Origin of the sequence: Paenirhizobium selenitireducens ATCC BAA-1503 (genome assembly GCF_000518785.1) — a bacterium.
In the GTDB taxonomy this organism is placed as follows: domain Bacteria; phylum Pseudomonadota; class Alphaproteobacteria; order Rhizobiales; family Rhizobiaceae; genus Allorhizobium; species Allorhizobium selenitireducens.
In genome coordinates, this window is the sequence record NZ_JAEG01000006.1 from 225,524 (window position 1) to 281,502 (window position 55,979).

At 64.0% G+C, this 55,979-nt stretch carries 55 protein-coding genes and 1 other RNA gene (1 of these 56 cut by a window edge); 34 read left to right on the top strand and 22 right to left on the bottom strand.

What is annotated here, in order from left to right:
• A protein-coding gene (locus L867_RS0108500) for a glycosyltransferase (protein WP_051438888.1) crosses the window boundary here: on the bottom strand, positions 1-682 show its 5' portion. It extends 188 nt beyond the left edge of the window; the window shows 682 of its 870 coding nt (coding positions 1-682); it begins with the start codon at positions 680-682; the stop codon falls past the left edge of the window.
• Positions 679-1,899, bottom strand: a complete 1,221-nt coding sequence (locus L867_RS0108505; protein WP_028736478.1) for an NAD-dependent epimerase/dehydratase family protein — start codon at positions 1,897-1,899, stop codon at positions 679-681. The genes L867_RS0108500 and L867_RS0108505 overlap by 4 nt, the downstream gene beginning before the upstream one ends.
• Before the next feature lie 124 nt (positions 1,900-2,023).
• Here L867_RS0108505 and ybgC point away from each other — a divergent pair, with 124 nt between their 5' ends.
• The 10 genes from ybgC (at position 2,024) to glmM (ending at position 13,147) form a co-directional block, all read left to right on the top strand.
• Complete coding sequence (ybgC, locus tag L867_RS0108510; protein ID WP_028736479.1) at positions 2,024-2,464, top strand: tol-pal system-associated acyl-CoA thioesterase; 441 nt, start codon at positions 2,024-2,026, stop codon at positions 2,462-2,464.
• Positions 2,465-2,702: 238 nt separating this feature from the next.
• Positions 2,703-3,422, top strand: a complete 720-nt coding sequence (gene tolQ, locus L867_RS0108515) for a protein TolQ (RefSeq protein WP_028736480.1) — start codon at positions 2,703-2,705, stop codon at positions 3,420-3,422.
• A 25-nt stretch (positions 3,423-3,447) separates the two neighbouring features.
• Positions 3,448-3,903, top strand: a complete 456-nt coding sequence (gene tolR / locus L867_RS0108520; RefSeq protein WP_028736481.1) for a protein TolR — start codon at positions 3,448-3,450, stop codon at positions 3,901-3,903.
• Between the two features lie 9 nt (positions 3,904-3,912).
• A complete protein-coding gene (locus tag L867_RS0108525; protein WP_028736482.1) occupies positions 3,913-5,022 on the top strand; it encodes a hypothetical protein in 1,110 nt (369 codons plus the stop codon).
• Positions 5,023-5,043: 21 nt separating this feature from the next.
• Positions 5,044-6,351 (top strand): Tol-Pal system beta propeller repeat protein TolB, encoded by a 1,308-nt coding sequence (gene tolB / locus L867_RS0108530; RefSeq protein ID WP_028736483.1) that lies wholly within the window; start codon positions 5,044-5,046, stop codon positions 6,349-6,351.
• A gap of 154 nt (positions 6,352-6,505) precedes the next feature.
• A complete protein-coding gene (pal, locus tag L867_RS0108535) occupies positions 6,506-7,036 on the top strand; it encodes a peptidoglycan-associated lipoprotein Pal (protein WP_028736484.1) in 531 nt (176 codons plus the stop codon).
• Between the two features lie 169 nt (positions 7,037-7,205).
• Positions 7,206-8,171: a tol-pal system protein YbgF gene (ybgF, locus tag L867_RS0108540; protein ID WP_028736485.1), complete on the top strand. Its 966-nt coding sequence runs from the start codon at positions 7,206-7,208 to the stop codon at positions 8,169-8,171.
• A 20-nt stretch (positions 8,172-8,191) separates the two neighbouring features.
• Positions 8,192-9,505, top strand: coding sequence for a tRNA lysidine(34) synthetase TilS (gene tilS, locus L867_RS0108545; protein WP_028736486.1), 1,314 nt, complete (start codon positions 8,192-8,194; stop codon positions 9,503-9,505).
• A gap of 122 nt (positions 9,506-9,627) precedes the next feature.
• Positions 9,628-11,565: an ATP-dependent zinc metalloprotease FtsH gene (gene ftsH, locus L867_RS0108550; protein ID WP_028736487.1), complete on the top strand. Its 1,938-nt coding sequence runs from the start codon at positions 9,628-9,630 to the stop codon at positions 11,563-11,565.
• A 226-nt stretch (positions 11,566-11,791) separates the two neighbouring features.
• Positions 11,792-13,147, top strand: a complete 1,356-nt coding sequence (gene glmM, locus L867_RS0108555; RefSeq protein WP_028736488.1) for a phosphoglucosamine mutase — start codon at positions 11,792-11,794, stop codon at positions 13,145-13,147.
• 197 nt (positions 13,148-13,344) lie between these two features.
• On the opposite strand, the gene L867_RS0108560 is transcribed toward glmM, so the two are convergent.
• Positions 13,345-14,091, bottom strand: a complete 747-nt coding sequence (locus L867_RS0108560; RefSeq protein ID WP_028736489.1) for a YebC/PmpR family DNA-binding transcriptional regulator — start codon at positions 14,089-14,091, stop codon at positions 13,345-13,347.
• A 195-nt stretch (positions 14,092-14,286) separates the two neighbouring features.
• Here L867_RS0108560 and L867_RS0108565 point away from each other — a divergent pair, with 195 nt between their 5' ends.
• Positions 14,287-14,790, top strand: coding sequence for a pyridoxamine 5'-phosphate oxidase family protein (locus L867_RS0108565; RefSeq protein WP_028736490.1), 504 nt, complete (start codon positions 14,287-14,289; stop codon positions 14,788-14,790).
• 62 nt (positions 14,791-14,852) lie between these two features.
• Here L867_RS0108565 and L867_RS0108570 read toward each other — a convergent pair whose 3' ends face one another.
• Complete coding sequence (locus L867_RS0108570) at positions 14,853-16,397, bottom strand: flavin-containing monooxygenase (protein WP_028736491.1); 1,545 nt, start codon at positions 16,395-16,397, stop codon at positions 14,853-14,855.
• 141 nt (positions 16,398-16,538) lie between these two features.
• On the opposite strand from L867_RS0108570, the gene L867_RS0108575 reads away from it, so the two are divergent.
• Entirely contained in the window at positions 16,539-17,009 is a 471-nt protein-coding gene (locus tag L867_RS0108575) for a pyridoxamine 5'-phosphate oxidase family protein (protein ID WP_037172911.1), read from the top strand.
• Positions 17,006-18,334, top strand: coding sequence for a GAF domain-containing protein (locus L867_RS0108580; RefSeq protein ID WP_028736493.1), 1,329 nt, complete (start codon positions 17,006-17,008; stop codon positions 18,332-18,334). Before L867_RS0108575 ends, L867_RS0108580 begins: the two co-directional genes overlap by 4 nt.
• Positions 18,335-18,354: 20 nt before the next feature.
• Here L867_RS0108580 and L867_RS0108585 read toward each other — a convergent pair whose 3' ends face one another.
• The 4 genes from L867_RS0108585 to L867_RS0108600 all read right to left on the bottom strand — a co-directional run bounded on the left by L867_RS0108585 (position 18,355) and on the right by L867_RS0108600 (position 22,199).
• Complete coding sequence (locus tag L867_RS0108585; RefSeq protein ID WP_028736494.1) at positions 18,355-19,185, bottom strand: MBL fold metallo-hydrolase; 831 nt, start codon at positions 19,183-19,185, stop codon at positions 18,355-18,357.
• Between the two features lie 111 nt (positions 19,186-19,296).
• Positions 19,297-20,649 (bottom strand): methyl-accepting chemotaxis protein, encoded by a 1,353-nt coding sequence (locus L867_RS0108590; protein ID WP_028736495.1) that lies wholly within the window; start codon positions 20,647-20,649, stop codon positions 19,297-19,299.
• 133 nt (positions 20,650-20,782) lie between these two features.
• Positions 20,783-21,607, bottom strand: a complete 825-nt coding sequence (locus L867_RS0108595; RefSeq protein WP_028736496.1) for a TIGR00282 family metallophosphoesterase — start codon at positions 21,605-21,607, stop codon at positions 20,783-20,785.
• 19 nt (positions 21,608-21,626) lie between these two features.
• Positions 21,627-22,199 carry a 5-formyltetrahydrofolate cyclo-ligase gene (locus L867_RS0108600; protein ID WP_028736497.1) on the bottom strand — a complete coding sequence of 191 codons (573 nt, stop codon included), beginning with the start codon at positions 22,197-22,199 and terminating at the stop codon, positions 21,627-21,629.
• Positions 22,200-22,376: 177 nt separating this feature from the next.
• On the opposite strand from L867_RS0108600, the gene L867_RS0108605 reads away from it, so the two are divergent.
• Together L867_RS0108605 and L867_RS0108610 are read left to right on the top strand one after the other, a co-directional pair.
• On the top strand, positions 22,377-24,398 hold the full coding sequence (locus L867_RS0108605; protein WP_028736498.1) for a methyl-accepting chemotaxis protein: 2,022 nt from the start codon (positions 22,377-22,379) through the stop codon (positions 24,396-24,398).
• Positions 24,399-24,565: 167 nt separating this feature from the next.
• Complete coding sequence (locus L867_RS0108610) at positions 24,566-25,810, top strand: SAM-dependent methyltransferase (protein WP_028736499.1); 1,245 nt, start codon at positions 24,566-24,568, stop codon at positions 25,808-25,810.
• 9 nt (positions 25,811-25,819) lie between these two features.
• On the opposite strand, the gene L867_RS0108615 is transcribed toward L867_RS0108610, so the two are convergent.
• From L867_RS0108615 to L867_RS0108625, 4 genes are all read right to left on the bottom strand, one after another.
• Complete coding sequence (locus L867_RS0108615) at positions 25,820-26,461, bottom strand: FMN-binding negative transcriptional regulator (protein ID WP_028736500.1); 642 nt, start codon at positions 26,459-26,461, stop codon at positions 25,820-25,822.
• Positions 26,462-26,656: 195 nt separating this feature from the next.
• A non-coding RNA gene (gene ssrS / locus L867_RS26770) (6S RNA) lies at positions 26,657-26,815 on the bottom strand.
• A gap of 79 nt (positions 26,816-26,894) precedes the next feature.
• Entirely contained in the window at positions 26,895-27,281 is a 387-nt protein-coding gene (locus tag L867_RS0108620) for a cell division protein ZapA (protein WP_028736501.1), read from the bottom strand.
• A gap of 48 nt (positions 27,282-27,329) precedes the next feature.
• Positions 27,330-27,602, bottom strand: coding sequence for a DUF4164 domain-containing protein (locus tag L867_RS0108625; protein ID WP_028736502.1), 273 nt, complete (start codon positions 27,600-27,602; stop codon positions 27,330-27,332).
• 337 nt (positions 27,603-27,939) lie between these two features.
• Here L867_RS0108625 and tkt point away from each other — a divergent pair, with 337 nt between their 5' ends.
• The 7 genes from tkt (at position 27,940) to L867_RS0108660 (ending at position 37,163) form a co-directional block, all read left to right on the top strand.
• Positions 27,940-29,922, top strand: a complete 1,983-nt coding sequence (gene tkt / locus L867_RS0108630; RefSeq protein WP_028736503.1) for a transketolase — start codon at positions 27,940-27,942, stop codon at positions 29,920-29,922.
• 83 nt (positions 29,923-30,005) lie between these two features.
• Entirely contained in the window at positions 30,006-31,016 is a 1,011-nt protein-coding gene (gene gap / locus L867_RS0108635) for a type I glyceraldehyde-3-phosphate dehydrogenase (protein WP_028736504.1), read from the top strand.
• A gap of 270 nt (positions 31,017-31,286) precedes the next feature.
• Positions 31,287-33,107, top strand: coding sequence for a potassium/proton antiporter (locus L867_RS0108640; protein WP_028736505.1), 1,821 nt, complete (start codon positions 31,287-31,289; stop codon positions 33,105-33,107).
• Positions 33,108-33,195: 88 nt separating this feature from the next.
• A complete protein-coding gene (locus L867_RS0108645; RefSeq protein WP_028736506.1) occupies positions 33,196-34,398 on the top strand; it encodes a phosphoglycerate kinase in 1,203 nt (400 codons plus the stop codon).
• 247 nt (positions 34,399-34,645) lie between these two features.
• Positions 34,646-35,542: a fructose bisphosphate aldolase gene (locus L867_RS0108650; protein WP_028736507.1), complete on the top strand. Its 897-nt coding sequence runs from the start codon at positions 34,646-34,648 to the stop codon at positions 35,540-35,542.
• 245 nt (positions 35,543-35,787) lie between these two features.
• The gene (locus L867_RS0108655; protein WP_028736508.1) at positions 35,788-36,219 is read left to right on the top strand and encodes a PACE efflux transporter; all 432 of its coding nucleotides are present in this window, start codon (positions 35,788-35,790) and stop codon (positions 36,217-36,219) included.
• Between the two features lie 35 nt (positions 36,220-36,254).
• A complete protein-coding gene (locus L867_RS0108660) occupies positions 36,255-37,163 on the top strand; it encodes a PhzF family phenazine biosynthesis protein (RefSeq protein ID WP_028736509.1) in 909 nt (302 codons plus the stop codon).
• Positions 37,164-37,169: 6 nt separating this feature from the next.
• On the opposite strand, the gene L867_RS27685 is transcribed toward L867_RS0108660, so the two are convergent.
• Positions 37,170-37,325 carry a hypothetical protein gene (locus L867_RS27685; RefSeq protein WP_169734070.1) on the bottom strand — a complete coding sequence of 52 codons (156 nt, stop codon included), beginning with the start codon at positions 37,323-37,325 and terminating at the stop codon, positions 37,170-37,172.
• Positions 37,326-37,503: 178 nt separating this feature from the next.
• Between L867_RS27685 and L867_RS0108670 the strand changes: the two genes are divergently transcribed.
• From L867_RS0108670 to rcdA, 3 genes are all read left to right on the top strand, one after another.
• Positions 37,504-38,808 carry an MFS transporter gene (locus L867_RS0108670; protein ID WP_028736510.1) on the top strand — a complete coding sequence of 435 codons (1,305 nt, stop codon included), beginning with the start codon at positions 37,504-37,506 and terminating at the stop codon, positions 38,806-38,808.
• Positions 38,805-38,999, top strand: a complete 195-nt coding sequence (locus L867_RS0108675; RefSeq protein ID WP_028736511.1) for a DUF1192 domain-containing protein — start codon at positions 38,805-38,807, stop codon at positions 38,997-38,999. The genes L867_RS0108670 and L867_RS0108675 overlap by 4 nt, the downstream gene beginning before the upstream one ends.
• A gap of 364 nt (positions 39,000-39,363) precedes the next feature.
• Entirely contained in the window at positions 39,364-39,879 is a 516-nt protein-coding gene (gene rcdA / locus L867_RS0108680) for a protease adaptor protein RcdA (RefSeq protein WP_028736512.1), read from the top strand.
• A gap of 154 nt (positions 39,880-40,033) precedes the next feature.
• On the opposite strand, the gene rpmE is transcribed toward rcdA, so the two are convergent.
• Positions 40,034-40,255, bottom strand: a complete 222-nt coding sequence (gene rpmE / locus L867_RS0108685) for a 50S ribosomal protein L31 (RefSeq protein WP_028736513.1) — start codon at positions 40,253-40,255, stop codon at positions 40,034-40,036.
• A gap of 188 nt (positions 40,256-40,443) precedes the next feature.
• Between rpmE and L867_RS0108690 the strand changes: the two genes are divergently transcribed.
• Positions 40,444-42,249 carry an ABC transporter transmembrane domain-containing protein gene (locus L867_RS0108690; RefSeq protein WP_028736514.1) on the top strand — a complete coding sequence of 602 codons (1,806 nt, stop codon included), beginning with the start codon at positions 40,444-40,446 and terminating at the stop codon, positions 42,247-42,249.
• A 24-nt stretch (positions 42,250-42,273) separates the two neighbouring features.
• Here L867_RS0108690 and L867_RS0108695 read toward each other — a convergent pair whose 3' ends face one another.
• From L867_RS0108695 to L867_RS0108725, 7 genes are all read right to left on the bottom strand, one after another.
• Complete coding sequence (locus L867_RS0108695; RefSeq protein ID WP_028736515.1) at positions 42,274-43,917, bottom strand: FAD-binding dehydrogenase; 1,644 nt, start codon at positions 43,915-43,917, stop codon at positions 42,274-42,276.
• Between the two features lie 96 nt (positions 43,918-44,013).
• Positions 44,014-45,045: a peptidoglycan -binding protein gene (locus L867_RS0108700; RefSeq protein WP_028736516.1), complete on the bottom strand. Its 1,032-nt coding sequence runs from the start codon at positions 45,043-45,045 to the stop codon at positions 44,014-44,016.
• 2 nt (positions 45,046-45,047) lie between these two features.
• Complete coding sequence (locus L867_RS0108705) at positions 45,048-46,085, bottom strand: hypothetical protein (RefSeq protein WP_028736517.1); 1,038 nt, start codon at positions 46,083-46,085, stop codon at positions 45,048-45,050.
• A 102-nt stretch (positions 46,086-46,187) separates the two neighbouring features.
• Positions 46,188-46,988 carry an inositol monophosphatase family protein gene (locus L867_RS0108710; protein ID WP_028736518.1) on the bottom strand — a complete coding sequence of 267 codons (801 nt, stop codon included), beginning with the start codon at positions 46,986-46,988 and terminating at the stop codon, positions 46,188-46,190.
• A 145-nt stretch (positions 46,989-47,133) separates the two neighbouring features.
• The gene (locus L867_RS0108715; protein WP_028736519.1) at positions 47,134-48,402 is read right to left on the bottom strand and encodes an MgtC/SapB family protein; all 1,269 of its coding nucleotides are present in this window, start codon (positions 48,400-48,402) and stop codon (positions 47,134-47,136) included.
• Positions 48,403-48,430: 28 nt separating this feature from the next.
• Positions 48,431-49,588, bottom strand: a complete 1,158-nt coding sequence (locus L867_RS24885; RefSeq protein ID WP_037172921.1) for a tetratricopeptide repeat protein — start codon at positions 49,586-49,588, stop codon at positions 48,431-48,433.
• Between the two features lie 8 nt (positions 49,589-49,596).
• On the bottom strand, positions 49,597-50,250 hold the full coding sequence (locus L867_RS0108725) for a thiamine phosphate synthase (RefSeq protein ID WP_028736520.1): 654 nt from the start codon (positions 50,248-50,250) through the stop codon (positions 49,597-49,599).
• A 104-nt stretch (positions 50,251-50,354) separates the two neighbouring features.
• Here L867_RS0108725 and L867_RS0108730 point away from each other — a divergent pair, with 104 nt between their 5' ends.
• Both L867_RS0108730 and L867_RS0108735 read left to right on the top strand, forming a co-directional pair.
• Entirely contained in the window at positions 50,355-51,122 is a 768-nt protein-coding gene (locus tag L867_RS0108730; RefSeq protein WP_028736521.1) for a sulfite exporter TauE/SafE family protein, read from the top strand.
• A gap of 83 nt (positions 51,123-51,205) precedes the next feature.
• Positions 51,206-51,466: an ArsR/SmtB family transcription factor gene (locus tag L867_RS0108735; RefSeq protein WP_028736522.1), complete on the top strand. Its 261-nt coding sequence runs from the start codon at positions 51,206-51,208 to the stop codon at positions 51,464-51,466.
• Positions 51,467-51,600: 134 nt separating this feature from the next.
• Here the strand turns inward: L867_RS0108735 and L867_RS26775 are convergent, their stop codons facing one another.
• A complete protein-coding gene (locus L867_RS26775; RefSeq protein WP_037172923.1) occupies positions 51,601-51,777 on the bottom strand; it encodes a YdcH family protein in 177 nt (58 codons plus the stop codon).
• A gap of 237 nt (positions 51,778-52,014) precedes the next feature.
• Between L867_RS26775 and L867_RS0108745 the strand changes: the two genes are divergently transcribed.
• The 6 genes from L867_RS0108745 to L867_RS0108770 all read left to right on the top strand — a co-directional run bounded on the left by L867_RS0108745 (position 52,015) and on the right by L867_RS0108770 (position 55,968).
• Positions 52,015-52,218, top strand: coding sequence for a YdcH family protein (locus tag L867_RS0108745; protein WP_028736523.1), 204 nt, complete (start codon positions 52,015-52,017; stop codon positions 52,216-52,218).
• A 19-nt stretch (positions 52,219-52,237) separates the two neighbouring features.
• The gene (gene purE, locus L867_RS0108750; RefSeq protein WP_028736524.1) at positions 52,238-52,738 is read left to right on the top strand and encodes a 5-(carboxyamino)imidazole ribonucleotide mutase; all 501 of its coding nucleotides are present in this window, start codon (positions 52,238-52,240) and stop codon (positions 52,736-52,738) included.
• Positions 52,735-53,802 (top strand): 5-(carboxyamino)imidazole ribonucleotide synthase, encoded by a 1,068-nt coding sequence (locus tag L867_RS0108755; protein WP_028736525.1) that lies wholly within the window; start codon positions 52,735-52,737, stop codon positions 53,800-53,802. Before purE ends, L867_RS0108755 begins: the two co-directional genes overlap by 4 nt.
• A gap of 176 nt (positions 53,803-53,978) precedes the next feature.
• Complete coding sequence (gene ykgO / locus L867_RS0108760) at positions 53,979-54,104, top strand: type B 50S ribosomal protein L36 (RefSeq protein WP_003497670.1); 126 nt, start codon at positions 53,979-53,981, stop codon at positions 54,102-54,104.
• 119 nt (positions 54,105-54,223) lie between these two features.
• Complete coding sequence (locus L867_RS0108765) at positions 54,224-54,835, top strand: tetratricopeptide repeat protein (protein ID WP_028736526.1); 612 nt, start codon at positions 54,224-54,226, stop codon at positions 54,833-54,835.
• An 89-nt stretch (positions 54,836-54,924) separates the two neighbouring features.
• Positions 54,925-55,968, top strand: coding sequence for an alpha/beta fold hydrolase (locus L867_RS0108770; protein WP_051438889.1), 1,044 nt, complete (start codon positions 54,925-54,927; stop codon positions 55,966-55,968).
• Positions 55,969-55,979: the final 11 nt, after the last annotated feature.

Consider the following 55,979-nt stretch of genomic DNA (forward strand, 5'->3'; position numbering starts at 1 on the left):
TGAACCAGACATATTGCAGCATGTTCATGAACACCGGCAGGCCGTGCCAGTCGGGAAAGAAGGTTTCGAGAAACGTCTGGTCGGTGCGCCGCCAGAACACATCCGGCTCGTCCAGCTGCTTGAGCATGGCACCGAAGGTGGCGAGCGACGGCTTGGCGACGAACACGCCTGAATTCAGCCGGTGGAAATCGGCAAGGCTCTCATAGACGTTCGGCGCGGCAGAAAATTCCGGGTAGTCGAACAGCTTGTCGATGTTCTTCAGCACGATCGCGTCCGCATCGATGAAGACGCAGGTGGCGTAGTCGATCAGCTGCCAGAGCCTGAGCTTGCAGAAATTGTCGAGCGGCGAGTGGAAAGCCGGCTTGCGCCCCTTGGTGAAGGGCGCATTCGCATGCAGATTGCCGCGCGCATGGCGCAGGTTGAACGCATGCGAGAGCGGCAGGTGGTCGACCTCCACCAGCCGGCAGCCGAGCGTTTCCAGCGGCCGGAGGGCACTGGCCTCCACTCCGCCGGTAAAGAGCACGACGATGTCGGCCGGGCTTCCCGTCAGCCGGATCGACCTTGCCAGCGCGACCGCCCCCATCGCGTAGTCGGCATTGGTCACCAGGGTGACGAAGGCATTGCGCGACCCGGCCGTCGTCTCCGGCCGAATGCCGCGCAGCATTTCCGTACCCATCATCATGACACGGATTTCAGCTTCTTGCCTTCCGGGTCGCGGTTGATCGTCTTGGCGATGTCCTTGGTCCAGGCCGAGACGGCCGGCACGCGCGAACGATCGACGCGATAGGCGAACTTCCGGGCCACATCGACGATCTCGTCGAGCAGGCCGCCCTTCAGAGTCGTCGGCTCGAGCCCGAGGCCGAGGAACTTCTCGTTCTTGACGATCAGGTCGTTTTCCGGGGCTTCCTTGCGCGGATTGGGCAGCCAGGCGATCTCGGCGCCGGTCATCTTCGAGATCATCTCGGCGAGGTCGCGCACCCGATGCGTTTCCGTCATCTGGTTGAAGATCTCGACGCGCGAGCCCCGTGCCGGCGGGTTCTTCAGCGCGATTTCGATACAGCGCACCGAGTCCTGGATATGGATGAAGGCGCGGGTCTGTCCGCCCGTGCCATGCACGGTCAGCGGGTAACCGATCGCCGCCTGGATCAGGAAGCGGTTGAGCACGGTGCCGTAGTCACCGTCATAGTCGAAGCGGTTGACGAGCTGCGCGTGGCGGCGGGTCTGTTCGGTGTGGGTCCCCCAGACGATGCCCTGGTGCAGGTCGGTGATCCGAAGGCCGTCATTCTTGGCATAGAACTGGAACAGCAGCTGATCGAGGCACTTCGTCATGTGGTAGATCGAGCCGGGATTGCTCGGGTAGAGGATCTCCTGCGAAACCGTCTCCCCTTGCGTCGTCTCGATGCCGACCGGCAGATAGCCTTCCGGGATCGCCGCACCGACGGTCGAATAGCCGTAGACGCCCATGGTGCCGAGATGGACGAGGTGCGAATCGAGGTTGAGCTCGGTCAGCGCGTTCAACAGATTGTGCGTGGCGCTCACATTATTGTTGACCGTGTAGTTCTTGTGGCGGTCGCTCTTCATCGAATAGGGCGCGGCGCGCTGCTCGGCGAAATGGATGATCGCATCCGGGCGGTTCTCCGCCAGCCAGTTCTTCAGCAGCTCATAGTCCTTGGCGAGATCGATCAGGTGGAAATGGATCCGCCGCCCTGTCTCTGCATGCCATATGCGGGTGCGCTCCTGGATCGAGTCCATCGGCGTCAGCGACTGCACGCCGAGCTCGGTATCGATCCAGCGGCGCGACAGGTTGTCGAGGATATGGACGTCGTGGCCGGCATCGGAGAGGTGCAGGGAAGTCGGCCATCCAACGAACCCGTCTCCGCCCATGACTGCAATTTTCATATGATAGTCTCCTGTGCCGGTGAGCCCCAAAATCTGATAATGCCAATTTGTGACAGAACTACAATGGGAGCCGAAAGGCTATGCACCAATGCGTGTCCGGTTCCCGGGAAAATAAGGTAAGAGCATGAATCAAAAGACGATTTCTCTCTGTGGAGAATTGACGGACGATGATCACCGTCTGATCCAGCGCGTCTATTATGAAGACACCGATTTCTCCGGCCTCGTCTATCACGCCCGTTATCTGCATTTCCTCGAGCGCGGCAGGACCGACTACCTGCGCTGTCTCGGCGTCGAACAGAGCGCCTTGATCGGCATGGACGAGGAAGGCCTCGTTTTCGTCGTCCACCGGATGGAAATCGACTTCAAGGCGCCGGCTCGCATGGACGATGTGCTGGAGATCCGGACGGTCACCACCAAGGCCGGCGGCGCCAAGATGGTGCTGGAACAGGAAATCCGACGCGATGGCGACCTGCTGATCGCCGCCAAGGTTGTCATCGCCGTGGTCAATCGCATCGGCCGGCCGCGGCGCCTGCCCGAAGGGCTTGCCGCCCGCTTCCTCGGCTGATCGGTCGTCACTCGCACCCGCGCGCTAACGGTCCCTTAACGATAATGATGTCTTACTGCCGCCAGGGAAATTTGTGCGACGCACGCCTTCCTTTGACCAAATTTGAAGGCAAGAAGGCAATCTGGGAGCTTGAAGCGGAATAAGGGCGTTCGGCAATGGCAACCGCACAATTCCGCAACAGAGCTTTTTCACCGCCCGGTCATGTGCCGGGCGTTTGGATTTCGGGGATTTAAAAGCGATGGAAGAAGTAGGTTTGGCAGCGGCGACGCATGACGTGAGCCTTTGGGCGCTGTTCATGCAGGCTGGTTTCGTCGTCAAGTTGGTCATGCTCGGACTGCTCGCCGCCTCGGTCTGGACCTGGGCGATCGTCATCGACAAGTTCATGAGCTATTCGCGCGCGCGCCGCCAGTTCGACCAGTTCGAACAGGTGTTCTGGTCCGGCCAGTCGCTCGAGGAACTCTACCGGACGCTCGCCGAACGCAGCAATACCGGGCTTGCCGCCATGTTCGTCGCCGCCATGCGCGAATGGAAGAAGAGCTTCGAGCGTGGCGCCCGCTCGCCGATCGGCCTGCAGATGCGTATCGACCGCGCCATGGACGTGACGCTCGCCCGCGAATCGGAAACCCTCGAGGCCCGCCTTTCTTCGCTCGCCACCATCGGCTCGGCGGCACCCTTCGTCGGTCTGTTCGGCACGGTCGTCGGCATCATGACCTCGTTCCAGGCAATCGCCGGCTCCAAGTCGACCAACCTTGCGGTCGTCGCCCCCGGTATCGCGGAAGCGCTGCTCGCCACCGCGATCGGCCTTGTCGCCGCTATCCCGGCAGTCATCGCCTACAACAAATTCTCCGGCGAGGCAGGCAAGCTGACCGCCCGCATGGAGGGCTTTGCCGACGAATTCTCCGCCATTCTTTCGCGCCAGATCGATGAGAAGCTGCAGCCTCGTCAGGCCGCGCAGTAAACGTCCGGCTTAGGAGACGCATAGCATGGGTATGAATGTTGGATCGAGCGGTGGCGGCGGTGGCCGTCGCGGCGGAAGGCGTGGCGGCAAGAAGGCGCCGATCAGCGAGATCAACGTCACGCCGATGGTCGACGTCATGCTCGTGCTCCTGATCATCTTCATGGTCGCGGCGCCGATGATGACGGTCGGCGTGCCGATCGACCTGCCGGAAACCCAGGCGAAAGCGATGAATTCCGACACCCAGCCGATCACCATCTCGGTGAACCCGGCCGGGGAAATCTATCTCCAGGAAACGGCGATCCCCCTCGAAGACGTGGTTGCCAAGCTCGAGGCGATCGCCACCACCGGCTACAACGAACGCATCTACGTGCGCGGCGATACCGCCGCTGCCTACGGCACCGTCATGCAGGTCATGGCACGCATATCCGCGGCCGGTTTCAAGAATATCGGCCTCGTGACCCTGCAAGAACAGGACAAGTGATCGGACGCGATGAGAGCTAGTCTCATTTCTTCGGCTGTGCTGCACGGGCTGGCGCTTGCTTTCGCGCTGGTCAGCATCAGCGCGCCCGAATCCTTCGACGTCGCGGACGTCGAGGCGCTGCCGGTCGATATCGTGCCGATCTCGGAAATCACCCAGATCCAGCAGGGCGACAAGAGCGCCCCGGTCGCCGAGAAATCGGCCCCCGTGCCGACCAAGAAGCCGACCTCCGTTCCCGATGCGCAGAACGTCGGCGAGAACGATGTCGACCTGAAGTCGGTGCCGAAGCCGGTCGAGAAGCCGACCAAGGCGGAATCCTCGGCAGCACCCGAGAAGGTTGAGAAGGTCCAGCCGACCCAGGATGACGTGACCAACGACATCAAGGACATCATCAAGGAAGAAACGGTTGCCGAGCCGACCGAGGTCGCCAAGGCCGAACCGGCGAAGCCAGAAGTGACGCCCGAGCCCAAGCCGCCGGCCGAGAGCGAACCGAAGCCGGAAGAGGCTCAGGCCGAGGAAATTCCGTTGCCCGACAGCGTTCCGGTTCCGACCGCCAAGCCGAAGCCCGAAAAGCCGAAGCCGGCCGAGGCGAAGCCCGCGGAGACCAAGCCGACCCAGAGCGAGACGGCCAAGGCTGATAACAAGAAGAAGGACGTCAAGACCCAGGAGACGGCGAAGTCGAAATCCGCCAAGGAGAGCGACTTCAACGCCGACGAGGTCGCGGCCCTCCTGAACAAGAACGACCCGACCGCCGGCGGCGCCAAGGCATCGCCGGACAAGGCGGCCTTCGGCGGCAAGAAGACCACCGGCGGCTCGGAGCTCAGCCAGAGCGAGATGGACGCGCTGCGCGGCCAGATCCAGAACAACTGGTCGGTCATTCCGGGCCTCGCCGATGCGGCGGACGTCCGCATCAAGGTGAAATTCCAGCTCGACGAGTCCGGCGAGCTGATCGGCGAACCGGAAGTCACCGCGACCGGCGGAACGCCGCAGACCCAACAAGTGCTGATGGGCGGCGCACGCCGCGCCGTCCTGCGCTCCGCCCCCTTCAAGAACCTTCCCCGGGACAAATACGATGCCTGGTCGGAAGTGATCGTCAATTTCGACCCCAGCGAACTGATGTAAGAGCTGAAAGGCTTGGATCCTATGATGAAACTCAACCTTCTTCGAACCCTGATGGTGATCGTCGGCTTGGCCGGCGCCTTTGCCACCCCGGCGAGCGCAGTCGTCGAAATCAACATCAACAAGGGCAATGTCGAGCCGCTGCCGATCGCGATCACCGACTTCGTCTCCGGCGACGGCATCGGCGCGAAGATCGCCGCCGTCGTCGAGGCCGACCTCAAGCGCTCCGGCCTCTTCGCCCCGGTCAACCGCGCGGCCTTCATCGAGAAGATCACCAATCCCGACCAGGCTCCGCGCTTCGAGGACTGGAAGGTGGTCAACGCCCAGGCGCTCGTCGTCGGCCGGATCAGCAAGGAAGGCGACGGTCGTCTTCGCGCCGAGTTCCGCCTGTGGGACACCTTTGCCGGCCAGCAGATGACCGGCCAGCAGTTCTACACCCAGCCGGAGAACTGGCGGCGCGTCGCCCACATCATCGCCGATGCGATCTATGAGCGCATCACCGGCGAGAAGGGCTATTTCGACACCCGCATCGTCTTCGTCTCGGAAAGCGGTCCGAAGACCGACCGCAAGCGCCAGCTCGCCATCATGGACCAGGACGGCGAGAACGTCCGCATGCTGACCGGCTCCAAGGACATCGTTCTGACGCCGCGCTTTTCGCCGAGCCGCCAGGAAGTGACCTACATGTCGTTCGAAGGCCAGCAGCCGCGCGTCTACCTTCTCCAGCTGGAGACCGGGCAGCGCGAAGTGGTCGGCAACTTCCCCGGCATGACCTTCTCGCCGCGCTTCTCGCCCGATGGCCAGCGCGTCATCATGAGCCTGCAGCAGGACGGCAACGCCAACATCTACACGATGGACCTGCGCTCGCGCACCACGACGCGCCTCACCTCGACGGCCGCGATCGACACCTCGCCGTCCTATTCCCCGGACGGCGCCCGGATCGTCTTCGAATCCGACCGCGGCGGCCGCCAGCAGCTCTACGTGATGAACGCCGACGGCTCTGGCCAGCAGCGCATCTCGTTCGGCGACGGCTCCTACTCGACCCCCGTCTGGTCGCCGCGCGGCGACCTGATCGCCTTCACCAAGCAGTCGGGCGGCAAGTTCTCGATCGGCGTGATGAAGACCGACGGCTCGGGCGAGCGCATCCTCACCTCCGGCTTCCACAATGAAGGCCCGACCTGGGCGCCGAACGGCCGCGTGCTGATGTTCTTCCGCCAGACCGCCGGCTCCGGCGGCCCGCAGCTTTATTCGATCGATCTGACCGGCTACAACGAGCAACTCGTCAAGACCCCGACCTACGCCTCCGATCCGGCCTGGTCGCCGCTTCTCGAATAGGCCGCATTCATGCCTCTTTCCTGCCGCAAGGTTCGCCCGAACAGCGCCTAGCGGCAGTGATTTGACACTTTCTTAACCATGTTCGTTGGATGCCGGTTAACCTCGAATGGTTAAAGTCCGGCAACCCTACGGAAAGACATCAAGGAGACCGGCTATGAGCCGCATTCACACTCCGGCGAAGAGCCGCATGCAGCAGATCGCCAGCAACCCGGCCGTCATCGCCATCGCCCTGACACTGGCGCTTGCCGGCTGCGCCTCGAAGAAGAACCTGCCGAACAGCGCCTCCGACCTCGGCCTCGGTGCCGGTGCGGCAACCCCGGGCTCGACCCAGGACTTCACCGTCAATGTCGGCGACCGCATCTTCTTCGACACCGACTCGACCTCGATCCGTGCCGACGCCCAGCAGATTCTCGACCGCCAGGCCCAGTGGCTTGCCAAGTATCCGAACTACGCGATTACCGTCGAAGGCCATGCCGACGAACGCGGCACCCGCGAATACAACCTGGCGCTCGGTGCCCGCCGTGCCGCCGTCACCCGCGACTACCTGGCGTCGCGCGGCGTTCCGGCGAGCCGCATGAAGACCATCTCCTACGGCAAGGAACGTCCGGTCGCCGTCTGCGACGACATCTCCTGCTGGTCGCAGAACCGTCGCGCGGTCACCGTGCTCGGCGGCGCCGGAATGTAATTTCCGCTTCAGGCGGCAGACTTGCGAAAGGCGGCTTCCCTCGGGGAGCCGCCTTTCGGCTTTTCTCCATACTTTGGCCGAACTTCGGTTGCTTTTTGCCGGCAATTGGAAAAAATCTTCCGGTTGCGCCAAACCCGGCGCGACGATTCATGAAGACAGGAACAATGACATGAAAAGACTTGTCATGGCCGCATTGCTCGGGGCGGCGACTGTGGCCGGCCTGCACGGAAACGCCAGTTCGATGCAGCTCCTAGCACCGCGCCCCGCGCCGGAAGCACGGACTGCCGAGACTGCGCCCGAGCGCGCGCCGGTGATACTCGCCCAGAGCGCCGATCCGTCGATCCGCATCCTGCAGCTCGAGGAGGAGATCCGCAACCTCAACGGCCGGATCGAGGAAATGAGCTTCCAGATCCTGCAGATGCAGGAGCAGATGCGCAAGACCCAGGAAGACAACGAGTTCCGTTTCCAGGATCTCGAGAAGGGCGGCACCAAGAAGAGCGGTGCCCTCGACACACCGGTCAACGGCAACGGACAATCGGACTCCGTCGCCCAGGTTATCACCCAGGATCCGGTACCCGGCAGCAATGCCGGGTCCGACCCGATCGGCCAGCCCGAGCAGGTGCTCGGCTCGATCGAGCTCGACAGCCAGGGCATGCCCAGCTCGGCCACCCTCAACCAGGATGCGATCGGCAACGGCTCGACCGCCCTTCCCGGCGTCGAAACGGTCAAGCCGACCGACACGGCTTCGCTCGGCTCCGAAGGCGACGTCTACCAGGTCGCCTACGGCCATGTCCTGTCCGGCGACTACGCCATGGCGGAGAACGAGCTGAACGGTTTCATCATCAGCTACCCGCAGAGCCCGAAGATCGCCGATGCCAACTTCTGGCTGGGCGAGGCGCAGTATTCGCAAGGCAAGTTCAACGAATCGGCAAAGACCTTCCTCAACGCCCATCAGGCCTACGGCTCATCGCCCAAGGCACCCGAAATGCTCCTGAAGCTCGGCATGTCCCTTGCCGCCCTCGACAACACCGAGACCGCCTGCGCCACGCTGCGCGAAGTGACGAAGCGCTACCCCAAGGCATCGCGTGCCGTGGTTTCCAAGGTTGCCTCCGAACAGAAGCGGCTTCGCTGCTGACCGGCCGCGGCACATCTGCCGTGGACACGCCTTCTCCCGCCTCCCCTGAAGACGCCGCCCGCCGGCTCCTGATTTCCCTTCGCAATCCGACCCGCCTTCTCGTCGCCATCTCCGGCGGCAGCGATTCGACCGGCCTGCTGGTTGCCCTGAAGCGCGCGTCTGCCGATTGCGGCAGCCCCCATGACCTTGTCGCGGCGACCGTCGACCATGCACTCCGCCCGCACTCGGCCGCCGAAGCCCAGGCTGTCGCCCGGCTCTGCGCCTCACTCGACATTCCCCACCGCATCCTGACCTGGCATGGCGCCAAGCCCACGACCGGCATTTCGGCGGCAGCCCGCGAGGCGCGCTACGCCATGCTCGCCGATGCGGCCGCCGATTTCGGCGCCACGGCGATCGTCACCGGCCATACGGCCGATGACCAGGACGAGACGATCGCCATGCGCGCCGCCCGCGCCGCAGAAGACAATCTCGGCCTCTCCGGCATGGCCGGGGCCATGCTCTACGATCGCCGGATCTGGGTGCTCAGGCCGTTTCTCTCCGTGCGGCGCGACGCGATCCGAGACTATCTGACAGACGCCGGAATCGGCTGGATCGACGATCCGAGCAATGCCGACCGGCGCTATGAGCGGGTGCGCGTCCGCCAGGACCGCGGCACTGCCATGCGACCGTCCGGAGAGGAAGCCACTGAGCGGCGCAGGCAATTGTCGACAGGCGCGGCTGGCCTCATGGAGCGCTACGCCACGCTTCATGCCGGTTGTCTCATTGCGCTGTCACCCGAAGCGCTGGGCGCCGAGCCGGCAATCCTGCGCCATGCACTCGCAACGCTCGTGGCCGTCGCCGGCGGCAAGCCGCACCGACCGGGCATGGCTGCCATGGACAAACTGATGCGGTTGGTGGGGTCCGGATTGCCCGGCCGGATGACGCTGGCGCGCGCACTCGTGCAGTGCCGCCGCGACGGCCTTTATCTGATGCGCGAAATCCGCGATGTTTTGCCGCGTCCGGTCCCCGCCCATTCCGCCATCCTGTGGGACGGCCGCTACCGCGTCACAAACCAGACCGACGAGGTGCTGCAGGTCGGGCCGCGGACCGAACCTCCTCCGTCATCCAAAGCCGAAGTCCTGCCGCCGGCAATGCAGCGCCACATGGCCCGGATTTCCCCTGAGATCCGGGCGGTGCCGGAGATGGAGACGGGCACGGAAGCGCCGGCCGCCCCCGCAGCGATCGAGCCCGCCTTCCCTCTGTTCGATCGCTTCCTCGCCGAAACCGACCTCCCCCTGGCCGACGCCGTCGCCCGCCTCTTTGGACGGAAGGCCTATTTGCCGCCTCCGGCTTAAGCGGTTATTGACGGAAAACGCACTCATACCGCCGCTTTGCCTTGGCAAGGCCCCAGTGCGATCCTATGTTAGTCGACAATCAGGCGGGCTCTTCAGCACGCAACACATGTTCGGGGAGTTCGATGAACCCAAATTTTCGGAATTTCGCGCTATGGGCGATCATCGCCCTGTTGCTGATCGCCTTGTTCAGCATGTTCCAGACGTCGCCGTCGCAGACCAGTTCGCGCGAAATCCCCTATTCGCAGTTTCTCCGCGAAGTGGATGCGGGCCGCGTTCGTGACGTGACCGTCACCGGCAACCGCGTGCTCGGCAGCTATGTCGAGAACGGCACGGCCTTCCAGACCTATTCCCCGGTCGTCGACGGCAGCCTTCTGCAGAAGCTGCAGGACAAGAACGTGATGATCGTCGCTCGTCCCGAGACCGACGGCTCGTCCGGCTTCCTGAACTGGATCGGCACCTTGCTGCCGATGCTGCTGATCCTCGGCGTCTGGCTGTTTTTCATGCGCCAGATGCAGGGCGGTGGCCGCGGCGGCGCCATGGGATTTGGCAAGTCCAAGGCCAAGCTGCTGACCGAAGCCCACGGCCGCGTGACCTTCGAAGACGTCGCCGGCGTCGATGAAGCCAAGCAGGACCTGGAAGAAATCGTCGAATTCCTGCGCGACCCGCAGAAGTTCCAGCGCCTCGGCGGCAAGATCCCGCGCGGCGTGCTGCTGGTCGGTCCTCCGGGCACCGGCAAGACGCTGCTCGCCCGCTCGGTCGCCGGCGAAGCCAACGTGCCCTTCTTCACCATTTCCGGTTCGGACTTCGTCGAAATGTTCGTCGGCGTCGGCGCCAGCCGCGTCCGCGACATGTTCGAGCAGGCCAAGAAGAATGCGCCCTGCATCATCTTCATCGACGAAATCGACGCCGTCGGTCGCCACCGTGGCGCCGGTCTCGGCGGCGGTAACGACGAGCGCGAACAGACCCTCAACCAGCTGCTGGTCGAGATGGACGGCTTCGAGGCCAATGAAGGCGTCATCCTGATCGCCGCGACCAACCGTCCCGACGTTCTCGACCCGGCGCTGATGCGTCCCGGCCGTTTCGACCGTCAGGTCGTCGTGCCGAACCCCGACATCGTCGGCCGCGAGCGCATCCTCAAGGTTCATGCCCGCAATGTCCCGCTCGCTCCGAACGTCGACCTCAAGGTCCTCGCGCGCGGCACGCCCGGCTTCTCCGGCGCCGACCTGATGAACCTCGTCAACGAAGCCGCCCTGATGGCCGCCCGCCGCAACAAGCGCGTCGTCACCATGGCCGAGTTCGAAGACGCCAAGGACAAGATCATGATGGGTGCGGAACGCCGCTCCTCCGCCATGACCGAGGCCGAAAAGAAGCTGACCGCCTATCACGAAGCCGGCCATGCGATCACCGCGCTCAACGTGCCGGTCGCCGACCCGCTGCACAAGGCGACCATCATTCCGCGCGGCCGTGCGCTCGGCATGGTCATGCAGCTGCCCGAGGGCGACCGCTACTCGATGAGCTACAAGTGGATGGTGTCTCGCCTGATCATCATGATGGGCGGCCGCGTTGCCGAGGAGCTCACCTTCGGCAAGGAGAACATCACGTCGGGCGCATCCTCCGACATCGAGCAGGCGACCAAGCTTGCACGGGCCATGGTTACGCAGTGGGGCTTCTCCGACGTGCTCGGTCAGGTCGCCTATGGCGAGAACCAGCAGGAGGTGTTCCTCGGCCATTCGGTTTCGCAGACCAAGAACGTCTCGGAATCGACCGCCCAGAAGATCGATACCGAAGTGCGTCGCCTGATCGACGAGGCTTATACCGAGGCCCGCCGCATCCTGACCGAAAAGCACGACGACTTCGTCACCATGGCGGAAGGCCTGCTCGAATACGAAACGCTCTCGGGCGAAGAGATCAAGGCGCTTCTGCGCGGCGAAAAGCCGGCGCGCGACATGGGCGACGAAGGTCCGTCCGGACGCGGCTCGGCGGTTCCCTCGACCGGAACCAAGAAGGACGCGCCGAAGGGCGGCGAGCCTGAAAGCGGCCTCGAGCCCCAGCCGCACTGATTTTCGGCGCATAAAATGCAAAGGCCACCCTCCGGTTTCGGAGGGTGGCCTTTTACTTTTCACTCACAAGATGTAAGCGCTGTTGACGCTAATTTACGTGCCCTCAGCCGCGTTCTGTGGCAAGAGCACGCGCATTGGCATAGCTGCCGGCCACCTGGCCGGCTCGGGAATCCAGCGCCTTTCGCCAGCGCCTCGTGGCGCCGGCTCGATCATTGCAGGAGAACAGATGACTCGTCGCTATTTCGGCACGGACGGCATTCGCGGCCAGTCCAACAAGTTTCCGATGACCCCCGACCTCGCCATGCGGGTCGGCATAGCGGTCGGCACGATCTTCCGTCGCGGCCATCATCGCCACCGGGTGGTGATCGGCAAGGACACGCGCCTCTCGGGCTACATGCTGGAAAACGCGCTGGTGGCCGGCTTCACCGCCGCAGGCCTCGACGTCTTCCTGCTCGGACCGATCCCGACGCCCGCCGTCGCCATGCTGACGCGCTCGCTGCGCGCCGATATCGGCGTGATGATCTCCGCCTCGCACAATCCCTTCGCCGACAACGGCATCAAGCTGTTCGGCCCGGACGGCTACAAGCTTTCGGACGAGATCGAGCAACAGATCGAGGCCCTGCTCGACGACGACATCTACGCGCAGCTGGCGCCCGCCCATGAGATCGGCCGGGCCAAGCGCGTCGAGGGCGACATCTATCGCTACATCGAGTTCGTCAAGCGCACGCTGCCGCGCGACGTCACGCTGCATGGGCTGCGCGTCGCGATCGACTGCGCCAACGGTGCCGCCTACAAGGTTGCGCCGGCTGCCCTGTGGGAGCTCGGCGCCGAGGTGGTCACCATTGGCAACACGCCGAACGGCACCAACATCAACCTCGACTGCGGTTCCACCCATCCGGCCGCCCTGCAGAAGAAGCTGCACGAGGTGCGCGCCGATATCGGCATCGCGCTTGATGGCGACGCCGACCGCGTCATCATCGTCGACGAGAACGGCACCATCGTCGATGGCGACCAGCTGATGGCGGCAATCGCCGAAACCTGGGCGCAGGACCAGATCCTCAAAGGCGACGGCATCGTCGCCACAGTCATGTCCAATCTCGGCCTCGAACGCTTCCTCTCGGACAAGGGCCTAACCCTCGCCCGCACCAAGGTCGGCGACCGTTATGTCGTCGAGCACATGCGCCAGCACAATTTCAATGTCGGCGGCGAGCAGTCGGGCCATATCGTGCTGTCCGACTTCGGCACCACCGGCGACGGCCTGGTCGCGGCGCTGCAGATCCTCGCCTGCGTCAAGCGCACCGGCAAGACGGTAAGCGAGATCTGCCATCGCTTCGAGCCCGTGCCGCAGCTCCTGCGCAATGTCCGCTTTTCCGGCGGCAAGCCGCTCGAGGATGCGACCGTCAAGCAGGCGATCGCCGACGCCGAGAGTGAACTGGCCCGCAACGGCCGCCTCGTCATCCGCCCCTCCGGCACCGAACCGCTGATCCGCGTCATGGCCGAAGGCGACGACCGCGAACAGGTCGAGCGCATCGTCAACGAGCTGGTGAGCGTGATCGGCAGCGTACGCAGCGAAGCGGCGTAGTTCTCGTCTCTGGCGTTCAGCCCCTCATCCGCCTGCCGGCACCTTCTCCCCGCAAGCGGGGAGAAGGCCAAATGCCGCAACGTTTCCGTCCCCTCTCCCCGCTTGCGGGGAGAGGGCCAGGGTGAGGGGCAAACCCACGAACAAAAACGGCCCGGTTGCGCGCGCAGCCGGGCCGTTTCCTGAAATACTGCGGTCGTTCAGGCCGAAAGCTTGGCCATGACTTCGTCCGACACTTCGAAGTTCGAATAGACGTTCTGCACGTCGTCGTCGTCTTCGAGTGTGCCGATCAGCTTCATCAGCGACTGCGCCTTCTCCTCGTCGACCTCGATCGTGTTCTGCGGCTTCCAGATCGCCTTGACGCTTTCCGCCACACCGAGCACGTCTTCGAGCGCCTTGGACACTTCGTTCATGTCCTCGAAGGCGCAATAGATCGTGTGGCCGTCCTCGTCGGAAGCGACATCCTCGGCACCGGCCTCGATCGCCGCTTCCATGACCTTGTCGGCATCGCCGACGGAAGCCTTGTAGGTGATCTCGCCGACGTGATCGAAGGAGAAGGACACCGAGCCGGTTTCGCCGAGCGCACCGCCCGCCTTGGTGAAGGTCGATCGCACGGTGGATGCGGTGCGATTGCGGTTGTCGGTCAGCGTCTCGACGATGACGGCGATGCCGCCCGGACCGTAGCCCTCGTAACGGATCGCATCATAGGTCTCGGCGTCGGCGCCCGAGGCCTTCTTGATCGCACGGTCGATATTGTCTTTCGGCATCGACTGCGCCTTGGCGTTCTGCACGGCCAGGCGAAGGGCGGCGTTCATGGTCGGGTCGGGCAGGCCCATCTTGGCCGCAACCGTGATTTCGCGCGCGAGCTTGGAAAACATCTTGGAACGGATGCCGTCCTGTTTTCCCTTGCGGTGCATGATGTTTTTAAACTGTGAATGGCCAGCCATGGCACCCCTGATCAGGTCTATTTGTGAGGAATGGCGCCTTATACGAGCGAAACCGGCCCCGTTCAAGGGGAAGTGCACGATTCGCCGGCCCGCCGTCTTCTGTCTTTGAATCCGCGCCGCCGGCGCTTTCGCGGGAACAAGAACGCCGGCCGGCCCGTTGCATTGCCGAAACCCACCAACAACAGGAGATGGTGCATGGCAAGCTTCAGCGAAGCGCGCGAAACCCCGGTCGAGCAGCTGTGGGACGAGATCGACGACATTCATGCCGGCATGCTCGGCCTCGAGGGCGGCCACATGCACATGCAGCCGATGGCACCCTTCGCCGATCCCAAGACCAACACGATCTGGTTCTTCACCAAGACGGATTCGCATCTGGTGCAGGCGCTGAAACCCGGCAGCCGCGCCCATTTCTGCGTCGTCGGCAAGGACCACGACTATCACGCCTGCCTCGGCGGCACGCTCGTGGAACGCAAGGAGCCGGCCAAGATCGACCAGTACTGGAGCTCGATCGTCGAAGCCTGGTATGATGGCGGCAAGGCAGACCCCAAGCTCACCATGCTGGCCCTCAAGCTCGACGACGGCGAGATCTGGGCTTCGACCGGCAATCCGCTGAAATTCGGCTGGGAGATCGCCAAGGCCAATCTGAGCGACGACAAGGAGCCGGATATCGGCGTCCATCGCCGCATCTCCTTCGGCTGAACCCTCGAAATTTCGAAACGACAAACGCCCGGCCAGTGAGCCGGGCGTTCTTGTCTGGGCGGTCAGGCGGCCGACGTGGCGGCCTGCCGACCGATCATCGCACAGATACCGTGCTCTTCGGCTGTGAACTCGGACCCGATGATCGCGCCGAACGCCATGGCAGCCTGCCGGATGCGCGTTTCGGCATCGCGAAGGGCGTCGGCGCCCGCCAGCCGGAACGACACGGCCGAAAGCGGACCGAACAGAAGCGCCCGCTCCAGCTCCGGCCATTCGGCCGGGTCCGGCTCGACCCCGGCATTGGCGGCAAACATCAGCGCCGCCGCATTCATCGGCATGCTCGGCGGGCCGGCCCGCATCGCCTTGCTGCGCGCGACGCCTTCGCGCATTTCGGCTTGCGAAGCCATCGGCCGCAGGCCGGCGAAGCAATAGCTGATCCACCGGGCCTGAAGTTCGAGAACCGGAAGATAGGGACCGACGAGATCGTAGAGCCCGAGGAAGGCGAGGCCCGGCAAATCCGGGTGGAAGCTGTGGTCGTGCAGGTCGAGATGGGTGTCGTCCAGATCGACCGCCTTGGCGATATCGGCTCCGAGCCATGGCAGAGACAGGCGATAACCGGTGCCGAAGACGATGCCGTCCGCATCGAAGGCGGAGCCGTCGTCGAACAGCACCCTGCCGCCTTCGATCCTGCGGATCCAGGGCGCAACGGTGATCCGCCCTTCGGCGACCGCCGGCAGGAAATGATGCGACTGGGTGATACCCGCAGCGAAGATGTTCTCATCCGGGGCCGGCGCGCCGAACTGTGCCGGATTGCCCGCAACACTCAGCACCTTCGCCTTCAACCCGGCCGCCAGCGCCTCCGGCGGCGCCACGGCCCCCAGAAGCGCCGAGGCACGATTGAACATCACATGCTCGGTCGGCACGCCGGCAATCAGCTTCGGCAGGACATAACGCTGGCGACGGTTGGCCACCACGACCTTGGCGGCACCGCCATAGGCGAGTTCCGAGGCAATCTCCAGCGCGCTGATCGAACAGCCGGCGACCAGAACCTTGCGGCCGCGATAGCGCTCGACACCGTTGTACTGGGCCGCATGAATCGCCCCCAGGCTGCCGCCGAAAGTGTCGAGGCCGGGGACCTCAGGCACTTGCGGCGTGCGGTGGCGACCGCTTGCGACGATCGCCCGCTTGAACACGTCCTGCCGAATGCGCCCGCCCGCGACCGAGCGCACGAGCCAGCCGCCCTCCGGCGCGCGCTCCAGCGCCTCGACGCGGGTGGAGAGCCGCAGATGCGGCAGGAGACCGGCGGTGAAGGCATAGCGTTCGAGATAGTCGAGCATGTCCTCCTGGCTTGGGTAGACCGGCGTGCCGGGAGCATGATCGAGGTCGGAAAACGCGGTCATCACCCGGCTGGTATTGGTGCGCATACCCGGCCACGTTGCGCTCGACGCCGAGGCCGAGTTCCACTGGCCGCCGACCCGGGCCGCGGCCTCGAAGATCACCGGCTCGAAACCGTGAGCGAGCAGCCATCGGCCCGCGGCCAGGCCGCCGGGGCCGGCGCCGATGATCGCTACCGAATTCTCCGGCATGATGGTTGTCTGTTCCTGTTGCATGGGTCTGCTCCTTGGGTTGTGATGGAGCGTGGCTATAGGCACATGCGATGCGCGCGTTTCCTAAAAGCTTCCTAATGCGCGGATCGCTTATCCTAAAACCTGCATAACTGCGGTATGAATCGGTCCCTCACGGAGAACACCATGCTGGATGCGGAGCTTGCGGCTTTCATTGAAAGCCCGGTCATGCAGATCGTCGGAACGGCGGACGCCACGCGGCGGCCCGGGATCGCGCGCGGCGTCGGCGCCTGGCGCACAGGAGACCGGGACACGATCGACCTCGTCCTCTCGGCCTGGCAATGGCCGGAAACGATTGCCAATATCGAGGCGAACGGCCGCATCGCGGTGACATTCTCCCGCCCCTCCGACTACGTCACCTACCAGATCAAGGGGACGGCGACCCTGAGGCCCGCCGATGACGGGGAGATCGAGCGATCTGCCGCCTACATGGTCGCGATCGTCTCGGCGCTGATGCGAAACGGCCTCTTGCCGGAGATCATCGCCCCCTGGCTCACGGCCCGGGATGCCGTGGTCGCCACGATCAGGATATCGTCGGTCTACGTGCAGACGCCCGGTGCGCAGGCCGGCACGAAGCGTGCGAGTATTGGCCGATGACGTGGTCGCTCGTCGAACTGGAAGCCTGTTTCGAAGGGGTCATTCCGTCGATCATTTCGACGGCCGATGCCGAAGGCCTTCCCAACATCTCCTATCTCTCCCATGTGGCGATCGTCGACGACGACCACGTCGCCCTGTCCAACCAGTTCTTCGCCAAGACCGCCGCCAATATCCGGCTCAATCCGCAGGCCACCCTTCTCGTCGTCGACGGGCACAACGGCGCCCAGTTTCGCCTCGACCTCCGATTTGCCTACTCGATGGAAAGCGGCACGCTGTTCGAGAGACTGGCCCTGCAGGTCGAGGCCAGCAGCGCCCAGGCCGGCATGGCCGACGTCATGCGCTTGCGCCACGTGGATGTCTTCCGGGTTCTCGCCATCATCGACACGCCCTCCCCGGCCGGCACGCCGGCCAGACGCAAGCCGGAGAGGAACCGCCTCGACGCCACGCGCCGCATCGTCGAGAGGATCGCCGCTGAGACGGATGCCGACGGGATCGTCGACGCCACGCTCGACGGGATCCGCGAGGGTCTGGGTTTCCACCATGGCCTGTTCCTGCATTGCTATCCCGACAAGGGCCAGGTCGTGGCGATCGGCAGCACCGGCTACGCCCCCTCCGGCATCGGCGCGGAAGTGCCGCTCGGCGAAGGCCTGATCGGCGCGGCAGCCGAGAGCGGCAAGACGGTCAAGGTCAGCGATTTGAGCCGCGTCCGCCGCTTCGGTTCGGCGATCCGCGCGACCACGCCGGACGAAAACCGGACCCGCTCTATCCCTCTGCCCGGCATGGCCGAGGCAATGAGCCAGATTGCCGTACCGCTTCTGCTGCAGGATACCGTCGAGGGCGTGCTGTTCTTCGAGAGTGCCGAGAGGCTCGCCTTCGGCCGCGACGACGAGGCGGCGCTTGCCATCATCGCCCGCCAGGCGGCGGCATCGCTCGCACTGTGCGAACGCCTGTCGCTGGAGGGCGAGAGCGCAGGCCACCGCCGTCCCGACCCGCCGGCCGGCGAAACCCGCATCGACGTCGTCCATCACGGTTTCGACGACAGCATCTTCGTCAACGGCGACTACGTCATCAAGGGCGTCGCCGGGAGGTTGCTGGTCTTCATGATGGAGCAGAGCCTTGCGAGCGGACGCCGCGAGTTTTCCAACCGCGAGATCCGGTTGGACACCACCCTTCGGCTGCCGGACTTCAAGGACAATCTCGAAACTCGCCTGCTGCTGTTGCGGCGAAGGCTTGAGGAGAAGACGCTGCCGGTCCGCCTCATTCGCCTCGGGCGCGGCAAGATCGGGCTGGAAATCGACGGGCATCTGCGCCTGACACGGCAGTAAGCGAACCCGGCTCCGGCGCCTCAGACCCCGCTCAGCACCAGGATCAGCGGTTTTCGCGGCAGGCTGCGCACCGAGACGCTGACCGTGGCGGTGTCGGCAATCTTCCAGTCGAAGCCCGGATCGAACATGGCGAGGAAGGTCTCGATCGGCGGCCCGCGGCGATGCATCGGCAGGATCAGCGCCGAGCGCAAGCGCTTGATGGTATTGCTCATGCTCTGCGCGCCCATGGTCAGACCGCCGTCGACCGGCACCATGACGACGTCCAGCCGACCGATCTCGGCGAAATGCGCGTCGGTCAGTTCGTGGTGCAGATGGCCGAGATGGCCGATGCAAAGACCCGCCACCTCGAAGATGAAGATCGAATTGCCGTTGGGCTCGAACGCCCCGCCCCAACTGCGGATATCGGTTGGCACGTTGCGGATATAGGCGTCGCCGACGACGATGCGATGCTCCGCCTTCTCTCCGGGCCGTTCGTCGTTCCATCCATGCAATACGGTGGCAATGCCCGGATCGGGCATCAGCGTGTGGTGGCTTGAGTGGGCCTTGTTCATCGTCACCACGTCCGGAAGCTGCGCGGTGCGGAGCCAGCCGTTGAAATCGGTGGCGATCGAGATCCCGCCCGGCGTTTCGATCTGGAAGGTCGAATGGCCGAGAAAGCGGATCGTCACCTCCTCGTCGAGGGCCGCGAATTGCGGCCGGAGCGGTTCGGGTTTGAAGGCAGCAAAGGTGGCAGATGGAAGCTTCTCCGCGACCAGCTGGCACTGGCTGACCGGCGGCCGATCAGTCTCGGCGGCGGCGGAGGTCGCAAGAACCGTCATGGCGCAAAGCGAAAGGAACAGTCTCAGCAGCATCAGCCGCTCCCGTACCTCATTCGGACGGAGAAAGCATGCGGCAGAGCAAAGGCCGGGTAAAGCCGCGAGCCAAGCCCGCGGCCTCACAATGGCGTTACCGAAGGCGGAGGATCAGTCGACCGCGCGGCGTTCCAGGCGCTTCAGCCCGTCGAGCACCTCCGCCGAGGCCACTTCCACGCAACGCAGTTCGCTCAGCGCCCCGCGGATATCGCCCGCATTGTAGCGTCGCACCGCTTCGATGCCGTGGCTATGGACCCGTGCATGCGGATCTTCGATGGCGACGAAATCCGGGCTGCCGGCGAGCGCGGTGTGGCGGCAGCCGTCATACCATTTGCCGAGACGGCAGGTGTGATGGTCGGCAAGCTCGTTCGTCTTCAGGCCTTCGCGGCCGATGATCATGTTGGCGAGACGACGTTTCCAGATGACGTGGTCGGACTGGGCAAGCTTGACGATCTTGCCGGGCACATTGGTGCCGCTGAGCGCCTGCAGGCGCGCATTGAGGCCGCCCTGCGCCTGCTCCATGGCGCCGACGATGCCTTCGAGCTGCGCCGTTGCCTTGCCGGAGCTGGCCGCCACGGTGCTGACGCCGCTCGCAACGCTCTGCGAGGCTTCGCGCTGCTGGTTGAGCGCCACCGAAATGTGATCGGCATTGATGATGACGTTGTCGAGTTCCTTGGCGGCGATCGTCAATGCGTCCTGCAGCGTGACGAGCGAGCGACTGCCCATCTCCGCGGATTCGCGGCTCGAGGTCATCGAGTTGACCATCGCGGTCAGGCCGCTGTCGAGCTTGCCGATGATGTTGCCGATTTCCAGCGTCGCATTGGCGGTCCGGTCGGAAAGCGCCTTGACCTCGGCTGCAACGACGGCAAAGCCGCGGCCAGCCTCGCCGGCGCGGGCGGCTTCGACCGCGGCGTTGATGGCCAGCATATTGGTCTGGGAGGCGATCTTCTTGATATTGCCGGCGATGGTCGAAATGCTGGTCCCGAGCTCGTGAATGGCGCCGATCCGCTCGTTGGTCTCGACGAGCGCGCTGTTAATGACGGTCATGCGCTGACTGGTCTCGATCAGGGCCTGTCCGCTGGCCTTGCAGGTCTCGCCGGCGCGGCGCGCATTGTGCAGGATTTCCTCGCCGTGCTGCGCCACCTCGTTGACGGTTGCCGCCATCTCCTCCGCTGCGGCGGCAATGCCCTGGGCTTCGTCGTCGACCTGCCGCAGATCGTAGAGCAGATGGGCCGACATTCCCGCCGTCTCGTTGACGCTCACCGAGACGGACACCACGTCGTCGAGCTGCGCGGATGTCTGGCTGCGGGAGCGTTCGATCAGCGCGGCAATGGCGCGCGACAAGGCGTCCGATCCGGTCGGCACGCGACTGAAATCGTCGTTGAGCGCCGCCTCCACGCAGGAGAGAAGATCATCGGCATCGGAGGGGGATTCGGTAAAAAGCGTATGCGCGGCGGAACTCAAGGTCTTCTCCCAAAAACTGAATGTCTTGTGGGGCTTAGGCCAGGAATCTTCACCCCATCTAGGGTGGAATTTATTACCTAGTTGAGTTAATTAAACTTTTACGGATCAGGCCCATTTGGGATTTGTTGCGCCGTCAGCGCCAGAAGTCCGGAAGGGCCTCGGTGAGCCGCGGCCCGAGGCGCAGCGGCGCGATCTTTTCCGCAAGGCCGGTGCGATCGGAAATCTCGACGCCGACGCCGCAGATCGTTGCCGGGCCATGCGCGGCTTCGAAACGCCCCTTGGGCATCTTGGAAATGAACCGGTTGAGCGGCTCTTCCTTTTCCATGCCGAGCGAAGAATCATAGTCGCCGCACATACCGGCATCCGACATATAGGCGGTGCCGCCATTGAGGATCTGGTGGTCGGCGGTCGGTACATGGGTGTGGGTGCCGACGACGAAGCTGGCGCGGCCATCGACGAAATGGCCGAAGCACTGCTTCTCGCTGGTCGCCTCCGCATGGAAGTCGAAGATGATCGCGTCGGCCTGTTCCTTGAGCGGGCAGGCAGCCAGGATCGTCTCGGCCGACTTGAAGGGATCGTCGAGTTCGGGGTGCATGAAGACACGCCCCATGATGTTGGCGACGAGAATGCGGGCGCCGTTGCGGGCATAGAAGATGCCCGACCCTTTGCCCGGCGTGCCGGCCGGATAGTTGGCGGGGCGCAGGAACTGGTCGTGCCGCTCGCAGAAGGAAACGGCTTCCTTCTGGTCCCAGACGTGGTTCCCGGTAGTCACGACATCGGCGCCGGCATTGATCGTCTCGAGATAGATGTCTTCGGTGATGCCGAAGCCGCCGGCGGCATTCTCCCCGTTGACGATGACGAAATCCAGCTTCAGGTCGGAGATCAGGCCGGGCAGACGCTCCCACACCGCGGTACGCCCCGTCTTGCCAACCATGTCTCCGAGAAAAAGAAGCCGCATTCCACCTGTCCAATCGCCTTCAGAATGTTCTGAACCCGCTTTCGGTCAGTATGGCCTGCAGCCGGACGTCGTGCGGTTCTGCCGGCACTTCTGCCACCTCCTGGCAGTCGAATGCAATGCCGATAAGCCTGGGATCCCTGCCTTTTTGCAGCAATCGGGCGATCGCACGGTCATAATGACCCGCTCCGTAGCCGATCCGGTCGCCATGGGCGTCAAAGGCGGAAAGTGGCACGAGCAGGATCTCGGGGTCGAGGACCGCCGCATCCGGACCCGGCCCACGGGTTCCAAAACCCGTATCGACGAGTTCGACACCGGTCACCAGTTCGCGAAAAACGATGGTCATTTTATCCTGCACGATCGGCAGGCACAGCCGCGCGCCGCGCGCCTTCAGCCGCGCCATCAGCGGTCGGATATCGGCCTCCGAGCGGATCGGCAGGAAACCGGAAATGATCGTCCCCGGCTCGAATTCGAAAGCGCCCCCGCCGTGGTCGGCCATCCGGAGGCTGAACTCGGTGCGGGTTTCCGCCGGAAGCCGATCCCGGGCTGCCAGTCGTTCATTCCGCATTTGGGCCTTGAGGTCTTTGATGTTCATGCGCGCCATGTCCCCGAAATCGGCGGGACGATAGCCCAGATGGCCTGCGTTTCAAAGCCGGCGGGAAAGCAACCGATTCCGCAGTGCAAAAGATTGCTGCATGGCCGCAGATCGGGAAAGGCCGAATTAACATTTATCAAATAAAATCGAAGACAACCCACCAAAGGAATTTGACGCATGAAGATCTTCTCACGCTTCGGTCTGGTCGGGACCGTCACCGCCATGACGATCCTGATCCTGATAGCATCGCTCGGCGCGGTGTCCTGGGTGATCTCCGGGAGCATCGCCGCCCGCATCGGCGAACAGGCGATCGCCGGTCAGAATACGAGCCTGAGGACAGCGGCGACCATCGTCGAGCGCGATCTGCCCGGCACCGTGGTGACCTGGGGCAAGGACGGCAATGTGGAGCGCATCGTCACCGCGGCCATCCCGAAGGAATTTGCCACGCACGACATGATCGACAGCATCGGCCGCATGACCGGACAAACCGCGACGATCTTCGCCTGGGACGGTGAGACCAAGGACTTCTGGCGTCGGACCACCAACATCATCAAGCCGGACGGCAAGCGCGCCGTCGGCACCGCGCTCGGCCAGACCGGCGCCGTCTATCCCGTCGTCACCAAGGGCCAGACCTATCGCGGCGAAGCGGTCATCCTCGACATTCCCTACTATACGATCTACCAGCCGATCTTCTCGCCGGCGGGCGACGTCATCGGCATACTCTATGCCGGCGTGCGCGCTGCCGAGATCGACAACATGGCCAATCAGATGGCATGGGCGATCGGTGTCACGGCACTGGTCGTGCTGCTCGTCGCAACGGCCCTCGTCGTCCTGGCAGCAAGGCGCATCATGGGTCCGCTGCCGCAACTGACCTCGGTCGCCGACGCCATGGCTTCGGGCCGGCTTGATGCCACGGTGCCGCACAAGGAACTGCGCAACGAGATCGGCGCCCTCGCCCGCGCCCTCGACGTCTTCCGCGGCAGCGCCTTGCAGAAGATCGAACTCGAACGTCAGGCCGCTGACAACGCGGCGCTCGGCGAGCAGGAACGCAACGAGCGCGAGGCCGCCAAGGCACGCGAAGCGCTGGCGGTCCAGCAGGCCGTCGACGCGCTTGCGGACGGACTGCATCGCCTCAGCGAAGGCGACCTCACCGTCCGCCTCGAGCAGACTTTCGAGGGAGGCCTCGACCGGCTGCGCAGCGACTTCAACCACTCCGTCGAAAAGCTCAACGGCACGCTCGCCCAGCTGCGCGCCGAAACGCACGGCATAGAGGCAAGCTCCGGCGAAATGCGCTCCGCAAGCGAGGATCTGTCGAAGCGCACCGAGCAGCAGGCCGCCTCGCTCGAAGAGACCTCTGCCGCTCTCGACCAGATCACGGCAACCGTCCGCAGCGCCTCCGCCAAGGCCGACGAGGCCGCCTCCCTGACGAAGTCGACACGCCAGAGCACGGAAACCTCGGGCCATGTCGTCTCGCAGGCGATCGATGCCATGGGTCGGATCGAGACCGCGTCGGCGGAGATCTCGAAGATCATCAACGTCATCGACGAAATCGCCTTCCAGACCAACCTTCTGGCGCTCAACGCCGGTGTCGAGGCCGCCCGCGCAGGCGAGGCGGGCAAGGGCTTTGCCGTCGTGGCCCAGGAAGTCAGGGAGTTGGCCCAGCGCTCGGCCAATGCGGCAAAGGACATCAAGGCGCTGATCACCAAGTCGGGCGAAGAGGTCGCCGGCGGCGTGACGCTGGTGCGCAAGACCGGTACGGCGCTTGGCGAGATCGCCCAGCAGGTGGCGCAGATCAACGACTACATCGCGGCAATCGCCACGGCGGCGCGCGAACAGTCGGTCGGACTGCAGGAAATCAACACCTCGATGAACCAGATGGACCAGTTCACCCAGAAGAACGCAGCGATGGTCGAGGAGACCACCGCCGTGACCCATCGCCTCGCCGACAGCGCCACGGCCCTTTCGAGCCTCGTCGGCCAGTTCCGCACCACCGATGCGGACGCCGCACCGGCCGCTCGGTCACCGAGACCTGCCGCACGCCCGGCCGTTCATTCGGCACCGGCCGCACCTCGGCCGGCCGGCCCCGGTGTACGGGCCGCCTTGTCGCCGGCACGCGGCATGGTCGGCACCCTGACCAAGGCCTTTTCGTCCGGCGGCGCGACCGCGGCAGCGGCTGTATCGGACTGGGAAGAGTTCTGATCGACCACGCGCCGCCAAGAGCAGAAACCATGCAACGCCGACGCCTCCCTTTGGATGCGTCGGCGTTCTGCTTTCGACACGCGGAACCAAGCCGAATTTTGCAGGTGCGGTGATGCGCATTTGCGCTAACATGGCGGCCTGATCGGTGAAAACGCCATGAGGTGCGCATGTTTCTGCTGTCGCATATGCTCAAATCCTTCATCCGCAAGGGCCAGTTGACCGTTATCGATGCCGAGGGAAAGCGGCATGTCTTCGGTGGCGCTGAGCCCGGTCCGCAGGTCACCATGCGGCTGACGGATCCGAAGCTCTACCGCTCCCTGGTGTTCAAGGCGGAACTGGTCGCCGGCGAGGCCTATATGGACGGCACCATGCGCTTCGAGGAAGGCTCGGGCCTGCGCGACTTCCTGATGCTGTTCTCGGTGAACCGCCTGTCGCTCGGCTCCTATCCGATCCAGAAGGTCCTGCGCGCCATCAAGATGCGCTTCCGCAAGAGCCTGCAATCGAACCGCAAGGGCGAGGCCCAGCGCAATGTCGCGCACCACTACGACCTCGGCAACGACTTCTACAAGCTCTTCCTCGACGACAACATGCTCTATTCCTGCGCCTATTTCCGCGAGGAGGGCGAGACGCTGGAACAGGCGCAGCGCAACAAGCTGAGGCTGCTGGCCGCCAAGCTCAACCTTAGGCCCGGCATGAAGGTGCTCGACATCGGCTGCGGCTGGGGCGATCTGGCACTCTACCTCGCCCAGCTGGAGGACGTCTCGGTGGTCGGCGTGACGCTGTCGAAGGAGCAACACGCGCTGGCAACGAAGCGGGCCGCCGATGCAGGCCTTGCCGGCCGCGTGCGGTTCGAGCTGAAGGACTACCGCGATATCGAGGAGACCTTCGACCGCATCGTCTCGGTCGGCATGTTCGAGCATGTCGGCGTGCAGCACTATGACGAGTTCTTCAAGAAGCTGAACGCTCTGATGCCGGACGACGGCGTGGCCGTCATCCATTCGATCGGCCATATGAGCCCGCCCGGAATGACCAGCCCATGGCTGCGCAAATACATCTTCCCCGGCGGCTATTCGCCAGCCCTGTCGGAGGTCGTTGCCGTCACGGAACAGAACAGCCTGTGGGTGACCGACATCGAGGTCCTGCGTGTGCACTACGCGACGACGCTGGCGCACTGGTGTCAGCGCTTCGAGGCGAACCGCGACAAGGTGGTCGCCATGTATGACGAGCGTTTCGCCCGCATGTGGGAATTCTATCTGATCAGTTGCGAGATGATGTTCCGCGCCGGCAGCCAGATGGTCTTCCACCTGCAGCTGTCGCGCAAGCGCGATGCGGCGCCGATCGTGCGCGACTACGTGACCGACAGGCAGCGCGCCTATATCGAGCGGGAGAATGAACTGGGGCTTGCCATCTGAGGCACGAGACTAGTCGATCCCGCCATAGGTCTTGACCAGCTCGGCCATCGCGCCTGCTTCCGCGGTCGCCATTTCCGTCAGACCTCCAGCAACGCCCTTGCGGTCCGCCTCGTTACGGTTCTGGCTGACCTTCCACTTGCCGTCGATCGCGGTGATCTCGACCTCGATACCGACAATGCCCTTCAATTGCGCGGTGATGAAGTCGTCGGGCGCATCGCCGACTGCCCAGGGTATCATGCGCTTACCCTCCTGACCGTCGGTCAGCCGGTCGACCTGCGCCCGGATCCACTGGCTGTCCTCGATCACCCGGACCCTGCCCCGCACCTGGACGATGGCGTAGTTCCAGGTGGGCACCACCTTGCCGGTCTCGCGCTTGGTCTCATACCAGGACGGCGTAATGTAGTGATCGGCCCCCTGGAACACGATCAGCGCCTCCGCACCCTTGGCCAGCGCCCGCCATTGCGGATTGGCCCTGGCCATATGCGCCTGCAGCGTGCCCAGCCCGTGGCTCTCCTTCGCCAGCCGGAAGGGGATCGGATTGGCCATCAGCCCGTCCTCGCCGGACGAAATCAGCAGCCCGAGCGGATGGTTCCGGATAAGGGCGTGCTGAACGTCGAGGCGTTCCTCGCGAAAATGCGGCGGCTGGTACATGGAAAGCGTCGGTCCTCGAATGCCTGTGGTTCGCCGGCATTTGACGCGGCCGGCTTTCTCCCGTCAATCCCCGCCCCGTTTGCACGCAAGGAGAACCTGACCGAACCAATCCGCTCGGCGCTGCTGGCGCGGGCGGGACATCCGGCCGAAGGGACCTGATGCTTGCGAAGCGCTATCGACCGTAAAAAGAATGAAGTGCGATCCACGGCAACCGATGGAGTTTTACGATCCTGGGTGCCTACAAACGTAGGTGGGCGCCGTGTGTCCAAGCCCACGGGCCTGGCCAGGGACAGCTCCCTTTGGATCGAGTATGGCCCCAGGGATTGTGTTTCCTGTCGTGAGGCGCAGACCGCACATCAGATATAGGTCTAATTCGCGCTGGGCGCCAGTGGCCGCATTCAATCATTCGCACATTGGCGGAAAGAGCGGCTGCTCAGTGTTCGGGCCGTGCGGCGGGTGCCGGCTTGGCGGTCAGCTTGCGGGTAATTCCGTTCAGCCGATCGGTCAGCTCGCCAAGCGCCGTCGTCAGCATCTCCTCGCGGCGCTGCGCGCCCTCGAGTGCCCCGTCGCGCCCTTCGCGGAACGAGGAAAGCTCCTTCTCCATCGCCGCCACGCGACGATTGACCTCCGACAGCTCGTCCATCACCATGATGCCGGCCATCACCGTCAGCCTCAGGTCGCCGATCTCGCCGAACTGGGTCTTGAGATGGCTGACATAGCGGTCAAGCTGCGTGGCAAGCTCGATCAGATGGCCTTCCTGGCCCTCTTCGCAGGCCATGCGGTAGGCTTTGCCGTCGATGGTAACCGTCACCTGTGCCATGCATCTTCCCAATTGGCGCCGAGATTTCGGCTTCGCATTTGCCTGATCCTAGCGGTCGAGAACCGCCCGGATCGTTTCCATGGCGGTCACCAACCGCCGCGAAACCTCCCGATTGACCTCTTCCAGCCGGTTCGCACGGAATTCCGACTGGTCGAGCTCCTGCGCCAGCCGCGAGCGATCGGCATGCACGCGGCGAACCTCGCTCTCGACCTCGCCGCTTTCGCGCTGTACCTCGATGCGCATGTCGATGGCGTTCTCGAGCCCGGCGATCGCCTGCCTGAGCGCGCCGAGCGCCGCTTCGACCGAATTCCCTGTCGGCATATTGTTGTCCCGGCTTTCCAGAAGCGGCGTTCGAATCGACCCTGAAGACCCGCTGCGTTGATCGCGGACAGTAAGCCCCTCAATTGCCGCCCGTCAATAAATGGGGGAGCACCCGAGACCGCCAATCCTGTGGACGACGTCACCCCGGACCGCCCTAATCCGGGCGCCTCGGTGCAGTGCACATCAAATAGACAAAAGCATGATTTATCGCGCAACGAAAGGCCAGAATACCCGGCATTTATTGACTCGCGCGATTCACCTGCTATGGATCAGCCGCTTTCAGACGGACCGTGCCGAGTACGGCCGTCCCTTGAGACCCGGAACAAGCGGAACAGCCATGATCTCTCCCGAAAAACACAACCGGATGGCCAATGCGATCCGTTTCCTCGCCATGGACGCGGTGGAAAAAGCCAATTCTGGCCACCCCGGCATGCCGATGGGCTGCGCCGACGTCGCCACCGTTCTCTTCACCCGGTATCTGAACTTCGATCCGAAGAACCCGCTCTGGCCCGACCGCGACCGCTTCGTCCTGTCGGCCGGCCACGGCTCCATGCTGCTCTACGCCCTGCTCTATCTGACGGGCTACGAGGACATGACCATTGAAGACATCAAGCAGTTCCGCCAGATGGGCGCCAAGACCGCCGGTCATCCGGAATATGGCCACGCCACCGGCATCGAGACCACCACCGGTCCGCTCGGCCAGGGCATTGCCAACGCCGTCGGCATGGCCATTGCCGAAAAGAAGCTTGCCAACGAATTCGGCTCGGACCTGATGAGCCACCACACCTATGCGCTGGTCGGCGACGGCTGCCTCATGGAAGGCATCAGCCAGGAAGCCATTTCGCTTGCCGGCCACCTGAAGCTGAACAAGCTGATCGTCCTGTGGGACGATAACGGCATCTCGATCGACGGCGCGATCTCGCTGGCCGACTCGACCGACCAGCATGCCCGCTTCAAGGCCTCCGGCTGGAACACGCTTTCCGTCGACGGCCATGATCCGGAAGCGATCGCCGCTGCCATCGAAACGGCAAAGGCCTCCGACAAGCCGACCCTGATCGCCTGCAAGACCGTCATCGGCTTCGGCTCGCCGAACAAGGCCGGCACCCACAAGGTGCACGGTTCGCCGCTCGGCGCCGACGAGATTGCCGCCACCCGCAAGGCGCTCGGCTGGGCCGAGGAAGCCTTCGTCGTTCCGGCCGACGTGCTCGACGCCTGGCGCCTCGCCGGCCTGCGCTCGACCAAGACCCGCAAGGACTGGGAAACCCGCCTCGCCGCCAGCCCGGCCGAGACGAAGGCCGAGTTCACCCGCCGATTCGCCGGCGACCTGCCGGGCAATTTCGCCACCGCGATCGACGGCTACAAGAAGAAGCTCGCCGAAGCAAAGCCGACGGTCGCCACCCGCAAGGCTTCCGAGGATGCGCTGGAAGTCATCAACGGCGTGTTGAGCGAAACGCTCGGCGGCTCGGCCGACCTGACCGGCTCGAACAACACCAAGACGAGCCAGACCAAGTCGATCACCCCGAACGACTTCTCCGGCCGCTACATCCACTACGGCATCCGCGAGCACGGCATGGCAGCCGCCATGAACGGGATCGCGCTGCACGGCGGCCTGATCCCCTATTCCGGCGGCTTCCTGATCTTCTCGGACTATTGCCGTCCGTCGATCCGCCTTGCCGCCTTGATGGGCATCCGCGTCATCCACGTGCTGACGCATGATTCCATCGGTCTCGGCGAAGACGGCCCGACCCACCAGCCGGTCGAGCACATGGCAGCACTGCGCGCCATCCCGAACCTGATGATGTTCCGTCCGGCCGACGCGACCGAAACGGTCGAGTGCTGGCAGATCGCGCTGGAACACAAGGACCGCCCATCGGGCCTGGCGCTGACCCGCCAGAACCTGATTGCCGCCCGCACCGACTACGAAGAAAAGAACCTCTGCAGCTTCGGCGCCTATGAACTGGTTTCGGCCAGCGACGCCAAGGTGTCGATCTTCGCCTCGGGCTCGGAAGTCGAAATTGCCCTGAAGGCCCAGCAGATGCTGGCCCAGAAGGGGATTTCCGCCCGCGTCGTCTCCGTTCCTTGCTTCGAACTGTTCTTCGAGCAGCCCGACGCCTATCGCGAAGCGATCATCGGTTCGTCCGCCGTCAACATCGCGGTCGAAGCCGGCATTCGCCAGGGCTGGGACGCGTTCATCGGTTCCGACGGCACGTTCATCGGCATGAAGTCCTTCGGCGCGTCGGGTCCGTACAAGGAACTCTACAAGCATTTCGGCATAACCCCGGAAGCGGTCGTTGCCGCTGCCGAGGCCAAGCTCGGCTGAAAAGTCAAATTGTCGCATGGGCGTTCCCGGACGCCCATTCTTCCCATAATCTGAAGCTCTGATTTAAACGCGGGAGTGAACCAATGACTGTGAAAGTTGCCATTAACGGCTTCGGCCGCATCGGCCGCAACGTGCTGCGCGCCATCGTCGAGTCGGGTCGTACCGACATCGAAGTCGTCGCCATCAACGACCTCGGCCCGGTCGAGACCAATGCCCACCTGCTGCGCTACGACTCGATCCACGGCAAGTTCCCGGCGGATGTGAAGGTTGAAGGCGACACCATCATCGTGGCCGGCGGCAAGCCGATCAAGGTGACCGCCATCAAGGATCCGGCATCCCTGCCGCATGGTGAAATGGGCGTCGACATCGCCATGGAATGCACCGGCATCTTCACCTCGCGCGACAAGGCCGCCCTGCATCTCCAGGCTGGCGCCAAGCGCGTCATCGTTTCGGCTCCGGCCGAAGGCGCCGACCTGACCGTCGTCTTCGGCGTCAACCACGACAAGCTGACCAAGGATCACCTGGTCATCTCCAACGCGTCCTGCACCACCAACTGCCTCGTGCCGGTGGTCAAGGTTCTGAACGACACGATCGGTATCGATCATGGCTTCATGACCACGATCCACTCCTATACCGGCGACCAGCCGACCCTCGACACCATGCACAAGGACCTTTACCGCGCCCGTGCAGCCGCCCTGTCGATGATCCCGACCTCGACCGGTGCAGCCAAGGCCGTCGGCCTCGTTCTGCCGGAACTCAAGGGCAAGCTGGACGGCACCTCGATCCGCGTGCCGACCCCGAACGTCTCGGTTGTCGACTTCAAGTTCGTCGCCAAGCGCAACACGACGGTTCAGGAAGTCAACGACGCCATCAAGGCTGCTTCGAACGGCGCCCTGAAGGGCATCCTCGGCTACACCGAAGAGCCGCTCGTCTCGCGCGACTTCAACCATGACAGCCACTCGTCGATCTTCGCCATCGACCAGACCAAGGTGCTCGAAGGCAACTTCGTCCGCATCCTGACCTGGTACGACAACGAGTGGGGCTTCTCGAACCGCATGTCGGACACCGCGGTCGCACTGGCCAAGCTCATCTGATCGCATAAGAATTAGTGCTCGCTTTAAAAAAGGCGGACCGGAAACCCCGGCCCGCCTTTCAAATTTTTAAGTTCCGCCCTACTCTGATCACGATTGAAGACGATAGGTTTTTCATCTCGTCTTCCGGCAGCCCTGCCAGATCATTTCAGCCCCGTCACCGGCTTTGCGCGCGGGACGAAAAGCACCGCCGACACCGCGTCGAGCCTCGCCCGTGGTATGACCTGATCAGGCCCTGTCGGACGACGGCGCGGTTGATGAGAGGGGCAAGGGGTGGACGAATTTTATGCCATGACGCTGGTGGCGACGGCCTTGGTTCTGCTGGCCGCATTCTCCAGCCTGATCGCCTTCCGCTTCGGCGCCCCCCTTCTGCTTCTCTTCCTCCTGATCGGGCTTGCAACCGGCGTCGACGGTCTGGGCATCGAGTTTTCCGACAACGCCTTCGCTTACGCACTGGGGTCGATCGCGCTTGCCGTCATCCTGTTCGATTCCGGTTACGGCACGTCGCTGCAATCCTTCAAGTTATCGGCCGCACCGGCATTGACGCTGGCAACCGGCGGCGTGCTGATCACCGCCGGCTTCTTCGGGCTGATGGCCCATCTGCTGCTCGACTTCTCGTTCCTCGAAGGCCTCCTGCTCGGCTCGATCGTCGCCTCGACCGACGCCGCGGCGGTGTTCTTCCTGCTGCGCATCGGCGGCATCAACATCCGCGACCGCGTTCGCTCGACGCTCGAGGTGGAATCGGGCACCAACGATCCCATGGCGATCTTCCTCACCATGGCGCTGGTACAACTGCTTGCCGCCGGCGAAGGCTATTCCGGTTTCGACATGGAACTGCTGCGCCTGTTCGTCGAGCAGATGGGGCTCGGACTGGCGCTCGGCCTGATCGGCGGCGCGCTGATCGTCTTCGTGCTGAGGCGGATCTCGGTCGAGCGGGGCCTTGCCCCGATCTTCATGCTGGCCATGGCGCTTCTGGTCTTTTCCTATACCGGCGCGGTCGGCGGCAGCGGCTTCCTCGCCGTCTACGTGGCAGGCATCTATGCCGGCAGCCAGAAGATCCCGGCAAGCGGCGCGATCACCCGTTTCCAGGACGGCATGACCTGGCTTGCCCAGATCGTCATGTTCCTCGTTCTCGGACTGCTGGCCACCCCCTCGCAGTTCCCCTCGATCCTCATTCCGGCGGTCCTGCTCGGCCTCTTCCTCGTTTTCGTCGCGCGTCCGCTGGCGGTCTGGGCCTGCCTCCTGCCCTTCGACTTCACCCAGCGCGAGACCGGCTTCATCGCCTGGGTCGGTCTGCGCGGTGCCGTATCGATCCTGCTGGCGATTCTGCCGATCCTCGGCAATCTCGAAAAGGGCCAGACCTATTTCAACGTCGCCTTCATCGTGGTGATGATTTCGCTCGTGCTGCAGGGCTGGACCATCAAGCCGGTGGCCCGCAAGCTCGGTCTCATCATCCCGCCGCGCATCGGCGCCATCGACAAGCTGGAACTCGACCTGCCGGGCGCGGCCCATCACGAACTCCTCGCCTACCGCGTCGTCGCCGACAGCCCGGTCCTGCGCGGCGAACGCATTCCGCGCTGGGCCATGCCTTCGCTCGTCATCCGCGACGGCAAGTCGATGCGCTACCAGTATGCCGGCCGCCTGCGCGAGAACGACCAGGTCTATCTCTTCATCGCACCTGGTTACTCCAAGCTGCTCGACCGCCTGTTCGCCAGCAAGGCGCCGGTGGAGGAAGACGACAGCGAGTTCTTCGGCACCTTCGCCATCTCCCCGAACACCCGGGTCGAAGACCTCGACCAGGCCTACGGACCGCTGACCATCTCGGAAGCCGACCGCGCCAAGACGGTGGCGGAACTGATCGCGCAACGCCTGGGCGGACAGGCCGACTATGCCGACCGGGCCCGGCTCGGCAGCATCGTGCTGATCGTTCGCGATCTGGACGAGACGGGACATGTCGCCTCGGTCGGCGTCTCGCTCGAGCCCGTGGCCCCTGCCACCAACCTGCCGATCTTCCTGAACATAAGCGAGCTTGCCCACGCGATCCGCGACTATCTGCGCAGGCAGCGCGCCAAGGCCGGCGAAGGCGAAAAATGAACCGGGTCGCCTTGCGCAGCCGTTCAGGCGGTGTAAGGTCCGACCCCGTCAGCCCCATTCCAGCAACACCTTAACGACGGGTATCATCATGCCGGCTTTCAAGACACTCGACGATCTCACCGACATCGCGGGCAAGCGCGTGCTTGTGCGCGTCGACCTCAACGTTCCCGTCGCCGACGGCAAGGTGACCGATGCGACCCGCATCGAACGCGTCGCCCCGACCATCAAGGAATTGTCGGCCAAGGGCGCCAAGGTCATCCTGCTCGCGCATTTCGGCCGGCCGAAGGGCGAACCGGTCGCCGACCAGTCGCTGTCGCTGATCGCGCCTGCCGTCGAGGAAGTGCTGGACCAGAAGGTCGCCTTCGCCTCGGACTGCATCGGCGCCCCCGCCGCCGACGCCATCGCCAAGATGGAAAACGGCGACATCCTGCTTTTGGAAAACACCCGCTTCCACAAGGGCGAGGAAAAGAACACCCCGGAATTCGTCGCTGAACTCGCCAAGAACGGCGACATCTTCGTCAACGACGCCTTCTCGGCCGCCCACCGGGCGCATGCCTCGACCGAGGGCCTTGCCCACCATATGCCCGCCTATGCCGGCCGCACCATGCAGGCCGAACTCGTGGCGCTGGAAAAGGGCCTCGGCAAGCCGGCCCGGCCGGTCGTCGCCATCGTCGGCGGCGCCAAGGTCTCGACCAAGATCGACCTCCTGTCCAACCTGGTGAAGAAGGTCGACGCGCTGGTGATCGGCGGCGGCATGGCCAACACCTTCCTCGCGGCCCAGGGCATCAATGTCGGCAAGTCGCTGTGCGAGCACGATCTGGCCGACACCGCCAAGCAGATCATGATCGATGCGGAGACCGCAGGCTGCGCCATCGTGCTGCCGGTTGACGGTGTCGTCGCCCGCGAGTTCAAGGCAGGCGCTGCCAACGAGACCGTCGCCATCACCGCCATCCCGGCCGATGCCATGGTCCTCGACGTCGGCCCGAAGTCGGTCGATGCCATCAATGGCTGGATTTCCAAGGCCGAAACGCTGGTCTGGAACGGCCCGCTCGGCGCCTTCGAGATTGCTCCCTTCGACACCGCGACCGTGGCTGCCGCCCGGCACGCCGCCGAGCGGACCCGCGCCGGCAAGCTGGTCTCGGTCGCCGGTGGCGGTGACACGGTCTCCGCGCTCAACCACGCCGGCGTCGCCGACGACTTCTCCTACGTCTCGACCGCCGGCGGCGCCTTCCTCGAATGGATGGAAGGCAAGGAACTACCGGGCGTGGCCGTCCTGATCGCCGAGAAGTGATTTGTCACGATGGCGGGCTACGCGGCCCGCCATCGTTAAGCATCGGCGGATATTTCCAAGACTTTCAAACGATTAAATCAATTTCAATCGTTTCAACATTTTAAGCCGCCATTTTCCTGTCGCAAAACTTCTGTTATCCGCCTCATCTAAATTCGGGGATTGATCAATTCGGCTTCGCCGATTGGTCGTGACATCAGAGAACACAGGTGAGCGCGTGTCGCGCCATTTTTAGGGATAGGAGTGAGATATGGTGGACGCAAAGATGTTGAACAAGATCAGCGATGCGCCTGGTTTCATCGCGGCGCTGGATCAGAGCGGTGGTTCAACACCTGGAGCATTGCGTCTCTACGGCGTGTCCGAGTCCGACTATCAGGGTGACGAGGAGATGTACCGCTTGATGCATGCCATGCGCGTCCGCATCATGAGCGCGCCCGCCTTCACCGGCGACAAGGTCATCGGCGCCATCCTGTTCGAGCGGACCATGGACGGCGACGTCGATGGCCAGGCTGTTCCCTCCTATCTCTGGGAAAAGCGCGGCGTCGTGCCCTTTCTCAAGATCGACAAGGGCCTCGCTGCCGAAGAGAACGGCGTTCAGATGATGAAGCCGATGCCCGATCTGGACGCTCTCCTGATCCGCGGCCGGAACAAGGGAATTTTCGGAACCAAGATGCGCTCGGTGATCGCTCAGGCCGACAAGGCCGGCATCGCCGCCGTGGTAAAGCAGCAGTTCGAAGTTGCGCGCCAGATCCTCGGCCAGGGCCTCATGCCGATCATCGAGCCGGAAGTCTCCATCAAGAGCCCGACGAAGACCGAAGCCGAAGCCATTCTTCGCGACGAGATCGCGGCACAGCTCGACAAGCTTCCGGCAGGCGAAACCGTCATGCTGAAACTCACGATCCCGACGGTCGCCGATTTCTACGCGCCTCTGGTCGCCCACAAATCGGTCGTTCGGGTCGTCGCCCTTTCCGGCGGTTACAGCCGCGTGGATGCCTGCGAAAAGCTGAGCCGCAACCACGGCATGATCGCCAGCTTCTCGCGCGCCCTGACGGAAAACCTGCGCGTCACGATGAGCGACGCAGAGTTCAATACGAGCCTGGCCGCGACGATCGACGAGATCTACGCTGCAAGCGTGAACAAGGCCTGATCCGGCCCTGGCGCCTGCCGCCGCGGCAGGCCGGGTCCGTCGCTCCAGCGACAAGGTCGCCTGATCCGCAATTCTTCGCGGACGATATACAAAAGCCCCGCCCAACGGCGGGGCTTTTCGTTGGGGCGGCAGGCCTCTTGCCTTCCCCGTCCGGCAAACTATATTCGTCGGTGCTGAGGACGACCTCTCCCCACCACGGGCTTTTGACCGGGACGACCCGACCGACCCTCTGCGGGAGACCAGACATGCGCTCGACCAGCGACCGTATCCGCCACGCCATCAGTTTCGAAATCCTCGCTCTCCTCCTCGTCACGCCGCTGGGCGCCTGGGTGTTTTCGCTGCCGATCACCGATATCGGCGTCGTCAGCATCGCCAGCGCGACGATCGCCATGCTGTGGAACTACATCTACAATCTCGGCTTCGACCACGCGATGCAGCGTTTTGCCGGCACCACCTACAAGACCGTGCCCATTCGTGTGCTGCATGCCGTGCTGTTCGAGGCCGGGATCCTCATCGTGCTCGCGCCCTTCATCGCCTGGTATCTGGGCGTCGGCCTGTGGCATGCGATCGTGATGGACGTCTCCTTCTCGCTCTTCTACCTTGTCTACGCGTTCGTCTTCAACTGGAGCTATGACCGGCTGTTCCCGATCCCGGAATGGCAGCAGCCCGCAAGCTGAGCGTGGAACCGACAGATCCGAAAGGGCAAGAAACCATGCGCGACGTCCCGTTCGTCACCGTAGACGTATTCACCGACCAACGTTTCGCCGGAAATCCGCTGGCGGTCATACTCGACGCGCGCGCCCTGTCGGTCGGAGAGATGCAGCAGATCGCCACGGAATTCGGCTATTCAGAGACCACCTTCGTGCTGCCGCCGCAGGACCCGGCCAATACGGCGCACGTCCGGATCTTCACGCCGACCACCGAGGTTCCGTTCGCCGGGCATCCGAACGTCGGAACGGCCTTCGTGCTGGGGAATCTCGGCACGCTGTTCGGCAATCCGGTCGGAACACAGCTGCGCTTCGAGGAGAAGGCCGGACTGGTCGAGGTCGAACTCGCCCGGGACGGAGCGCGCGTCACCGGCGCAACCATCCAGGCTCCCGGCCCGCTCACCATTGGTAGCCTTGTGCCGCCGGCCGAACTCGCCCCGTGCATCGCGCTCGATGCCGCGGACATCGAGACCCGGCATCATGCGCCTGTCTTCGCCTCGGTCGGGCTGAAATTCATCCTGGTAGAGGTGAAGGATCTCGCCGTACTCGCACGGGCGGCACCGCGGCTGGAACCGCTCGCCATCCTCAATGAGGCCTATGCTCACGAAGAGACGGACTGCGCCATCTTTCTCTACGCGCGGGTCGGGAACGACCATGTCCGCGCCCGGATGTTCGCCCCGCTGGACAATGTGCCCGAAGATCCGGCCACCGGCAGCGCATCTGCGGCCCTTGGAGCCTATCTCAGTACGCTTGAGACTCCGCACCGGGATCGGCGCATTCTGGTCGAGCAAGGCGTCGAGATGGGGCGCCGCAGCCTGATCCATGTCGATGTGGAAACCAAAGCCAGCCGGTTCGATCGCGTCCGGATCACCGGCGCTTGCGTCGAGGTGATGCGAGGAACAATCGCGCTTTGAGCACCATCAAGGCCGGACAAGCAGCGTCACCGACCAGATGACGAAGGCGATCACGGCGACCTTCCAGAAATCGCTGCGTTTCCTCAGCCCCGGCAGTCCGAGCGGCCGGATCACCTGCACCAGCATGGCGAGGATGAGGAGAAGGCCGATCACCTTGGTCATGGATAAATCCTAGCACGCCTGTTCCGGCCCTTGTCACAACGGCGACACTTTTGCCCTCCAGAAGGTTTTCCCGCAAGGGCTGATATCCATTCAGAAATCGGTAGGAACCTTGCCTTAATCTGTGACGTTTCAGGAACCTGTTCGAACAGCTTCCCCAACCCCTCTCGATTGCCAAGCCATGCGACGAAATCTCCTGCCAGTCATGGCGCTTCTTCTCGGCACGCTGTTCCTGTTCCTCGGGAACGGCCTGCACGGTCTCCTTCTCCCGGTGCGCGGCTCCGCGGAGGGCTATTCGAACGAGATCCTCGGCCTGCTCGGCACCTCCTGGGCGACGGGCTTCGTGGCCGGCTGCCTGATCGCGCCAAAGCTCGTCATGCGCGTCGGCCATGTCCGCGCCTTCTCCAGTTTCATCTCGCTGATCGCCATCATTGCGCTGTTGAGCGGCATCCTGGTCGATCCCTACTGGTGGGTGGTCCTGCGCGCCGTCACCGGCTTCTGCATCGCCGGAACCTCGATGATCATCGAAAGCTGGCTGAACGAGCGCGCCACCAACGAAAGCCGCGGCACGATCTTTTCCTTCTACATTTCCGTCACGCTGATCGGCGTGGTGGGTGGCCAGATGCTGGTCGGCATCGTCGATCCCTCGACCACCATCCTCTTCATGATCTGCGGCATTCTCTACTGCCTGTCCATGCTGCCGACCACTGTGTCGACCGCCGCGACGCCTCAGGCGCTCACCTCCGTCAAGCTCAACCTGCCGCGCCTCTACCGTAATTCGCCCGTGTCCTTCGTCGGCATCCTGCTCGTCGGCATCGCCAACGGAGCCTATGGTACGCTCGGCGCCGTCTTTGGCGCCCGCGCCGGCCTGACCCCGAACATGATCGCCATCATGCTGTCCGTCACCATCTTCGTCGGCGCGCTCATGCAGTTTCCCGCCGGCAAGGCCTCCGACCGCACCGACCGCCGCTATGTCCTGGCGGCGCTCTCTGCGGTCGCGGCGATCGCGGCGCTCCTGCTGATCGTCCTGCGACCGCAGGACTCCATGACCATGATCGTCCTCGTCGCCATCTACGGTGGCGCCGCAAACGCGCTCTATCCGATCGCCGTCGCCCATGCCAACGACTTCGCCAGCTCGGACGAGTTCGTCCAGGTGTCGGGCGGGCTTCTCCTGCTCTACGGCATCGGCACGATCATCGGTCCGACCATCGGCGGTCCGGTGATGACCGAGTTCGGCCCCCACGCCCTCTTCGCCGTGACAGCCGTCGCCCACGTCCTGTTGACGGGCTACGCGATCTACCGCAGCCGTTTGCGCGCTGCCGTACCGTATGCCGAACGCGACAATGTGCCGAACATGCCGGTATCCGCCTCGCCGATGAGCACGCCCGAAAGCCTCAGTCTCGACCCGCGCGCAGCGCCCCTGCCGCCCCATGCGGACGAGGGTGATTCGCGCGAATCACACGCAACCGGAGAATGGAAGTCATGATCTTCGATGATGAACGCCCGAAAAAGCCGGTCTCCCATGACGTGGGCAGCGATCTTTCCGCCCTGTCGGCGGAAGAATTACAGGCCCGAATCGACCTGCTTCGGGCGGAAATCGAGCGCCTGGACGCGGAACGCGGCCGCAAGGAAGCAGGGAAAAAGGCGGCCGACAGCTTCTTCAAGCCCAAAGTATAGCCCATGTATTACCTGCCTGTTTTCGCCAAGATCGGAAATGTATCGCATTTTTCGCTTCACGTTTACCATCCGTTAAGCCTTTTATGTGATTGTGAGTCATCCGGTTCTGCCGGGTTCAGGCAGTTTCACCGTGTGGCGAAAGTCTGATTTTTCTCCCTGTTTTACCTTGAGAGCCGCTTCTGCGGCTCTTTTTTTATGTTTGCGGCATCCCTATATCCAAAATTGTGGGAATTAACCCTTCTTTAATAAACGGCTTGCGCATTTGGGGTATTGGTATCATCGTACGGCCATGAAAAGCGGCAGGAACAAGACAGCGTCCACGCCGTTACCCAGTTAAAGTGATGCGTAATTCAAGGGTGAACCGATGTCTGAACTCGGACTGAACACTGTGAGCTTTGCCGGCCGCGCCGCTGCCTCGACGCAGTTCAAGGCGACCTATGCCGAAGGCATGGGTCTGGTCGAAGAGACCGCCGCCTATCTCGACGGCCCCGGTCGCGCTGCCGCCAAGGTCCTGCCGCGCATGGCTTCGGTTCTCTACGCCGCCGAATCGATGCGCCTCACCACCCGCCTGATGCAGATGGCTTCCTGGCTGCTGCTGCAGCGCGCCGTGAACAACGGCGAGATGAGCCGCGACCAGGTCCTGTCGGAAAAGAGCAAGGTTCGCCTCGACGGCTTCAACGTCGATCGCCAGGCTCCGGGCTGGAACGATCTGCCGGAAACCTTCCGTGATCTCGTCGAGCGCTCGCTGCGCCTGCAGAACCGTATCGCCCTGCTCGACCGTGAAATCTATCGCCCGGCCGATACGCCGGTCGTGCCGGACAACGAGAACAGCGTCCAGGCCCAGCTCGATCTGCTGCGCACGGCCTTCAATCTCAACTGACATCCCGACTTCGCATCAGCACTTCTTTGGCCCGGCATGCTCACGCATCGCCGGGCATTTTCTTTGTCCGCCGGCGATGCGCTTGAGGCAGAATCCAGGCAACAAAAAAGCCCGGACGAGCCGGGCTTTGATGAAAACGTCGATCGAGGATCGATCAGAGGCCGAGGCCGCCGAAACGCTTCTTGAACTTCGAGAGACGACCACCGCGGTCCATCAGCTGCTGGTTGCCGCCGGTCCAGGCCGGATGCGAGTTCGGGTCGATTTCGAGGTTCATGACTGCGCCTTCCGAACCCCAGGTAGAACGGGTTTCGTATTCGGTGCCGTCGGTCATGACAACCTTGATGACGTGGTAGTCGGGATGGATATCAGCCTTCATTGCGATCTTCCTGCTGTGCCGGAGGGTCTATATGTCGCGATTGCGTCATGGAGACCTATTCAATAAACCAAGCCGATGTCCGAACAGGCCACGGCTTCCCAATTCGATGCGGTGCCTATACATGAAGGGCGCAAGGATAACAAGTGCCATGGCACGAAAGCCCGCCAGGCGGGCCGGAGAGTAATATAGTGTCCGCAGTCACCGAAGCCGAACAGTCGAAACGCCGCTCGCTCAAGCCCCTTTCCCGGCTCCTTCCCTATGTCATGCGTTATCGCAAGCTGGTCGGCGGCGCCCTGTTCTTCCTCGGTCTTGCCGCGGCCACGACCCTCGCATTGCCGCTCGCCGTGCGCCGCATGGTGGATCACGGCTTCAGTGCCGCCGACAGCGCCTTCATCAACAACTATTTTGGCATGATGGCGGTACTCGCCATCGTTCTCGCGATCGCCAGCGCCATGCGCTACTACTTCGTCATTACCATCGGCGAGCGGGTCGTCTCCGATCTGCGCCGCGACGTCTTTGCCCATGTGACCAAGCTGTCGCCGGCCTTCTTCGACGTCAACCAGTCCGGCGAGATCGTCTCGCGGCTGACCGCCGACACGACCCAGATCAAGTCCGCCGTCGGCGCGACCGCGTCACTGGCGCTCAGGAACTCCATTCTCTGTCTCGGTGCCATGGGCATGATGATCTATACCAGCCCGCGGCTGTCGATCCTCGTGCTCGCCGCCATCCCGATCATCGTCTTCCCGCTCGTCGCCTTCGGCCGCTCCGTGCGCCGTCGCTCGCGGGCTGCGCAGGACACGCTGGCCGAAGCCTCGGCCTTTGCCGGCGAGACCATCGGCGCCGCCCGCACCGTCCAGGCTTTCAACGCCGAAGGAATCGCGACCGACCGCTACGGCGCAGCCGTCGAGCAGGCCTATGAAGCGGCCCGCTCCGCCATCAAGTCGCGCGCGCTGTTGACCGGCGTCGCCATCACGCTGGTGTTCGGCAGCATCGTTGCCGTTCTCTGGTTCGGTGCCCAGAGCGTGCTTGCCGGCACGCTTTCGGCCGGGACACTCGGCCAGTTCCTGCTCTATTCTCTGATCGCCGCCGGTTCGATGGGAACGCTGTCCGAGGTCTGGGGCGAGCTTTCCCAGGCATCCGGTGCCGCCGAACGGCTGGGCGAACTGCTGCAGGAGGTTTCGCAGGTTGCCGCCCCCGCCAATCCGACCCGCCTGCCGAAGCCGCCGATGGGCCGCGTCAGCTTCGGCGACGTGCACTTCGCCTATCCGTCGAGCGCCAGCAAATCGGCGCTCAGGGGCCTGAGCTTCCGGGTTGAGCCCGGCGAGACCGTGGCGATCGTCGGTCCTTCGGGCGCCGGCAAGAGCACGGTCTTCTCTCTCATCCTGCGCTTCTACGATCCCGTCAGCGGCACCGTTCGGATCGACGACGTCGATGTCCGCGAGGCCGATCCCGAAGAGGTCCGCGCCCGCATCGCCATCGTGCCCCAAGACGTGACGATCTTTGCCACATCCATCCACGACAATATCGCCTTCGGCTCGCCGAAAGCGACGCGGCAGATGGTAGAGGCGGCGGCGGAAGCCGCTCAGGCAACCGAATTCATCCTGCGGCTGGAGAACGGCTTCGACACGCAGGTCGGCGAACGCGGCATCACGCTGTCCGGCGGCCAACGCCAGCGCATCGCCATCGCCCGCGCGCTCTTGCGCGACGCGCCGCTGCTGCTTCTCGATGAAGCGACTTCGGCACTCGACGCGGAAAGCGAAACCCTGGTCCAGACGGCGCTGGACGGCCTGATGCAGAACCGCACGACGATCGTCATCGCCCACCGGCTGGCGACCGTGCTCAAGGCCGATCGCATCCTCGTGCTCGACGACGGCCGCATCGTTGAGGAAGGCACCCATCACAGCCTGATCCAGGAGGGCGGTCTCTACGCCAAGCTGGCCCGCCTGCAGTTCGAGACTGGCGGACGCGATTTCACCGCGCCGGCTATCGAGTAGTCCCCGGTATTCGCGTCGGAGCCCTCAGGCTCCGACCGAGCGGCCGGCGATCCGGCCGGAGAACAGGCAGCCGCCGAGGAACGTTCCTTCCAGCGCATTGTAGCCGTGCACCCCGCCCCCGCCGAAACCCGCCACCTCGCCGGCGGCATAGAGCCCCGGCACCGGTTTGTTGGTGTCGTCGAGCACCCGTGACGAAAGATCGGTGTGCAGGCCGCCCAGCGTCTTGCGCGTCAGGATATGCAGCCGCACCGCGATCAGCGGACCGGCCTTGGGATCGAGCAGGCGGTGCGGCTTTGCCGTGCGCATCAGCCGGTCGCCGAGATAGTTGCGGGCACCGCGGATGGCCGTCACCTGGGCGTCCTTGTTGAAGGCATTGTCGATCTCGCGATCGCGCGCCTCCACCTGGCTGCGCAGATGGTGGATGCCGATCCGGTGCTCGCCCGTCAGCTCGTTCATGCCGACGACGAGGTCCTCGAGCGTGTCGCGCACGACGAAATCCTCGCCCTTGTCCATGAAGGCCTGGACCGGTCCCGGCGGGTTCTTGCCGAGGCGCTTCAGCAGCAACCGGATGTTCTTGTCGGTGAGGTCGGGGTTCTGTTCCGAACCGGACAGCGCGAATTCCCGCTTGATGATCGCCTTGTTGAGGACGAACCAGCTGTATTCCTCACCCTTTGCGCGGATCGCCTTCAGCGTCGCCAGTGTGTCGAAACCGGGCATGGCCGGAGCGGCAAAGCGGTTGCCGCTGGCATCGCACCAGAAGGACGAGGGACCCGGCAGGATACGAATGCCGTGATTGGGCCAGATCGGGTCGAAGTTGCGGAGGCCTTCGGTATAGTGCCACATGCGGTCGCCGTTGATGATCTCCCCCCCGGCCGCCCGCGCGATGTCCAGCATCCGCCCGTCGACATATTGCGGCACGCCCGCGACCATCGACTTCGGCGGCGGCCCAAGGCGCTGGACGGGCCAGTTCTTGCGCACCAGGTCGTGATTGCCGCCGATGCCGCCGGACGTGACGACGACGGCGCCGGCCGTCAATTCGAATTCGCCGACGACGGCACGCGATGTCGCCGCACCGCGGGGCGCCGGATCGGTCGCCAGAATGCTGCCGCGCGCACCCGTCACCGCACCGTTGGTGACGATGAGTTGATCGACCTGGTGACGAAAGCAGAAAACCAGCCGGCCATTCTGCTCCGCCATCCGCGCCCGACGGACAAAGGGTGCCAGCACAGCCGGCCCTGTCCCCCAGGTGACATGGAAGCGCGGAACAGAATTGCCGTGACCGTCGGCAAGCGAACCGCCTCGCTCGGCCCAGCCGACCACCGGAAACCAGCGCACGCCCTGGCGATGCAGCCAGTCGCGCTTCTCTCCGGCGGCAAATTCCAGATAGGCCTCGGCCCAATGGCGCGGCCAGTAGTCCTCGACGCGATCGAAACCGGCAGAGCCGAACCAGTCCTGCCGCGCCAGTTCGAAGCTGTCGCGTATGCCGAGGCGCCGTTGTTCGGGACTGTCGACCAGGAACAGACCTCCGAGCGACCAGAAGGCCTGACCACCGAGGTTCTGCTCCCCCTCCTGGTCCACAACGCAGACCTTGAGCCCCCGTTCGGCTGCCTCGGTCGCAGCCACGAGCCCGGCGAGACCCGCCCCGATTACCAACACATCGTAGCTCATCCGGACTCCCCCCTCGAATGCCCCTGTTTTCTTACTTTTACGGGCACGTAAGGAATCGCACAACCCAGCACTTCTACTAATGCGAAGACAAGGCGGTCAGCGCTCGGTGAGCTTGAGTTCTATACGCCGGTTCTGGGCGCGGGCTTCCACGCTGTCGCCCTCGGCGATCGGCTGGTTTTCGCCGAATCCGGCGGCCACCAGGCGATTGGACGGGACGCCCTTGGAGATCAGATATTTGACCACGGAAATGGCGCGCGCAGCCGAGAGCTCCCAGTTGTCGGCATAGCGTCCGGTGCCGCTGAGCGGCACGTTGTCGGTATGGCCGTCGACGCGCAGCACCCAGTTGATCTCCGGCGGGATTTCCTTGGCGAGATCGAGCAATGCGCTTGCGAGCTTCGCCATCTCGACTTCACCCTCCGGATTGAGCACGTTGCCGCCGGACGGGAACAGGACTTCCGACTGGAAGACGAATCGGTCGCCGACAATGCGGATGTTCTCCCGGTCGGAGAGGATTTCCCGCAACCGGCCGAAGAAGTCGGAACGATAGCGGTTGAGCTCCTGGACACGCTGGGCGAGCGCAACGTTCAGCCGCCGTCCGAGATCGGCGATTTTCACCTGCGAGTTCTGGTCCCGCGCCTCCGATGCCTGCAGGGCTTCCTCGACGGCGGCAATCTGGGCACGAAGAGCGGCAATCTGCTGGTTGAGCAGGTCGATCTGGCTCATTGCCCGCTCGCTCACCTGTTTTTCCGCATCGAGTGCCTGGGTCAGGCGACCGAGCTTCTGGTTGGCGGCGTCCGTCGAGCCGGAGCCGGCGTCGAGCAGTTGCTGCAACCGGCTGCGCTCGGTTTCGGAAACGGAAAGCGAGGACTGCAGGGTGGCCAGCGTATCCTCGAGATCCTGCTTGCCGCTTTTCTCCAGCGCCAGCAACTGGGTCAGTTCGGCGATCTGGCTGTTCAGCCGGTTGAGCACCTCGTCCTTGCCGGTGATTTCGCGGCTGAGGATGAACTGCGCCAGCACGAAGACGGTAAGCAGGAACATGATCGCCAGAAGCAGCGTCGACAGCGCGTCGACGAAGCCCGGCCAGTAGTCTACGCCCCTGTCGCGGCGGCGGTTGCGGCCGAGCGCCATCGCTACTTGCCCCCGCCCATCTTCTCGTTCAGCTTTTCAAGCGTCTTTCGCATGGCCCGGGCATCTTCCTGCTGTGCCTCGATCCAGTCGCGCAGCATCTGCTGCTCGTTGCGCATGTTCTTGACCAGACCCTGTATGCCCTCGGCAAGGCCTGCGATGGCGGCGACCGAACGGTCGCTGCCGCCGGCATTTTCGCGGTTGGCAAGCTTTGCCAGCTGGTCGACCAGCCGCTTGATGTCCTCCGCCGGCACGCCGGTCAGCACACCTGCCGGGGCGGCGATGTCGGAATCGACGTCCGTCACCGATGAAAGCCAGTTCTCCAGCTCGGTATAGAAGCGATTCTGCGCGCGTCCCGCCTGCAGGTCGAGAAAGCCGAGGATGAGCGAGCCGGAAAGCCCGAGCAGCGAAGACGAGAACGCCGTGCCCATGCCCGCCAGCGGTCCGGTCAGGCCTGTCTTCATCGCCTGCAGCACGTCGGCGCTATCGCCCGCCCCCGGATCGAGCGACTGGATCACCTCGGTGATCGAGGCGATCGTGCCGAGCAGGCCCCAGAACGTACCGAGCAGACCGAGGAAGACGAGAAGGCCGATCAGATAGCGCGAGGTGTCGCGTGATTCGTCGAGGCGCGTGGCGATCGAATCGAGGATCGAGCGCAGCGCCGTGGTCGAGATCGCCATCGAACGGCGGCCACCGATCAGCGCCCGCATCGGCGCCAGCAGCCGCGGATCGCGGCCGACCTTGTCGGCATGGCCGGCGGCGCGGAAGGAATTGAACCAGCGAACCTCGGGCCTGAGCGCCAGCACATGGTTGAACACCAGCACGATGCCGACCGCCAGAACCCCCAGGATCAGGCCGTTGAGGCCCGGATTGGTGATGAACGCCGCATGCGCCTGGCGATAGAGGATGGCGGCGATGAAACCGACGATGATCAGGAAGATCACCATCGTCGTGAAGAAGGGCATAGGGCTGGAGAGCTTGTGACCGTATTCGCCCGGTGCGGCTTCCGCCGCCTCCAAATCCGCCAGCTTAACTTTCGCCATGTCGTCCGTAGCCTCCGGTAATCCGTGCGCCGGAGGCTAGTGGAAAATTGCGACGAATTGAAGCTAAAAGCCGCCGACAAAGGTCGACGGCTGTGTACAGACTCAGGCCTTCGGGATCGGCCGTGCGATGACTTCGATCAGCTGCTTGCGGATGTACTCGTTGCCGGCGACGACGGTGCCGGTGTGGAACATGTCGGTGCCGTCGTGCATGTCGCTGACGAAGCCGCCGGCCTCACGGATCAGCAACAGGCCGGCCGCCATGTCCCACGGGTTGAGCTCGGCTTCCCAGAAACCGTCGAGCCGGCCGGCGGCGACATAGGCAAGATCAAGCGCCGCGGCACCCATGCGCCGCACGCCGGCGACCTCGCCCATGACATGGCGCAGTTCGATCAGGAACTTGCCGTGCGCACCCCGGCCGAGATGGGGAATGCCGCAACCGACGACGCAATCGGACAGCACCTTTCGGGCCGCAACCCGGATGCGGCGGTCGTTGAGGAAAGCGCCGCCGCCCTTTTCAGCGGTGTAGAGCTCGTCGGTCGCCGGATTGAAGATGACGCCTGCAACGACTTCGCCATTGCGTTCGAGGGCGATCGATACGGCAAACTGCGGAATGCCGTGCAGGAAGTTCGTCGTGCCGTCGAGCGGATCGACGATCCAGCGATGGGCGCCGTCGGTGCCCTTGATCTCCTCGCTCTCCTCGCCGAGGAAGCCGTAGGTCGGCCGCGCCTTCAAAAGTTCGTCGCGCACGATCTTCTCGGCCTTGATATCCGCCTGCGAGACGAAGTCGCTCGGTCCCTTGACCGAAACCTGCAGGTTCTGCACCTCGCCGAAATCGCGCGCCAGGGACTTGCCCGCCTTGAGCGCGGACTGAACCATGACATTGAGGAGTGCTGAACGGGCCATTTAGGGTTTCCTTGAAAGTGCGGCATGCGCCGGGCGACGGCGGCAGGAGCGGCGCGATAGATCGCGGCTGCGGTTTGGGCGGTTCAAGACCACAAAAACAGCCGGAATTCAAGGGGCATCGCCGCAAGGGGCGAGACCGGCGCCCTTAACCAATCCCGCCCAGGGCCCAGGCGGCAAGCGATGCGGCGCCGGATAGCGCGGTCGCCGCCCACAGGTGGAGGGAAAAACGCAAGGTGCCGAAAAGGCTCGCATAGACCGCCTTGGCGGCCATGTTGCTCAACACCGCGATACCGATCGCCTGCGCAGCCAGGCCGATATCAAGCGTCGGCAGCAGGCCCGCCACCGTGACGGTTGCGGCATCGACGTCTGCAAGGGCGGAAAGCGCAGAGGCAACAAGCAGGCCCGCCTCGCCGAACTGCTGGGTCGCCGCCCGCGCCAGAAAGGCGACGCCCGCCAGCAGAAGGGCCATTTTTGCCACGGCGGCGAGCTCGAACGGATTGGCCGGAATGCCCTGCCCTCCTGCCGGCTGGTGACGGCCGGCGAGCGCCAGTGCGTAGAGCACCAGAACGAAAGCGGCGGCAACCAGCGGCCACAGAAGGGCCGACAGCAGCGCAGGGGCAAGCGTCGCGACAAGCAGCGCGGTGCGCAGCAGCGATACCGCGCCGGCGCTGATCGCCCCCGCAACCAGCGTGAGACCGGACTCGCCAGCGCGGCTGCGGCGGGCAAACGCAACGGTCGTGCCGGTCGACGAGACAAGACCGCCGATCGCGCCGGCCAGAACGTCGCCGCGGGTCGCGCCGAGCATCCTGACTGCGACATAACCGGCAAAGGAGATCGAGGCGAGCATGATGACGAGCAGGACGATGCTCTTGGGCGACACGCCGCCGAACGGCCCGAACGGCGTATCCGGGATGATCGGCAGCAGCACGAAGGTCATGGCAAGCAGGATGACCGCCGAGCGCAGTTCGATCCATTGCAGGCGCCGGATCGCCTCATGCAGGAATTCCCGGCTCGCGAGGATCGCGATCAGCGCCGCGCCGCCGGCGGAGGCAAGCGCCATGTCGCCGAGGGCGGCCAGCGCCCCGAGCCCGAAAGTGAGAATGGCGGCGATGACCGATGTCACGCTGAAGGACTTTTCGGCGATCGCCTCGCGGATCTCGAAAACCGCCATTACGGTCGCGATGGCGATCAGGAAGCCGGTCAGCGTTATGCCGGGATAGCCCGACGCGACGCCAAGGCTTCTTTCAATCAGTCCGGCGACCCCGCCTGCCATGCCGAACATGGTGAAGGTGCGGATACCGGCCGTGCGTGCGCCCTCCGGCTCGTCGCGTTCACGCCAGTGACGCTCGACGCCGACGGCTGCGCCGACGGCAATGGCGAGGCCGAGGCGCTGAAAAAGTTCGACATTGTCCACGTCCACCTCCTTGCGCCTTCGGCCGCCGTCAGCCGCGCCGGAACCTGTTCGCCGCGTCGATGGCCTTCTTCTGCTCCTCGTCGGTCAGTCCGAGATAGAAATCCTCGAGCGCCGGATCCTTCAGGCCGGCCCGCCGGGACAGCACATACCACTTGGCAGCCTCGATCGGGTCGGGCCGCGTACCGAGCGCATTGACATAGAGATGGGAAAGACGATTCTGCGCGATGACATTGCCGCGATTCGCAGCGATCTTCAGCCACCGAAAGCCTTCCTCGTAGTTCCGCTCGCCGGCAATGCCGTTGACCATCCAGATGCCGATGTCGAGCTGGGCAGTGTCGAAGCCCGCCCGTGCCGACCGATCGAGCCAGTAGCGCGCCTTGTTGCGCTTGTCCTCGGGCAGATCCTTCAGCGATTCGTAGATCTGAGCCACGGCATATTGCGCATCGGCGATACCGTCCTCGGCCGCCTTCTCGTAATAGGGCAAGGCGAGGGAAAGACCCTTGGCCCCGGGATTGTCGGCAACCAGGGTCTGCGCCCAGTTGAACTGCGCCGAGCCGTTTCCTGCGTCCGCCGCCTTGCGCATGTATTCGTCGGCCTTGGCCTTGTCGTGCGGGACGACCTTGCCTTCCATCAGCAGCATTGCGTACTTGAACATCGCCGCCGGATCGCCGCCGGCAGCCGCCTGGCCATACCAGAAGGCCGCCCCCTTCAAGTCCTTCTTGATGCCGAGGCCCCGGTCCATCAGTTCGGCAAGCAGCGTCTGCGCCGCCGGATCGCCGAGCTGGGCGCGTGGAAGAGCCTTGTCGACGGCCGTCAGGAAGAAGCCACGCTGGAAGGCGCCATAGGCCTCGTCGACCTTCCCCTTGTATTCGGGCTCGGGCGGCACGTCCGGCAGGGGAGCTCCCATGCGGGCGTAGATATTGATGCCTTGCGGCTCATCCCCCTCCATAGCCTTTTGCTCTTCCGCGGCCTCGGAGCCTGGACGCGCACTGCGGTCGAGCGTTCCGTCAGACGACGCCGGCTGATCCCCGCGCTCGAGCACCCGCACGTCGGACGGCGCGAGCGGCCGCATCGGCGGGCGATCGAACGCCTGCTGCGCATGCGGGGAACCCGGCACGGCGACAAAGGCTGCGAGACACGCAGCAAGAGCGAACAGCACGGGCCGATGGAAAAGACTTGAGCGCATGATGCGTATCAATCTTCAAACCGTGGCGCTTTTTCGTCAAGCTCGGCATTCACCCGCGCCACGACCGTCGCAGCAAGTGCGGGATCGGCAAAAACCGCCTCGCGCAGCGCCACGAATTCGACGCCGGCTTCGGCGACGGCGACGGCGGAGGCCGGATCCTGACCGCCCATGACGATGCTGGGGATGGCGATCATCGACGACCACCATTCGCCGAGCGCCAGATTCTTCGAATGCGCCTCCGGCTTTATGTCGCCGTCGAGCTTGCCGAAGAAGATATAGTCGGGCTGCGCCTCGCCGATCTCCAGCGCATGGTGCCTGTCCATGGCATTGCCGCCGCCGACGATCATCTTCGGCACATGTTTCTCGATCGCATCCGCAAGTGCTGCCGCATTGCCGCTGATATGCAGGCCGTCGGCCTTGGCCCGTCCCGCAACCCGGCTGTTGTCGACGATAAGGGCGGCGGCCCCGGCATCCTGGATAAGCGGCACCAGCAGTTCGGCATGCTTCTGGAAGGCTGCGTCATCAAGGCCGTATTGCGGGATGATGACCGACGCGACGTCGCCACCCTTCAGGGCATCGCCGACCACGCGCGCCTTTTCCTCGGCGTCGGCGATGTCGGGAACGATCAGGACGAGACGGCAGCGATCTTCGGGACTGGTCATAAGTGGATCCGTTTTCCGGAAGGACGCAGCTTTGTCCGCGTCCTCCCTCGTTTTGCGTGAGTAAATCCGATAGACCGGTCCTTCAAAAGGATCAACCGAAACAAATGAGTCCCGATCTGCTGTTCTATGCCGCGGCCATTCCCGCAGTCGCTCTCGTCGGCCTGTCGAAAGGCGGCCTGGGCGGAGCATTCGCCCTGATCGGCGTGCCCTTGCTCGCCATGGTCGTGCCTCCGATGCAGGCGGCGGCGATCTTCCTGCCGATCCTGCTGGTCATGGATGCGGTGGCGCTCTGGGCCTGGCGGCGGCATAACAACCGCCCCACCCTGCTGGCCATGCTGCCCGGCGGCATCCTCGGCATCGCGATCGGCTGGGCCACATCCGCCTATGTTTCGGTCAACGTCATGCGCCTGCTGCTCGGCGGGATTTCGGTGCTGTTCGCCTTGCGCTATTTCATCGAAGCGGCCCGCAAGTCCTCGAAGACGACGCCTGCCGCAGCACCCGAGCGGCCGGTGGCGGCGACCCTGTGGGGCACGCTGTCGGGCTATGGCAGCTTCGTCGCCCATGCCGGCGGCCCGCCGTTCCAGATCTACACCCTGCCGCTGCGCCTCGATCCGCTTGCTTATACCGGCACCAGCACCCGCTTCTTCGCCATCATGAACGCGGTCAAGGTTCTTCCCTATTTTGCGCTCGGGGAACTCAGCGCCGCGAGCCTTTCGCTGTCGGCGACACTCCTGCCGATCGCCCTCGTCTCGACGCTGATCGGTGCCCGGCTCGTGCACTATCTGAAGCCCGCCCTTTTCTACCCGCTGATGTATGGCATGGTGCTGATTGCCGGCAGCAAGCTGCTCTATGACGGGATCACCGGACTATAGACAGACAGACTAGCCGGCACGCGGCAATTGCTGCACTGCACAACGCGCTTGCCGGAACCCCGAGATTGACGTAACCTGAAGCCATGTCGAACCTGGACCCCTTCGTTGCGATCGCCGACCCGCACCGCCGGCACCTGCTGGAGGTGTTGAGGCGTGCACCGCGAACGGTCAACGAACTGGCGAGCGGTCTGCCGATCAGCCGCCCCGCCGTCTCCCAGCACCTCAAGGCGCTGCTCGACTGCAATCTCGTGACGGTGACGTCGGAGGGAACGCGGCGGATCTATTCGGTCAACCGCCCGGGCTTCGACCGCCTTAACATGTGGCTTGACCAGTTCTGGTCGTGACTTTTCCGTCAAGGCAAAAAGAAGCCCCGAAAACCGCTCTGGTTTCCGGGGCATTGATATTGTCAAATCTCAGTGGATTTTCCGCCGGCCGCAATCTGCCTTGAGGCGATCTCCAGCCGGCGTGCATGGGAAAATCAGTGTCTGGTCGACGCCCTGAGGCGCTCCATTTCGTCCTTGATACGCAACTTGAGGCGCTTCAGTTCGGCGATGTGCTGGTCATTGATGGAGGGAGACGTAAGAGCGGTATGGAGCTTCTCCTCAAGAGCACCGTGCTTCTTTTCGAGCGATTCAAGATGAGCCTGCATGGTCATTTGACACGTCCTTCCTTTCGCCTACCTCCAGCCCTCACAACGCTGGAGTTTCAGGCTTTGCGAAAGTAATGTGACACGAAGAATGGGTTTTGTCGAAGGCGAAATGGGGGAGAAAGCGCGGCAAATTCACTGATAGGGATAACTTCCCGTTACCAGTATTTGATGATAGGAGCTTGCGCGAATCTTGGACGCATCCCACAAAATGGATACGTTGAAAGCGAGAATGGGGACACGATAATGGCCGATCAGGAACAGGCGGACATTCGGCTGGCGCTCGCGCGGCTCCGGCAGGAGCACGAGGACTACGACGCCGCCATCAATGCCATGATCGTCACCGGCTGCGACGCACTGAGAATCCAGCGGATGAAGAAGAAGAAGCTGGGAATCAAGGACAAGATGACCTCCCTTGAAGACCAGATCATCCCCGACATCATCGCGTGAACAGGCAAGGACCGCCACGATGACCGAAGAACGCCCGCCTGTCGCCATCATCATGGGCAGCCAGTCCGACTGGGAAACCATGAAGAACGCCGCCGATACGCTGGACGTGCTCGGCGTCGGCTACGAGGCGCGCATCGTTTCGGCCCACCGGACCCCCGACCGCCTGGTCGCCTTTGCCAAGGGCGCCCGCGACGAGGGCTTTCAGGTCATCATCGCCGGCGCCGGCGGCGCGGCCCATCTTCCGGGCATGACCGCCGCCATGACGCCGCTGCCGGTCTTCGGCGTTCCGGTCCAGTCGAAGGCGCTTTCCGGCCAGGACAGCCTGCTGTCCATCGTCCAGATGCCGGCCGGCATTCCGGTCGGCACGCTGGCCATCGGCAAGGCCGGCGCCGTCAATGCCGCGCTGCTGGCTGCCGCCGTGCTGGCATTGCATGACGAGGATCTCGCCGAACGGCTCGACGAATGGCGCGCCCGCCAGAGCGCCGCGGTCGCCGAATACCCGATGGACGAAACCCCATGAGCGCCCGCACGATCGGCATCATCGGCGGCGGACAGCTCGGCCGCATGCTCGCCATGGCCGCAGCGCGCCTGAACTTCCGCACCGTGATTCTCGAGCCGCAGGCCGGCTGCCCCGCAGCCCAGGTCGCCAACAGCCAGATCACCGCGGCCTATGCCGATCCGCTGGCGCTTGCCGAACTCGCCGCGGCCTGCGACATCGTCACCTACGAATTCGAGAATGTGCCGGTCGAGGCCGCGGAAACGCTGGCCCGCAACGTGCCGGTCTATCCGCCGCCACGCGCGCTGGAAGTCGCCCAGGACCGCCTGACGGAAAAGCGCTTCCTCAACGGTTGCGGCATTCCGACCGCACGCTTTCACGCCGTCGACAGCCAGGAAGAGCTCGAAGCCGCCCTCGCCGATTTCGGCGGACAGGGCGTGCTGAAAACCCGCCGCCTCGGCTATGACGGCAAGGGACAGCGGGTCTTCCGCTCCCCGGCAGACAGCCCGGAAGGGGCGTTTGCCGCGCTCGGCAATGTCCCGCTGATTCTCGAAAGCTTCGTGCCCTTCGAGCGCGAGATCTCGATCATCGCGGCGCGCGCCGTCGACGGGACGGTCGCTGCCTATGACCCGGCCGAGAACGTTCACCGTGACGGCATTCTCGACACCTCGACGCTTCCGGCGCGAATCGATTCGCAGACCGCCGCGGCCGCGCACGAATCGGCCGGGAAGCTTCTGGCCGCCCTCGACTATGTGGGCGTGGTCGGAATCGAATTCTTCGTGCTGCCCGACGGCAGTCTGGTCGCCAACGAGATCGCCCCGCGCGTTCACAATTCCGGCCACTGGACAGAGGCCGCCTGCGTGGTTTCGCAGTTCGAACAGCACATCCGGGCGATAACCGGGCTGCCGCTCGGCGATCCGGCCCGCCATTCCGATTGCGTGATGACCAACCTGATCGGCGACGACCTGAACGACGTTCCCATGTGGCTTTCCAGGCCGCATGCGCTGGTCCATCTCTACGGCAAGACCGAGGCTCGGCCCGGCCGCAAGATGGGTCACGTCACCGAAATTACGCGCGCCAAGGGCTGAAAAAGCCGGAAAAATCCGGGTTCTCGCCGTTGAATCAGGGCGGGGCCGGTTGACACGAAGGGTCGGGACGGAGTATCTGCCACCAACCCTTTAAGAGCGCGCCCCGTAGCGCGCTTTTGATTGATCGAGACAATGGCGGGTGAACCATTCGCCGATAACCTTTGCGGACCAGTAAAATGAAGATCAAGAACTCGCTGAAAGCGCTCAAGGCCCGTCATCGCGACAACCGTCTGGTTCGCCGCAAGGGCCGCGTATACATCATCAACAAGCAGAACCCGCGCTTCAAGGCTCGTCAGGGCTGAGGCATGGGCGCCGCTTTCGGGCGGTGCTGCTTTTTCGCCTGACGGGACCTTGCGGTCCAATATCGTCGATAGCGAAGAATTGAGTTTGAAAGCCGGCGCAAGCGGATTACCTTATCCGCATGCGCCGTTTTCGTATTTGTGCCCCACTCGTCACCCTCCTGCTGCTCGCACCCTCCCATGGGTTGCCTGCCCTGGCGCAGGACGGCGCTTCGGAAACCGTCTCGCTCGATTCGCCGGCCGTAAGCCCGGCACCGAAGGGCGTGGACGAACTAATCACCGAACTGAAACGGGAGCGCGATCCCGAAGCGGCCAACCGCATCACCGAAGACCTCATGGAGACGTGGAACGACTCGGACAGCGCGACGGTCGATCTGCTGATGCAGTGGGCGCTGACGGCCGCCTCCGAGAAGCGCAACGCCGCAGCACTCGATTTTCTCGACCAGGCCATCGTGCTGAAACCTGACTTCGTCGGCGCCTGGAACCAGCGGGCGACGCTTCACTACACCATGGGCAATTACAAGAAGGCGGTCTCCGACATCAATCGCGTGCTGGCGCTGGAACCCCGCCATTTCGGCGCGCTGGCCGGCCTTGCCGCGATCCTCAGCGAGCGCGGCAGCGAGGAGATGGCGCTGAAGGCCTGGGAGCGCTACCTCGAGATCTACCCTGCCGACCGCCAGGCCCAGGAGATCGTGATCAAGCTCTCGGAACAACTGGCCGGCAGCAGGACGTGATTCCCCTGCCCAACGGCCGCCGATCCGCAGCCCCTCCGTCCACCACCCTTCCTCATCCGCCCCGGCCTCGAACCGCCCGCATCCGCTCCATGCTGCTCACCGCCCTCACCTCCCTCGTCGCCATTGCTTCGGTCTCTGCCGCCGGCACGGCACTGCGCGCCCGCGCCATCGAGGCGGATGCCGCCAATATCGGCACACCCGCCGATGTCGGAGGCTTTTCCATGAACGCGCTGCATGTCCCGGCGGGCGCCGATGCCGAGCTGCCGCCGATCGTCTTCATTCATGGCGCAAGCGGCAATCTGCGCGACCAGGCCACAACCTTCCTCGGTCCCCTTGAGGGCCGCGCCGAGCTGCTTTTCGTCGACCGCCCGGGCCATGGCTATTCCGAGCGCGGCGGGCCGGAGAACGCCTATCCGGACGGTCAGGCGTCAGCCATCGCCCGCCTGATGGAAAGGCGCGGCATCAATCGCGCCATCATCGTCGGCCATTCCTTCGGCGGTGCCATCGCCGCGAGCTTCGGTGTGCTCTATCCGGAAAAGACCGCCGGGCTGCTGTTCCTTGCGCCGGCCACGCATCCCTGGCCGGGCGGCGTCGACTGGTACTACAATCTGGCCTCGACCCCGGTCGTCGGCCCGCTCTTCTGCCACACCATTGCGCTCCATGCCGGCATGGCGCGGCTCGACGCGGCAACCCGCGGCGTCTTTGCCCCCAATCCCCGGCCGGAGACCTATGTCGGCGACACGGCCCCTGCCCTCGTGCTGCGACCGGCCGCCTTCTGCGCCAACGCCACCGACGTCGCCAATCTTCAGGGCTACGTCACGCGCTTTGCCGAGCGCTACCGCGAGATCACCGCGCCGACGGTGATCGTCACCGGCGACAGCGACGACATCGTGCTGGAAGAGATCCATTCGCGCGGGCTGGCGCGCGACATTGCAGGCTCCGAGCTCGTCTGGATCAAGGGGCTGGGCCACAAGCCCGACTATGCGGCTCGGGACCTCGCCATCGCCGCGATCGAGAAGATTGCAGGCCGGCAACGCGACCTGCAGGCCATGGCACGGGAACTGGAGCCGAAGCTTGCCGCGACCCGTGTTACGCCGCCGGCCACGCGCCGGGGATTGCAGGCCGGCCAGTAGACCGGACGCGA

What these genes read in the sequence shown, in the direction of transcription:
- L867_RS0108505 (WP_028736478.1), bottom strand. Translation starts at nt 1,899, where the DNA reads ATGAAAATTGCAGTCATGGGCGGAGACGGGTTCGTTGGATGGCCGACT.
- ybgC (WP_028736479.1), top strand. Translation starts at nt 2,024, where the DNA reads ATGAATCAAAAGACGATTTCTCTCTGTGGAGAATTGACGGACGATGAT.
- tolQ (WP_028736480.1), top strand. Translation starts at nt 2,703, where the DNA reads ATGGAAGAAGTAGGTTTGGCAGCGGCGACGCATGACGTGAGCCTTTGG.
- tolR (WP_028736481.1), top strand. Translation starts at nt 3,448, where the DNA reads ATGGGTATGAATGTTGGATCGAGCGGTGGCGGCGGTGGCCGTCGCGGC.
- L867_RS0108525 (WP_028736482.1), top strand. Translation starts at nt 3,913, where the DNA reads ATGAGAGCTAGTCTCATTTCTTCGGCTGTGCTGCACGGGCTGGCGCTT.
- tolB (WP_028736483.1), top strand. Translation starts at nt 5,044, where the DNA reads ATGATGAAACTCAACCTTCTTCGAACCCTGATGGTGATCGTCGGCTTG.
- pal (WP_028736484.1), top strand. Translation starts at nt 6,506, where the DNA reads ATGAGCCGCATTCACACTCCGGCGAAGAGCCGCATGCAGCAGATCGCC.
- ybgF (WP_028736485.1), top strand. Translation starts at nt 7,206, where the DNA reads ATGAAAAGACTTGTCATGGCCGCATTGCTCGGGGCGGCGACTGTGGCC.
- ftsH (WP_028736487.1), top strand. Translation starts at nt 9,628, where the DNA reads ATGAACCCAAATTTTCGGAATTTCGCGCTATGGGCGATCATCGCCCTG.
- glmM (WP_028736488.1), top strand. Translation starts at nt 11,792, where the DNA reads ATGACTCGTCGCTATTTCGGCACGGACGGCATTCGCGGCCAGTCCAAC.
- L867_RS0108560 (WP_028736489.1), bottom strand. Translation starts at nt 14,091, where the DNA reads ATGGCTGGCCATTCACAGTTTAAAAACATCATGCACCGCAAGGGAAAA.
- L867_RS0108565 (WP_028736490.1), top strand. Translation starts at nt 14,287, where the DNA reads ATGGCAAGCTTCAGCGAAGCGCGCGAAACCCCGGTCGAGCAGCTGTGG.
- L867_RS0108570 (WP_028736491.1), bottom strand. Translation starts at nt 16,397, where the DNA reads ATGCAACAGGAACAGACAACCATCATGCCGGAGAATTCGGTAGCGATC.
- L867_RS0108575 (WP_037172911.1), top strand. Translation starts at nt 16,539, where the DNA reads ATGCTGGATGCGGAGCTTGCGGCTTTCATTGAAAGCCCGGTCATGCAG.
- L867_RS0108580 (WP_028736493.1), top strand. Translation starts at nt 17,006, where the DNA reads ATGACGTGGTCGCTCGTCGAACTGGAAGCCTGTTTCGAAGGGGTCATT.
- L867_RS0108585 (WP_028736494.1), bottom strand. Translation starts at nt 19,185, where the DNA reads ATGCTGCTGAGACTGTTCCTTTCGCTTTGCGCCATGACGGTTCTTGCG.
- L867_RS0108595 (WP_028736496.1), bottom strand. Translation starts at nt 21,607, where the DNA reads ATGCGGCTTCTTTTTCTCGGAGACATGGTTGGCAAGACGGGGCGTACC.
- L867_RS0108600 (WP_028736497.1), bottom strand. Translation starts at nt 22,199, where the DNA reads ATGAACATCAAAGACCTCAAGGCCCAAATGCGGAATGAACGACTGGCA.
- L867_RS0108605 (WP_028736498.1), top strand. Translation starts at nt 22,377, where the DNA reads ATGAAGATCTTCTCACGCTTCGGTCTGGTCGGGACCGTCACCGCCATG.
- L867_RS0108610 (WP_028736499.1), top strand. Translation starts at nt 24,566, where the DNA reads ATGTTTCTGCTGTCGCATATGCTCAAATCCTTCATCCGCAAGGGCCAG.
- L867_RS0108615 (WP_028736500.1), bottom strand. Translation starts at nt 26,461, where the DNA reads ATGTACCAGCCGCCGCATTTTCGCGAGGAACGCCTCGACGTTCAGCAC.
- L867_RS0108620 (WP_028736501.1), bottom strand. Translation starts at nt 27,281, where the DNA reads ATGGCACAGGTGACGGTTACCATCGACGGCAAAGCCTACCGCATGGCC.
- L867_RS0108625 (WP_028736502.1), bottom strand. Translation starts at nt 27,602, where the DNA reads ATGCCGACAGGGAATTCGGTCGAAGCGGCGCTCGGCGCGCTCAGGCAG.
- tkt (WP_028736503.1), top strand. Translation starts at nt 27,940, where the DNA reads ATGATCTCTCCCGAAAAACACAACCGGATGGCCAATGCGATCCGTTTC.
- gap (WP_028736504.1), top strand. Translation starts at nt 30,006, where the DNA reads ATGACTGTGAAAGTTGCCATTAACGGCTTCGGCCGCATCGGCCGCAAC.
- L867_RS0108645 (WP_028736506.1), top strand. Translation starts at nt 33,196, where the DNA reads ATGCCGGCTTTCAAGACACTCGACGATCTCACCGACATCGCGGGCAAG.
- L867_RS0108650 (WP_028736507.1), top strand. Translation starts at nt 34,646, where the DNA reads ATGGTGGACGCAAAGATGTTGAACAAGATCAGCGATGCGCCTGGTTTC.
- L867_RS0108655 (WP_028736508.1), top strand. Translation starts at nt 35,788, where the DNA reads ATGCGCTCGACCAGCGACCGTATCCGCCACGCCATCAGTTTCGAAATC.
- L867_RS0108660 (WP_028736509.1), top strand. Translation starts at nt 36,255, where the DNA reads ATGCGCGACGTCCCGTTCGTCACCGTAGACGTATTCACCGACCAACGT.
- L867_RS27685 (WP_169734070.1), bottom strand. Translation starts at nt 37,325, where the DNA reads ATGACCAAGGTGATCGGCCTTCTCCTCATCCTCGCCATGCTGGTGCAG.
- L867_RS0108670 (WP_028736510.1), top strand. Translation starts at nt 37,504, where the DNA reads ATGCGACGAAATCTCCTGCCAGTCATGGCGCTTCTTCTCGGCACGCTG.
- L867_RS0108675 (WP_028736511.1), top strand. Translation starts at nt 38,805, where the DNA reads ATGATCTTCGATGATGAACGCCCGAAAAAGCCGGTCTCCCATGACGTG.
- rcdA (WP_028736512.1), top strand. Translation starts at nt 39,364, where the DNA reads ATGTCTGAACTCGGACTGAACACTGTGAGCTTTGCCGGCCGCGCCGCT.
- rpmE (WP_028736513.1), bottom strand. Translation starts at nt 40,255, where the DNA reads ATGAAGGCTGATATCCATCCCGACTACCACGTCATCAAGGTTGTCATG.
- L867_RS0108695 (WP_028736515.1), bottom strand. Translation starts at nt 43,917, where the DNA reads ATGAGCTACGATGTGTTGGTAATCGGGGCGGGTCTCGCCGGGCTCGTG.
- L867_RS0108700 (WP_028736516.1), bottom strand. Translation starts at nt 45,045, where the DNA reads ATGGCGCTCGGCCGCAACCGCCGCCGCGACAGGGGCGTAGACTACTGG.
- L867_RS0108705 (WP_028736517.1), bottom strand. Translation starts at nt 46,085, where the DNA reads ATGGCGAAAGTTAAGCTGGCGGATTTGGAGGCGGCGGAAGCCGCACCG.
- L867_RS0108710 (WP_028736518.1), bottom strand. Translation starts at nt 46,988, where the DNA reads ATGGCCCGTTCAGCACTCCTCAATGTCATGGTTCAGTCCGCGCTCAAG.
- L867_RS24885 (WP_037172921.1), bottom strand. Translation starts at nt 49,588, where the DNA reads ATGCGCTCAAGTCTTTTCCATCGGCCCGTGCTGTTCGCTCTTGCTGCG.
- L867_RS0108725 (WP_028736520.1), bottom strand. Translation starts at nt 50,250, where the DNA reads ATGACCAGTCCCGAAGATCGCTGCCGTCTCGTCCTGATCGTTCCCGAC.
- L867_RS0108730 (WP_028736521.1), top strand. Translation starts at nt 50,355, where the DNA reads ATGAGTCCCGATCTGCTGTTCTATGCCGCGGCCATTCCCGCAGTCGCT.
- L867_RS0108735 (WP_028736522.1), top strand. Translation starts at nt 51,206, where the DNA reads ATGTCGAACCTGGACCCCTTCGTTGCGATCGCCGACCCGCACCGCCGG.
- L867_RS26775 (WP_037172923.1), bottom strand. Translation starts at nt 51,777, where the DNA reads ATGACCATGCAGGCTCATCTTGAATCGCTCGAAAAGAAGCACGGTGCT.
- L867_RS0108745 (WP_028736523.1), top strand. Translation starts at nt 52,015, where the DNA reads ATGGCCGATCAGGAACAGGCGGACATTCGGCTGGCGCTCGCGCGGCTC.
- purE (WP_028736524.1), top strand. Translation starts at nt 52,238, where the DNA reads ATGACCGAAGAACGCCCGCCTGTCGCCATCATCATGGGCAGCCAGTCC.
- L867_RS0108755 (WP_028736525.1), top strand. Translation starts at nt 52,735, where the DNA reads ATGAGCGCCCGCACGATCGGCATCATCGGCGGCGGACAGCTCGGCCGC.
- ykgO (WP_003497670.1), top strand. Translation starts at nt 53,979, where the DNA reads ATGAAGATCAAGAACTCGCTGAAAGCGCTCAAGGCCCGTCATCGCGAC.
- L867_RS0108765 (WP_028736526.1), top strand. Translation starts at nt 54,224, where the DNA reads ATGCGCCGTTTTCGTATTTGTGCCCCACTCGTCACCCTCCTGCTGCTC.
- L867_RS0108770 (WP_051438889.1), top strand. Translation starts at nt 54,925, where the DNA reads ATGCTGCTCACCGCCCTCACCTCCCTCGTCGCCATTGCTTCGGTCTCT.